Annotated in this window: 53 protein-coding genes and 2 pseudogenes (2 of these 55 only partly in view); 25 read left to right on the top strand and 30 right to left on the bottom strand. The window is 65.7% G+C overall.

Annotation, left to right across the window (positions count from 1 at the left end; genetic code table 11):
* The 3 genes from ada to AAHB16_RS02780 all read right to left on the bottom strand — a co-directional run.
* Positions 1-1,011, bottom strand: partial view of a bifunctional DNA-binding transcriptional regulator/O6-methylguanine-DNA methyltransferase Ada gene (gene ada, locus AAHB16_RS02790; protein ID WP_150372205.1) — the 5' portion only. Its footprint begins 123 nt before the window's first position; the window shows 1,011 of its 1,134 coding nt (coding positions 1-1,011); it begins with the start codon at positions 1,009-1,011; its stop codon lies off the left edge, out of view.
* 13 nt (positions 1,012-1,024) lie between these two features.
* Positions 1,025-1,432, bottom strand: coding sequence for a YybH family protein (locus tag AAHB16_RS02785; protein WP_150372204.1), 408 nt, complete (start codon positions 1,430-1,432; stop codon positions 1,025-1,027).
* 1,277 nt (positions 1,433-2,709) lie between these two features.
* Complete coding sequence (locus tag AAHB16_RS02780) at positions 2,710-3,333, bottom strand: TetR/AcrR family transcriptional regulator (RefSeq protein ID WP_342050004.1); 624 nt, start codon at positions 3,331-3,333, stop codon at positions 2,710-2,712.
* 112 nt (positions 3,334-3,445) lie between these two features.
* Here AAHB16_RS02780 and AAHB16_RS02775 point away from each other — a divergent pair, with 112 nt between their 5' ends.
* From AAHB16_RS02775 to AAHB16_RS02735, 9 genes are read left to right on the top strand one after another with little or no spacing between them, the layout of a single operon-like run.
* Positions 3,446-4,738 carry an NAD(P)/FAD-dependent oxidoreductase gene (locus tag AAHB16_RS02775; protein WP_342050003.1) on the top strand — a complete coding sequence of 431 codons (1,293 nt, stop codon included), beginning with the start codon at positions 3,446-3,448 and terminating at the stop codon, positions 4,736-4,738.
* A complete protein-coding gene (locus AAHB16_RS02770) occupies positions 4,735-5,619 on the top strand; it encodes a DUF1365 domain-containing protein (protein WP_342050002.1) in 885 nt (294 codons plus the stop codon). Before AAHB16_RS02775 ends, AAHB16_RS02770 begins: the two co-directional genes overlap by 4 nt.
* Entirely contained in the window at positions 5,616-6,872 is a 1,257-nt protein-coding gene (locus AAHB16_RS02765; protein WP_411859781.1) for a class I SAM-dependent methyltransferase, read from the top strand. The genes AAHB16_RS02770 and AAHB16_RS02765 overlap by 4 nt, the downstream gene beginning before the upstream one ends.
* A 25-nt stretch (positions 6,873-6,897) precedes the next feature.
* Positions 6,898-7,437 carry a chalcone isomerase family protein gene (locus AAHB16_RS02760; RefSeq protein WP_342050001.1) on the top strand — a complete coding sequence of 180 codons (540 nt, stop codon included), beginning with the start codon at positions 6,898-6,900 and terminating at the stop codon, positions 7,435-7,437.
* A complete protein-coding gene (locus AAHB16_RS02755) occupies positions 7,434-8,705 on the top strand; it encodes an MFS transporter (protein ID WP_342050000.1) in 1,272 nt (423 codons plus the stop codon). Before AAHB16_RS02760 ends, AAHB16_RS02755 begins: the two co-directional genes overlap by 4 nt.
* A complete protein-coding gene (locus AAHB16_RS02750) occupies positions 8,702-9,238 on the top strand; it encodes a DUF3833 domain-containing protein (protein WP_150372196.1) in 537 nt (178 codons plus the stop codon). Before AAHB16_RS02755 ends, AAHB16_RS02750 begins: the two co-directional genes overlap by 4 nt.
* A 17-nt stretch (positions 9,239-9,255) precedes the next feature.
* On the top strand, positions 9,256-10,041 hold the full coding sequence (locus AAHB16_RS02745; RefSeq protein WP_342049999.1) for an SDR family NAD(P)-dependent oxidoreductase: 786 nt from the start codon (positions 9,256-9,258) through the stop codon (positions 10,039-10,041).
* 12 nt (positions 10,042-10,053) lie between these two features.
* Positions 10,054-10,497, top strand: a complete 444-nt coding sequence (locus AAHB16_RS02740) for a nuclear transport factor 2 family protein (RefSeq protein WP_150372195.1) — start codon at positions 10,054-10,056, stop codon at positions 10,495-10,497.
* Positions 10,494-11,378, top strand: a complete 885-nt coding sequence (locus AAHB16_RS02735) for an alpha/beta hydrolase (RefSeq protein WP_342049998.1) — start codon at positions 10,494-10,496, stop codon at positions 11,376-11,378. The genes AAHB16_RS02740 and AAHB16_RS02735 overlap by 4 nt, the downstream gene beginning before the upstream one ends.
* Positions 11,379-11,507: 129 nt before the next feature.
* On the opposite strand, the gene AAHB16_RS02730 is transcribed toward AAHB16_RS02735, so the two are convergent.
* Positions 11,508-12,815 (bottom strand): phage tail protein, encoded by a 1,308-nt coding sequence (locus AAHB16_RS02730; protein ID WP_342049997.1) that lies wholly within the window; start codon positions 12,813-12,815, stop codon positions 11,508-11,510.
* A gap of 225 nt (positions 12,816-13,040) precedes the next feature.
* Between AAHB16_RS02730 and AAHB16_RS02725 the strand changes: the two genes are divergently transcribed.
* On the top strand, positions 13,041-14,123 hold the full coding sequence (locus AAHB16_RS02725; RefSeq protein ID WP_223851280.1) for a tetratricopeptide repeat-containing glycosyltransferase: 1,083 nt from the start codon (positions 13,041-13,043) through the stop codon (positions 14,121-14,123).
* On the opposite strand, the gene AAHB16_RS02720 is transcribed toward AAHB16_RS02725, so the two are convergent.
* Complete coding sequence (locus AAHB16_RS02720) at positions 14,120-14,386, bottom strand: hypothetical protein (protein WP_342049996.1); 267 nt, start codon at positions 14,384-14,386, stop codon at positions 14,120-14,122. The two genes, AAHB16_RS02725 and AAHB16_RS02720, sit on opposite strands and share 4 nt — an antisense overlap.
* A gap of 170 nt (positions 14,387-14,556) precedes the next feature.
* On the opposite strand from AAHB16_RS02720, the gene AAHB16_RS02715 reads away from it, so the two are divergent.
* Complete coding sequence (locus AAHB16_RS02715) at positions 14,557-14,799, top strand: hypothetical protein (RefSeq protein ID WP_150372192.1); 243 nt, start codon at positions 14,557-14,559, stop codon at positions 14,797-14,799.
* An 11-nt stretch (positions 14,800-14,810) separates the two neighbouring features.
* Here the strand turns inward: AAHB16_RS02715 and AAHB16_RS02710 are convergent, their stop codons facing one another.
* The 3 genes from AAHB16_RS02710 to AAHB16_RS02700 form a co-directional block, all read right to left on the bottom strand.
* On the bottom strand, positions 14,811-15,353 hold the full coding sequence (locus AAHB16_RS02710; RefSeq protein WP_342049995.1) for a cytochrome b: 543 nt from the start codon (positions 15,351-15,353) through the stop codon (positions 14,811-14,813).
* Complete coding sequence (locus AAHB16_RS02705) at positions 15,350-16,462, bottom strand: catalase family peroxidase (RefSeq protein WP_342049994.1); 1,113 nt, start codon at positions 16,460-16,462, stop codon at positions 15,350-15,352. Before AAHB16_RS02705 ends, AAHB16_RS02710 begins: the two co-directional genes overlap by 4 nt.
* A 153-nt stretch (positions 16,463-16,615) precedes the next feature.
* Positions 16,616-18,112 carry a M81 family metallopeptidase gene (locus AAHB16_RS02700; protein ID WP_342049993.1) on the bottom strand — a complete coding sequence of 499 codons (1,497 nt, stop codon included), beginning with the start codon at positions 18,110-18,112 and terminating at the stop codon, positions 16,616-16,618.
* A gap of 84 nt (positions 18,113-18,196) precedes the next feature.
* Here AAHB16_RS02700 and AAHB16_RS02695 point away from each other — a divergent pair, with 84 nt between their 5' ends.
* Together AAHB16_RS02695 and AAHB16_RS02690 are read left to right on the top strand one after the other, a co-directional pair.
* Complete coding sequence (locus AAHB16_RS02695; protein WP_191002117.1) at positions 18,197-19,186, top strand: LysR family transcriptional regulator; 990 nt, start codon at positions 18,197-18,199, stop codon at positions 19,184-19,186.
* A 147-nt stretch (positions 19,187-19,333) separates the two neighbouring features.
* Positions 19,334-20,305 (top strand): Bug family tripartite tricarboxylate transporter substrate binding protein, encoded by a 972-nt coding sequence (locus tag AAHB16_RS02690; protein WP_342049992.1) that lies wholly within the window; start codon positions 19,334-19,336, stop codon positions 20,303-20,305.
* A gap of 60 nt (positions 20,306-20,365) precedes the next feature.
* On the opposite strand, the gene AAHB16_RS02685 is transcribed toward AAHB16_RS02690, so the two are convergent.
* A complete protein-coding gene (locus AAHB16_RS02685; protein WP_223851279.1) occupies positions 20,366-21,307 on the bottom strand; it encodes a LysR family transcriptional regulator in 942 nt (313 codons plus the stop codon).
* A gap of 110 nt (positions 21,308-21,417) precedes the next feature.
* Between AAHB16_RS02685 and AAHB16_RS02680 the strand changes: the two genes are divergently transcribed.
* Complete coding sequence (locus AAHB16_RS02680; protein WP_342049991.1) at positions 21,418-22,878, top strand: amidase; 1,461 nt, start codon at positions 21,418-21,420, stop codon at positions 22,876-22,878.
* Here the strand turns inward: AAHB16_RS02680 and AAHB16_RS02675 are convergent.
* Positions 22,861-24,447 carry a methyl-accepting chemotaxis protein gene (locus tag AAHB16_RS02675; RefSeq protein WP_342049990.1) on the bottom strand — a complete coding sequence of 529 codons (1,587 nt, stop codon included), beginning with the start codon at positions 24,445-24,447 and terminating at the stop codon, positions 22,861-22,863. The genes AAHB16_RS02680 and AAHB16_RS02675 overlap by 18 nt on opposite strands.
* A gap of 163 nt (positions 24,448-24,610) precedes the next feature.
* A pseudogene (locus AAHB16_RS02670) lies at positions 24,611-24,895 on the bottom strand (class II aldolase/adducin family protein); the annotation flags it as partial.
* Between AAHB16_RS02670 and AAHB16_RS02665 the strand changes: the two are divergent.
* Positions 24,863-25,114, top strand: coding sequence for a hypothetical protein (locus AAHB16_RS02665; protein ID WP_342050022.1), 252 nt, complete (start codon positions 24,863-24,865; stop codon positions 25,112-25,114). The pseudogene AAHB16_RS02670 and the gene AAHB16_RS02665 sit on opposite strands and share 33 nt — an antisense overlap.
* A gap of 66 nt (positions 25,115-25,180) precedes the next feature.
* Here AAHB16_RS02665 and AAHB16_RS02660 read toward each other — a convergent pair whose 3' ends face one another.
* Positions 25,181-26,641 (bottom strand): benzaldehyde dehydrogenase, encoded by a 1,461-nt coding sequence (locus AAHB16_RS02660; protein WP_342050021.1) that lies wholly within the window; start codon positions 26,639-26,641, stop codon positions 25,181-25,183.
* 498 nt (positions 26,642-27,139) lie between these two features.
* Here AAHB16_RS02660 and AAHB16_RS02655 point away from each other — a divergent pair, with 498 nt between their 5' ends.
* The gene (locus tag AAHB16_RS02655; protein ID WP_342049989.1) at positions 27,140-28,192 is read left to right on the top strand and encodes a pyridoxal-dependent decarboxylase; all 1,053 of its coding nucleotides are present in this window, start codon (positions 27,140-27,142) and stop codon (positions 28,190-28,192) included.
* On the opposite strand, the gene AAHB16_RS02650 is transcribed toward AAHB16_RS02655, so the two are convergent.
* Complete coding sequence (locus AAHB16_RS02650) at positions 28,178-29,659, bottom strand: MFS transporter (RefSeq protein WP_150372183.1); 1,482 nt, start codon at positions 29,657-29,659, stop codon at positions 28,178-28,180. The two genes, AAHB16_RS02655 and AAHB16_RS02650, sit on opposite strands and share 15 nt — an antisense overlap.
* Before the next feature lie 25 nt (positions 29,660-29,684).
* Positions 29,685-30,158, bottom strand: a complete 474-nt coding sequence (locus AAHB16_RS02645; protein ID WP_150372182.1) for a nuclear transport factor 2 family protein — start codon at positions 30,156-30,158, stop codon at positions 29,685-29,687.
* 182 nt (positions 30,159-30,340) lie between these two features.
* On the opposite strand from AAHB16_RS02645, the gene AAHB16_RS02640 reads away from it, so the two are divergent.
* Entirely contained in the window at positions 30,341-30,973 is a 633-nt protein-coding gene (locus tag AAHB16_RS02640) for a TetR/AcrR family transcriptional regulator (protein WP_317889522.1), read from the top strand.
* A gap of 10 nt (positions 30,974-30,983) precedes the next feature.
* Here the strand turns inward: AAHB16_RS02640 and AAHB16_RS02635 are convergent, their stop codons facing one another.
* The 4 genes from AAHB16_RS02635 to AAHB16_RS02620 all read right to left on the bottom strand — a co-directional run bounded on the left by AAHB16_RS02635 (position 30,984) and on the right by AAHB16_RS02620 (position 34,794).
* On the bottom strand, positions 30,984-32,165 hold the full coding sequence (locus AAHB16_RS02635) for a thiolase family protein (protein ID WP_150372181.1): 1,182 nt from the start codon (positions 32,163-32,165) through the stop codon (positions 30,984-30,986).
* 68 nt (positions 32,166-32,233) lie between these two features.
* Positions 32,234-32,971, bottom strand: a complete 738-nt coding sequence (locus tag AAHB16_RS02630; RefSeq protein WP_150372180.1) for a TetR/AcrR family transcriptional regulator — start codon at positions 32,969-32,971, stop codon at positions 32,234-32,236.
* 78 nt (positions 32,972-33,049) lie between these two features.
* Positions 33,050-34,036: a Bug family tripartite tricarboxylate transporter substrate binding protein gene (locus AAHB16_RS02625; RefSeq protein WP_342049988.1), complete on the bottom strand. Its 987-nt coding sequence runs from the start codon at positions 34,034-34,036 to the stop codon at positions 33,050-33,052.
* A complete protein-coding gene (locus AAHB16_RS02620) occupies positions 34,033-34,794 on the bottom strand; it encodes an enoyl-CoA hydratase/isomerase family protein (RefSeq protein WP_150372178.1) in 762 nt (253 codons plus the stop codon). The genes AAHB16_RS02625 and AAHB16_RS02620 overlap by 4 nt, the downstream gene beginning before the upstream one ends.
* Positions 34,795-35,016: 222 nt before the next feature.
* On the opposite strand from AAHB16_RS02620, the gene AAHB16_RS02615 reads away from it, so the two are divergent.
* Genes AAHB16_RS02615 through AAHB16_RS02600 form a run of 4 tightly spaced genes read left to right on the top strand, consistent with a single transcriptional unit; the run spans position 35,017 to position 40,029 of the window.
* Positions 35,017-36,333, top strand: coding sequence for an MFS transporter (locus AAHB16_RS02615; protein ID WP_150372177.1), 1,317 nt, complete (start codon positions 35,017-35,019; stop codon positions 36,331-36,333).
* On the top strand, positions 36,330-38,693 hold the full coding sequence (locus AAHB16_RS02610; protein WP_342049987.1) for a xanthine dehydrogenase family protein molybdopterin-binding subunit: 2,364 nt from the start codon (positions 36,330-36,332) through the stop codon (positions 38,691-38,693). Before AAHB16_RS02615 ends, AAHB16_RS02610 begins: the two co-directional genes overlap by 4 nt.
* Positions 38,690-39,547 (top strand): FAD binding domain-containing protein, encoded by an 858-nt coding sequence (locus tag AAHB16_RS02605; RefSeq protein WP_342049986.1) that lies wholly within the window; start codon positions 38,690-38,692, stop codon positions 39,545-39,547. Before AAHB16_RS02610 ends, AAHB16_RS02605 begins: the two co-directional genes overlap by 4 nt.
* Entirely contained in the window at positions 39,544-40,029 is a 486-nt protein-coding gene (locus AAHB16_RS02600; RefSeq protein ID WP_150372174.1) for a (2Fe-2S)-binding protein, read from the top strand. The genes AAHB16_RS02605 and AAHB16_RS02600 overlap by 4 nt, the downstream gene beginning before the upstream one ends.
* On the opposite strand, the gene AAHB16_RS02595 is transcribed toward AAHB16_RS02600, so the two are convergent.
* From AAHB16_RS02595 to AAHB16_RS02575, 5 genes and pseudogenes are all read right to left on the bottom strand, one after another.
* Positions 40,026-41,084 (bottom strand): amidohydrolase family protein, encoded by a 1,059-nt coding sequence (locus tag AAHB16_RS02595; protein WP_342049985.1) that lies wholly within the window; start codon positions 41,082-41,084, stop codon positions 40,026-40,028. The two genes, AAHB16_RS02600 and AAHB16_RS02595, sit on opposite strands and share 4 nt — an antisense overlap.
* Positions 41,085-41,088: 4 nt before the next feature.
* Positions 41,089-42,399, bottom strand: coding sequence for an MFS transporter (locus tag AAHB16_RS02590; RefSeq protein ID WP_150372172.1), 1,311 nt, complete (start codon positions 42,397-42,399; stop codon positions 41,089-41,091).
* 37 nt (positions 42,400-42,436) lie between these two features.
* Positions 42,437-43,867 carry an NAD-dependent succinate-semialdehyde dehydrogenase gene (locus tag AAHB16_RS02585; protein WP_342049984.1) on the bottom strand — a complete coding sequence of 477 codons (1,431 nt, stop codon included), beginning with the start codon at positions 43,865-43,867 and terminating at the stop codon, positions 42,437-42,439.
* A gap of 44 nt (positions 43,868-43,911) precedes the next feature.
* Positions 43,912-44,832 (bottom strand): annotated as a pseudogene (locus AAHB16_RS02580) (NAD(P)-dependent oxidoreductase); the annotation flags it as partial.
* Entirely contained in the window at positions 44,817-45,797 is a 981-nt protein-coding gene (locus AAHB16_RS02575) for a Bug family tripartite tricarboxylate transporter substrate binding protein (RefSeq protein ID WP_223851277.1), read from the bottom strand. The gene AAHB16_RS02575 and the pseudogene AAHB16_RS02580, both read right to left, overlap by 16 nt.
* Positions 45,798-45,944: 147 nt before the next feature.
* Between AAHB16_RS02575 and AAHB16_RS02570 the strand changes: the two genes are divergently transcribed.
* A complete protein-coding gene (locus AAHB16_RS02570; RefSeq protein WP_150372169.1) occupies positions 45,945-46,859 on the top strand; it encodes a LysR substrate-binding domain-containing protein in 915 nt (304 codons plus the stop codon).
* Between the two features lie 16 nt (positions 46,860-46,875).
* Here the strand turns inward: AAHB16_RS02570 and AAHB16_RS02565 are convergent, their stop codons facing one another.
* Together AAHB16_RS02565 and AAHB16_RS02560 are read right to left on the bottom strand one after the other, a co-directional pair.
* Entirely contained in the window at positions 46,876-47,472 is a 597-nt protein-coding gene (locus AAHB16_RS02565; protein ID WP_150372168.1) for a cupin domain-containing protein, read from the bottom strand.
* Positions 47,473-47,584: 112 nt separating this feature from the next.
* Positions 47,585-48,784 carry an MFS transporter gene (locus tag AAHB16_RS02560; RefSeq protein ID WP_446718053.1) on the bottom strand — a complete coding sequence of 400 codons (1,200 nt, stop codon included), beginning with the start codon at positions 48,782-48,784 and terminating at the stop codon, positions 47,585-47,587.
* 120 nt (positions 48,785-48,904) lie between these two features.
* On the opposite strand from AAHB16_RS02560, the gene AAHB16_RS02555 reads away from it, so the two are divergent.
* Positions 48,905-49,507: a TetR/AcrR family transcriptional regulator gene (locus AAHB16_RS02555; RefSeq protein ID WP_342049983.1), complete on the top strand. Its 603-nt coding sequence runs from the start codon at positions 48,905-48,907 to the stop codon at positions 49,505-49,507.
* 60 nt (positions 49,508-49,567) lie between these two features.
* Positions 49,568-50,497: an aromatic amino acid DMT transporter YddG gene (yddG, locus tag AAHB16_RS02550; RefSeq protein WP_150372166.1), complete on the top strand. Its 930-nt coding sequence runs from the start codon at positions 49,568-49,570 to the stop codon at positions 50,495-50,497.
* Between the two features lie 30 nt (positions 50,498-50,527).
* Here yddG and AAHB16_RS02545 read toward each other — a convergent pair whose 3' ends face one another.
* Positions 50,528-51,289: an SDR family oxidoreductase gene (locus AAHB16_RS02545; protein WP_150372165.1), complete on the bottom strand. Its 762-nt coding sequence runs from the start codon at positions 51,287-51,289 to the stop codon at positions 50,528-50,530.
* A 63-nt stretch (positions 51,290-51,352) separates the two neighbouring features.
* Positions 51,353-52,195, bottom strand: coding sequence for a DMT family transporter (locus tag AAHB16_RS02540; RefSeq protein WP_342049982.1), 843 nt, complete (start codon positions 52,193-52,195; stop codon positions 51,353-51,355).
* A gap of 112 nt (positions 52,196-52,307) precedes the next feature.
* Here AAHB16_RS02540 and gcvA point away from each other — a divergent pair, with 112 nt between their 5' ends.
* Positions 52,308-53,249: a transcriptional regulator GcvA gene (gcvA, locus tag AAHB16_RS02535; protein ID WP_150372163.1), complete on the top strand. Its 942-nt coding sequence runs from the start codon at positions 52,308-52,310 to the stop codon at positions 53,247-53,249.
* Here the strand turns inward: gcvA and AAHB16_RS02530 are convergent.
* The 3 genes in view from AAHB16_RS02530 to AAHB16_RS02520 are tightly spaced (at most 3 nt apart) and all read right to left on the bottom strand, a layout consistent with a single transcriptional unit that may run on beyond the window.
* The gene (locus tag AAHB16_RS02530) at positions 53,190-54,125 is read right to left on the bottom strand and encodes a LysR family transcriptional regulator (protein WP_150372162.1); all 936 of its coding nucleotides are present in this window, start codon (positions 54,123-54,125) and stop codon (positions 53,190-53,192) included. The genes gcvA and AAHB16_RS02530 overlap by 60 nt on opposite strands.
* Complete coding sequence (locus AAHB16_RS02525; protein ID WP_342049981.1) at positions 54,122-54,556, bottom strand: response regulator; 435 nt, start codon at positions 54,554-54,556, stop codon at positions 54,122-54,124. Before AAHB16_RS02525 ends, AAHB16_RS02530 begins: the two co-directional genes overlap by 4 nt.
* 3 nt (positions 54,557-54,559) lie before the next feature.
* A protein-coding gene (locus tag AAHB16_RS02520; protein WP_150372160.1) for an ATPase domain-containing protein crosses the window boundary here: on the bottom strand, positions 54,560-55,468 show its 3' portion. Its footprint extends 558 nt past the window's final position; the window shows 909 of its 1,467 coding nt (coding positions 559-1,467); its start codon lies off the right edge, out of view; the stop codon is at positions 54,560-54,562.

Below are 55,468 nucleotides of genomic sequence, written 5' to 3'. Positions count from 1 at the left end.
TAGCGGGTTGCCAGCGCAAGCGCTGGCAATATCAAGCTCCGACACGTCAGTTCCAACGAGGCGCGCGACCTGCGCATAGCTCAGTGTGCTTCCCACCGGAATTTTGCGAAGCACTTGCCAAACACGCTGTTGGAAAGCGGTGCCTCGAATATCGAGGGGGAGGTTCTTGTCGATAGCGGGCTGCTCGATCATACCGACGACGTTTGCCACCAACGCTTCAAACTCTTGATCGGCACCGATCAGATGGGCTTGAGGAAAGCGATCCTGCAAACCTTGCAAGAGAGCTTCGGCATCATCGCCCAGAAGGATGGATACGATTCCCTTGCGACTGGCAGCCACGAGGATTGCGCCTAGGGAGCACTGTCCCAAGGCGAAATGAATCTCTTCATTCTTGCCTCCCGCGCGATAGCTCGTGGGCGTCATCCCCAGCATGCGAGTCGCGTTCTCGTAGAAGCGACCGCTCGAGTTGAACCCAGCCTCGTAGAGAGACTCGGTCACGCTTTCCGAATGTTCCAGGGAGCCTCGTAACTTCATCGCGCGATGGGCTGCGGCATAGGCCTTGGGCGTCAGTCCCGTGAGTGATTTGAAGAGATGATGCAGGTAACGAGTGCTTCTGTTCACGTTCGCAGCTAGCGTTGCCAACGCTGGTTCGGCATTGTCCCGATCGATACGCTGTTCGATCATGCGACAAACCTCTGCAACCAATCGGGCATTGCGACTGCGCAGGGTTGGACCGTCTGGGTCGCAGCGGCGACAAGGCCGACAGCCCGTCGCTCGAGCCTCTTCAAGTGTGTCGTGTATGCGTACATGCTCCGGGCGCGCATGTCGGCTCGGACAAGACGGACGGCAATACACTCCCGTGGTGCTGACGGAGCACCAAAACCGCCCGTCCACAGACGCGTCTCGCTTCAGCACCAACTGCCAGCGAGGATCGCGCGCGGTGGCTGATAGATCGGAACGACAATCAATGCTAGCAATCGATTCGGTTAGGTCGGGCGGTTTGGACTTCATGAACGGCGGAATCTCAAGCTGCGCCCAGCATGCGCAATTGCGTTCCGAACGGATTGTCGATCAGGTACCGCCAGTAGCCGTCTGCTCCACGGCGTGCAATGTCATTCGCAGTGGCCACCATATGCACGGTTTGGCCGTCGAGCGCCTTTCCAATGAGAGACCAGTCGAGTACAAGTGAAGCAATGTCGCCTGCCACGAACAGATGCCTTTGGACAATTTGCATCTTCAGGCCGAGCTGGAAATACTTCTCCAGTTCCACGGCAATGGCCTCGCGTCCGATCTGCGGTACACCTGCCGCGTCGATTAGCATCCCTTCGGGATCGTAAAACTCGAGCATTACGTCCACATTTAGGGAGTTGATGTGGGCAAGCAGCGAATCAACAATGCCTTCTGGCGTTGTGGACAGGGAATAGGGTGACATGAACGGATCCTCGTTTCCTGGTGGTAGATAGCAAACTACCGCAAGTTTAAGAAGGCAACCCGCTCCGCGCACTCCGTTTTGTGCTTTCAAACTTTGGGGACTAAAGCCGTATCTGCTCCACTCCCGGCGAACCGCCACCTGAGCGCGGCCCTCTAGATCGGTACTTGTCATCGCAATGGCCGTCACGGAATCCCGGCAGCATTCCGAAGCAAAGCGATAACAAGCAAGTAATGGCCATGACCCCGAGCGGAGATGGCCTCCGCCGGCGCGCTGTAACGGCACACACGTCGCAATAGGGGAACGGAAGCACCACCGTAATCTCGGTGCCGGCCAGTCCCATCAAAGGCATGCGGCGCAGGTCCGTAGCCATCGGGCTGATCTTCGATATGGATCCGCAGTTGCAGCACGAATCAGCGGGCGCTACGAGCGGAACCTCGCTCGCGATTGGAAGGTTGATATACATCAGGGGGAGATGAACGAGTTTTTTGTTGCTTGGTCCCGCGGAGGAATGTGTCGCTGGCTCTCGTGGCAGGGAATTTAGCAAAACCGCCACGCCGCTCCCCCTATGCTGACGAGGGGTGTCGCGCAAACAACACACACTTGCCATTTTCATTGGGCGATTGAACGGCCGCTCCTGGCCGTCCTCGGACGACTGCGCCGAGTTGGGTGAAGGACCGCTGGCAGGACTTGGCGTGGCAGCCAGTGCGGCATCCCTATTTTCGATCAGCTCGCGGTCGTGGAAGCTCTTAATGGTGCAAGGGATCTCTAGCGCTTCCCCTGTCCCGGGCTCCAGCATAAGCACCATCGGCTCCCCTCTGTCGAGCCTGCGGCGTCGGCGGCGAAAACGCGGCCGAGCCAGTCAGTAGAAAACGGCAGGATTCGTCTTGCCAAGAACGGGAATCCCGCGTCGACCAGCATCTTCACTTTCGGAACGTCTGTGAGTCGCAGAACCCGATAGAGTCCCCGCTCAAACGTGCATCCACCATCTCGCTGGGAAACTGTCACGCACGGGCCCATCAATGGCTACCGGAATATGCGCATCACCATGGGTGCATTGTCCGGCGAGCCTGTACGAGGGAGTAATGGCGGCGAACCCCGGAAGATCGCGGTCTTCCGGGGTTTTTTTGGGGGGCGGGGGTTTCCGGTACGTACACTTTCGCCGCCGTATCCCCAGGCACCTCACGCGCCGATAAGCGTCCGCACCAAGGGCCGCGTCTGTCTCTACCGAAGAACAGACCACGGAGAACCAGCGCCTGCTGGCCGAGCAGGGCGGTCAGCTATCGAGCGCGCTTTTCGGCGCCGATACCGCCGAAGCACACGTCCAGCATGTGCGAGACGATGGCCTCGTCGTCGAGCTTCGCATAGATCCGGAGGTACTCCACTGCCGGATCGCAGGTCCGTGAGTAATAGCTGAACAGGATCACGTCGTCGGGCAGGCTCGCGTCGAGCGCGCCGGCCGCCTTTGCCTTGGCGACGAGTCCCTTCAACTGGCCGTTCAGTTTCAGCACCCGCGTGACATAGCCCAGGTTGCGCGTGAGCATGTCCCGCACACCGGGACTCGTCGAGGGCAGGAACGGCAGCCCTCCCTGAAGCCGCACGCGCAGCGCCCACTCCAGCAACGCCCGCAGGCGTCCCACCGCATCGAGATCGGCCGGCAGTTCCTCGAGGAACGACAGCGCTCCGTCGATCAGGCGGATCATCGCCGCGCCCACCAGCGCATCTTTCGACTTGAAGTGCTTGTAGAGACTCGGTTTGGAAATGCCGACCTCCGTGGCCACGTCGTCCATGGTCATCAGATCGAACCCCTTGCCAGCCAGGATGCGCGTCGCCGCGTCGAGGATCGCGTCCTCGCGCAATTGAAACGCCTGATCCTTGAAACTGAGCCTGCCGAAAATACTCATTAGTAAATCTCGCTACTATGTAGTAGTCTTCTTTCCGAAGTGGTAGCCTCATCTTAGCACTCGCAGTGCCCAAGGGCGCCAGAAAGAACAAAAGCAGAGAGGATGGTGGGTCGTGAGAGCCTTTAAAAGCACAAAACAGGGACAAAGCGTCGCGGTTGTGGGCGCCGGCATTTCAGGGTTGGCCAGCGCATGGCTGCTGTCGCGTCGCCATCGCGTCACGCTGTTCGAGGCAGGCGACTACCTGGGCGGGCATACGAACACGGTAGACGTCACGCTCGATGGGCACACCGCGCCCGTGGATACGGGCTTCCTCGTGTTCAACGAGCGCACCTACCCCAACCTCATCGCCATGTTCGACGAGCTTGGCATAGCCTCCCATGCGAGCGACATGTCGTTCTCGGTGTCGATGGACCATGGCCGCATGGAATGGGCCGGCACGAACCTCAATACCGTGTTCGCCCAGCGCGGTAACGCGTTCTCTCCGACGTTCCTCGGCATGCTGCGCGACATCGTCCGCTTCAACGGCGCGGCGCGGCGCCACCTTGCGGATGCGGAGACCACGCACTGCTCGCTTGGCGACCTGCTCGTGGCGGGCAATTATGGCCAGCCGTTCCAGCAGCACTACCTGTTGCCGATGGCCGCCGCGATCTGGTCGTGCGCCGCCGCCGACGTGCTGCGCTTTCCCGCGGCCACGTTCCTGCGGTTCTGCCTGAACCACGCGCTGCTGCAGATCGCCAACCGCCCGCAATGGCGCACGGTCGCCGGCGGCGGGCGTGCCTACGTGCGGCGCATCGCGGCCGAGCTCGGCGACATCCGGCTGCGGACGCCCGTGCGCGCGATCCGGCGCGATGAGGAGGGCGTCAGCGTGATGACGGACGAAGGGACGTCCAGGTTCGACGCCATCGTCATGGCCACCCATGCGCCCGACACGCTCCGCATGCTGGCCGACGCGAGCGACGCGGAGCGCGAGGTGCTCGGCGCCGTGCGCTACGCGCCGAACGTCGCCATCCTCCATACCGACCCCACGCTTCTGCCGCGGCGGCAACGCGTGTGGTCCGCCTGGAACTACCTGGGCGGCCAGCGCGACGCGTCCTCGCGCGCGGTCTGCGTCAGTTATCTCGTGAACCAGCTGCAGCCGCTGCCGTTCCGAACGCCGGTGGTCGTCACGCTCAACGCATTCCGCGAGCCCGCGCCGGGCACGGAGCTGCGCCGCTTCCACTATCAGCATCCGCTATTCGACCTGCAGGCGATCGCCGCGCAGCGCGCGTTGCCCGCACTGCAGGGCGAGCGCCGCACGTGGTACGCGGGGGCATGGACCGGTTATGGGTTCCATGAAGACGGCCTGAAATCCGCACTGCGCGTGGTCGATGACTTCGGCCTGCTGCCTGCGTGGGCACGGCTATGACGCCCATCGCATGGCTCCTTGCCTCCCGCGTGATGCACGACCGCCTGCGGCCGGTGCGGAACCGCTTCGTCTATCCGGTGTTCTGCCTGCGCGTGAATCTCGATGCGTTGCCCGGGCTCGAGCGCTGGTGGTTCGGCGTGAACCGCGCGCGCATCGTGAGCCTGCGCACGGCCGACTATGGCCCGCGCGATGGTACCGACCTCGCAACCTGGATGCGCGCGCGCCTGCGTGAGGCGGGGCTGCGTGAGGCGGGGCTGCCGGAGGACGGCGAGATCTGGCTGCAGACGTTTCCGCGCATCTTCGGGTATGCGTTCAATCCGGTCAGCTTCTGGTATTGCCACGATCGCGATGGCGCGTTGCGCGCGCTGGTCGCCGAAGTGACCAACACGTTCGGCGGACGGCACGCTTACCTCATCACGGCGCCGAATCTGGGACCGATCGACGAGTCGACCGTGCTCGCCACGCGCAAGTGCCTGCATGTGTCGCCGTTCAACGACGTGCGCGGACACTACGGGTTTCATCTGCGCGAGACGGCCGATACGTCCTTCGTCGGAATCGATTACTTCGACGATGACGGGCTGCTGCTCCGCACGTCGATTGCCGGATGGAAGCGCCCGCTGACCGGTGGCGCGATGTTTGCCGCGCTGCTGCGGCAGCCCTGGGTGACGCTGTCCGTCACGGCGCGCATCCATTGGCAGGCTTTGCGGCTGTGGGTGCGCGGTGTGCCGTTCCATGGCAGCGAGCCGCCCGCATCGCGCGCCGCGCCGCCCGCGCATCCCGAGGCCGCGATGGCCGCCATGCCCCCGACGGCGCCCCTATCCGCGCCAGCTTCCGCAGCCGAACCCCTGTCCGATCTCCTGCCCAACGATATCCGCCCATGAACCGTTCCTCCTCCGGCCTCCGCGTGCAGTCTCGCCTCGGCGACATGCCGATCGCCGCCGGCGCATTCCTGGCCATGCTCAGTCGCCTGACCATCGGGCACCTCGTGGTCACGCTGCCCGACGGCCGCGAGACGATCTTCGGGGATCCGCATGCCGCGCCCGGGGCGCGGCTCACGCTGCGGGACTGGCGCGCCTGCGGCAAGATCCTGCGTGCCGGGGACATCGGCTTTGCCGAGGCGTGGCGGGACGAGTGGGTCGATAGTCCCGACGTCACGGCGCTGCTGCGCCTGGCCATGCGCAACCAGTCCGTGCTGCCGCGCACGATCGTCGGCACATGGCTGTCCCGCCGCTGGTATCAGCTGCGCCATCTGCTGCGCCGGAATACGCCGCGCGGCAGCCGCCGCAATATCCATGCGCACTACGACCTCGGCAATCCCTTCTACGCGCTGTGGCTGGACGACACGTGGTCCTACTCCGCGGCGCTGTTCGACGGCGATTCCGGCCGGACGCTGCACGACGCGCAGGAGGCCAAGTACGCCCATATCGTCGACACGCTGCAACTGCGGCCCGGCATGCGCGTGCTCGAGATCGGCTGCGGGTGGGGCGGCTTCGCGATGCACGCGGCACGCCGCGGCATTCACGTGCATGGCGTCACGATCTCGAACGCGCAACTGGCGCTGGCGCGCGAGCGTGTCGCGCAGGCGGGCATCGGTGGCGATATTGGCGGCCATATCGGTGGCCATATCGATCTGGCATTGTGCGACTACCGCGACCTCCCCGCGCGCGGCGACCACTATGACGCGGTTGTCTCGATCGAGATGTTCGAAGCCGTCGGCGAGGCCTACTGGCGCAAGTACTTCGACATCGTTCGCGCCTGCCTGCGTCCCGGCGGCCGGGCCGTGATCCAGACCATCACGATCGCCGATGCGCATTTCGACGCGTATCGCGCCAGCAGCGATTTCATTCGCGAATTCATTTTCCCGGGCGGCATGCTGCCGAGCCCCGAGCGGCTATCGCGCGTCGCGGCGCGGGCCGGGCTGACGGCGCGCAGCGTGCTGGCCTTCGGTCCCGACTACGCGGAGACGCTTCGGCGCTGGCGCCACGCGTTCCAGGCGCGGCGCGACGATGTCTCCGCGCAGGGCTTCGACGCGGCTTTCCTGCGGCTCTGGCATCTGTACTTCTGCTACTGCGAAGCGGGCTTCGACGAAGGCCGCACCGACGTCATGCAGTTCCTGCTCACGCGCGAGGCCTGACGTGCGAAATACCCGGCCACAGCGCATGGCGATCGCTCTGCTTGCCACGATGGCGACGATCGCGATGATGGCGACGGTGACCGCCGCGCGAGCGGAGGCGTGGCGGGACGCATGGCCGGGTACCGCCGACGTCCGGATGGTAGGCGAAGGCGACTTCCGCTGGTTCGGCATCCGCATCTACACCGCGCAGCTCTGGGCGGCACAGAGCCCGGTCACGCTCGATACGCCGCTGGCGCTGCGACTGACTTACGCCCGCGGCATCTCGGGCGAACGGCTCACCGATACCAGCATGGACGAGATCAAACGCCTCGCCGCGGTGACGATCCCGGAAGCCACGCTGGACCAGTGGCGCGCCGCGCTGTCGCGCGTGCTGCCCGATGTGCGCGCCGGCGACGTGCTGACCGGCGTCTATCTGCCCGGCCAGGGGGCGCGCTTCTACGCGGGGGATCGCGCCCTTGGCGCACTGGAGGACCCCATGCTCGCGCGCGCATTCTTCTCGATCTGGCTCGATCCGTCCACGCGCGCGCCGGCGCTGCGCAGGCACCTGCTGGGCCTGCCGTCATGACCGCGCCCACCGCCAGCCGACTTGCCGCTTATGGCGCCCTGGGATTGCCCCTCGCCATGGTGGCTCTGCCCGTCTACATTCAGGCGCCGGCGTACTACACCACGCGAATGGGCATGTCGCTGTCGCTGGCGGGTATCGTCCTGTTCGCCGCGCGGCTGATCGATACCGCGCAAGACCCGCTGCTTGGATTGTGGGTGGACAAGCTGGCGCGCCGCCATGCGTTGACTCCGGTCATGGGAGGCGCCGCGCTCTGCCTCGCCGTGGCCTTCGCCGCGTTGTGGCTGCCGCCCGTTTCGGGCGACGCCTGGCTGGCGGCATGGCTGGGCGCGACGCTCGTCGCGGTCTACCTTGCCCATAGCCTGATCAACATCGCCTACCTGGCATGGGCCGCGCGTCTCGGCGATGACGATACGCTCGCTCGCGCCGCCGCATGGCGCGAGGGCGCGGGCCTCGTTGGCGTGCTGCTTGCCACCGCGATTCCGGCCACGCTGATCACGATCGCCGGCACCGACGCGCGCCTGGCGATGACCGCCTTTGCGTCGCTATTCGCCGCGCTGCTCGTCGCCGCGCTGTGGATGCTTTTTCGGCTGGCCCCGCCGTGGAATGCGAAAGCCGCCCTGGCGAGCGCCGCGCCAGGGCCATGGCATGCCGTGCGCCACAACCGCGCCTTTCGCGCGCTGCTGGCCCCTTACTTCCTGAATGGCATCGCCGTCGCCATTCCCGCTACCCTCGCGATCTTCTTCATCGAAGACCGATTGATGGCGCCGCAGTGGGTCGCCCCCTGCCTGACGCTGTATTTCGTGGCGGGCGCGGCCGGCCTGCCGGCGTGGGTGCACATCGCGCACCGCATCGGCGCCATGCATGCGTGGCGGCTGGCCATGGCGCTCGCCATCGTTGCGTTCGTGTGGGCGGCGTTGCTCGAGCCCGGCGGCGTCCTGCCGTTTCTGCTCATCTGCGCCATGTCGGGTCTGGCGGTGGGCGCCGACCTCGCGCTGCCGCCGGTCCTGCTGGCCACGCGCATTCCCGCGGGCGAGGGACCCGCCGTCTATTACGGCGTCTGGACGCTGCTGACCAAGCTATGCCTGGCGATCGCAGGGCTCACGTTGCCCGTCCTCGCATGGCTGGGCTACCAGCCGGGAACGCCGGCCATCGGCGCGACGGGGCACGCGCTGGCGTTCATGTATGCCGGTCTTCCTTGCGTTCTCAAACTTGCCGCGATGGCGCTGCTTCGTTCCGCCCGGTATCCGGCGCAGGAGATGTCCTCATGAAATTCGTTGCCACTCTGGGCGCCATCGCCGTCGCCGCGCTCTGCACGGCATGCTCCGCGCCGGACGTCGCCCACTACGCCGACCAGAAGCCGGCCCTCGACGTTGCCCGCTTCTTCGCGGGACGCACGGAGGCGTGGGGCATGTTCCAGAAGCGGAGCGGCGAGATCGTCAAGCGCTTTTACGTCGACCTGCAGGGGCAGGAGCGCGATGGGCGCTTCGTGCTCGACGAGGATTTCCGCTACAGCGACGGCACGACGCAGCATCGCACATGGACGCTGACGCGGGCCGCCGATGGCAGCTGGCAAGGCACCGCGCCCGATGTCGTGGGCAGCGCGAGCGGCCAGGCCGCTGGCAACGTCCTGCGGTGGCGGTACACGCTGCAATTGCCCGTCGATGACAAGACCTATGACGTGCAGTTCGACGACTGGATGGTGCTCGTGGACGACCGCACGCTGATCAATCGCGCGCGTGTCACCAAGTTCGGTTTCGAAGTCGGCCAGGTGACGGTGTTCTTCCGCCGTCCCGCTCCCTGAATCAGGCGGATGTCGCCATGCATGGCTTTTCCATGAACCCTCGCTGGACGGACTGGGCCGGAAAGCGCGTCTGGATCGTCGGCGCTTCCAGCGGCATCGGCGCGGCGCTGGCGCAGGCGCTGCTGGCGCGGGGCGCGCACGTCGCGGTCTCCGCGCGGCGGGCCGGAGCGCTGGCTGCCGTGATCGACGGTCATCCATGCGGCCTGGTCGCGCCGATGGACGCGCGCGTCCCGTCCGACTGGGTGACCGCGCACGATGCCTTGTGCCAGGCGTGGGGCGCGGTAGACATGATCGTCTTCTGCGCCGCCGACTACCGGCCGCTGCGTCCGTGGGAAATCGACGCGGCCGAGGCGAGCAATACGATCGAGACGAACCTGTCGAGCGTCTACTACGGTCTGGCCGCCGTGCTGCCGGCGATGATGTCGCGCCGGGGCGGCAGCCTGGTGATGCTCGCCAGCGTGGCAGGCTACCTCGGCCTGCCGAACGCCACCATCTACGGACCGACGAAGGCCGCCATGATCAACCTGGCGGAGCTGCTATACGCGGAGCTGCATCCGCACGGCATCGGCGTGTACCTCGTCAACCCCGGGTTCGTGAGCACGCGGCTCACGGCGCGCAACGACTTCACGATGCCGGCCCTGCAGACCACCGAGGAGGCCGCGGCGTCGATCCTGTCCGGCCTCGCGCGCGGCCGGTTCGAGATCGCATTCCCGTCGCGATTCACCTCGGTCATGCGCCTGCTCAGCATGCTGCCGTATCGGTTGCGGCTTTCGCTGCTGCAACGATTGATGAACTCTTCCTGAACATGGCATGACATGACTACCGCCACCCGAGATTCGCAAACGCTTTCGGCGCTGCTCGACTGGTACGCCTCGCTGACGCCCCAGTCGCTGTACGACCTCCCGCGCTACTACGCGGACGATGCGCGCTTTACCGATCCCTTCAACAGCGTGCGGGGCCACGCGGCCATTCAGGCGTTGTTCGCGCATATGTTCGAGACCGTCGACGCTCCCCGCTTCGCGATCGAGCGCCAGGTCATGGGCGACCAGGAAGCCTTCGCCACATGGGTGTTCACGGGCGCGGTGCGTGGCCATGCGTTCGTCGTGCCCGGCAGCACGCATCTGCAATTCGACGACGATGGGCGCGTGTGCATGCATTGCGATTACTGGGACGCCGCCGCGTTGTGGCGGCAGCTCCCGGTGATCGGCGCGCCCGTACGCTGGCTTCAGCGGCACTTTGCCGCGCCCCCGACCCGATGAGCGCGAGAGCGATGTGGCGCGTGGCGGCGACGGCGTTCCTGCTGTCCATCGGTGGATGCTCGACGGTCGATGCGCTGAATGCATTGACGCCGTCGGGCGACTACATCCACCTGAAGGACATCGCCTACGCGGCAGGCGATCGCGGGCAGCTAGACGTCTATGTGCCGCGTGAACCGGCCTGTGGCGACAAGGCGCCCGTCGTCGTGTTCTTCTACGGCGGCACGTGGAATTCCGGGTCGCGCGCGGACTATGCGTTCGTGGGCGCCAATCTCGCGCGCCACGGCATTCTGACGGTCATCGCCGATTACCGGCTCTATCCCGAGGTCACCTATCCGGATTTCCTGACCGACAGCGCGCAGGCCGTGGCATGGACACTGCGCAGCATCGCGGCCTACCGTGGCGATCCCTCGCGGGTCTTCGTCATGGGCCACAGCGCGGGCGCCTACAACGCCGCGATGATCGCGCTCGACAAGCGGTGGCTGACGGCGGCGGGGGCGTCGCCGACGCAGCTGCGCGGGTGGATCGGCCTCGCGGGGCCTTACGACTTCCTGCCGATCGTCAATCCCGATGCGCAACCGGTTTTCCATCATCCGGACTATCCAGCCGACTCGCAGCCGATCGACCTCGTCACCCGGCAATCGCCGCCTTCGTTCATCGGTGTCGACATCGGCGACCGGCTCGTGGATCCCGAGCGCAATTCGCGGCAGATGACGCAAAAGTTGCGCGCGGCCGGCGTGCCGGTGACCCATCGCGAATACGGCCATCTCTCGCACACGCTGCTCATCGGCGTGTTTTCCACGCCATTGCGCTGGCTGTCTCCCGTCAGCGACGACGTGTCGGCGTTCGTGCTGAGCGGCAGCGGATGCGGCGGCAAGGGGTGATGGCGCGCGCTCTGCCTTCCAGGCGGATTGGATGCGCCGGGGCGATGGTCACGACAGCGACAAAAAGGCCGCCCGACAGAGTGGGGCGGCCTTGCCATTTGCGCTGCCAGGAGCCAAAAGGAGGGGACCTTATTGTCGGGTGGGGAAGATACCCTGCGTGCAGATCACGTAGTACAGGCCGGTAGGCTCCAGCGGCCGAAGATCCGGCAGCCGGAAGTTGCTGACGCCGTCGCCGCCGAACTTCGTGCCCAGCAGCGCGAACAGGGCTTGATTGCTCTGAATGCTCAGGATGCGGCCGTCGGCATGCGTCCCGCCAGCCGCGAAGCTGGCGGCGGACAGCCACACGGTCGCCATCGTGCAGTCAGCGCCGGTGCCATCGCTCACGGTGGTGTCGGGATTGCCCAGGCCGGGAACCGTGCCAGCAGGTCCCGTGGCGCCCGTTGCGCCAGTCGAGCCGGTCGCGCCCGTGGCACCGGTGGCACCGGTGGCACCCGTAGCGCCTGTGGGCCCGGTTGCGCCCGTTGCGCCCGTGGCACCCGTTGCCCCTGTCGCGCCGGTCGCGCCGTTTGAACCGGATACGCCGGTGGCACCGGTGGCGCCGGTCGGGCCCGTAGCACCCGTAGCACCTGTGGCCCCCGTGGCGCCGGTAGCGCCGGTGGCACCCGCTGCACCGGTGGCGCCTGTCGGCCCCTGCGGACCCGTCGCGCCGGGCGACCCATCCACGCCGTTCGCGCCCGTCGCACCCGTGGCGCCCGTCGCCCCGGTCGCCCCCGTCGCGCCAGTGGGGCCTACCGGACCTACCTTGCCCTGCGCCACATCGCTCGATAGCGCGGCCAGCGTCGAATTGGCCTGCTTGAGCTTGGCCGCGATTTCCTCAAGGCGATCGTCGTACTTGTCGCCGTTGCGGGGGTTGAACTTCTGATTCAGCAGATTCAGCGAATCGGCGTCGACACCAAGGGACGCCAGGCGTTGCTTGACCTGCGTGATGGCCAGCGCGAGCTTGTCGCTGGCGGCTGCGGCGGAGACCGTGGAAAAACTGGTGAAAAACGCCTCGGTATCGGCACTGCCGGACGCTGCGGCGACGACGAGCTCGGTAATCGGCGTGACGTTGGTCGTGCCGGCACTTTCGATGTACGAATGCAACACTTCACCGGTGGCAGTGGTCACGCGCAATACGCAAGGCAGTGCCAGATTTGCCGTGGTAGCGCTCCAGCTGCCATCCGTGCCGGTGGTGACGGTCGCTTGCCCGCTGACGCATTTGATCGTCAGCGCGGCGTTGGTGATCGGCGCACCTGTGGCCGCCGTACCGGAAATCGTGGCTGCCGGCAGGGCCGTGGGGGTGCTTGCGCTGGTTCCTGTGCTGTCATCGCCGCCGCAGCTTGCAAGAAGTACAGCCGTGGCGATCGAAAGGGCGGCAGCCCATTGTCGTTGTTTCATTTTTCCCATTCCCGTCAAAGATTGATAGATTTCGAAGACCCGGCCTCCGGCGCGGTTATGCGGACCACTGCCCGTGGCGGCCAGCATGTTAGCCATGAACGGTTCAAACGGGTTATTGCATTGTTGCCCCCCCTCGGAGGGGCAGACAGAACGCGCGCGCGATTCGCGCGGGACCGGCAAAGCGGGTATCCTTCGCCCGGATTTTTGCCACTCGGAGAGTCTGACGTGCCCCGCATCTGCCTGAACATGATCGTCAAGGACGAAGCCCCGGTCATCGAACGCTGCCTGGCCAGCGTGAAGCCGTGGATCGACCATTGGGTCATCGTGGACACCGGGTCGAGCGATGGCACGCAGGACGCGATCCGCCGATTCATGGCCGACTTGCCGGGTACTCTGCATGAGCGGCCATGGCGCGATTTCGCGCACAACCGCAACGAGGCCATGGCGCTTGCCCGCACGGCCATGGCAGGCGTGGACGATTACGTGCTGTGTATCGATGCCGACGAAACGCTCCGCATGGAACACGGCTTCGCGTGGCCCGACCTGCAGGCCGACGGCTACCAGTTTCGCTGCGAGCTGGATGGCTGGCACTATTTGCGCAACGCGCTGGTACGCGCGCGTCAGCCATGGCGGTGGGAAGGCGTGCTGCATGAATTTCTGACGCAGGACGGGCCGCACCGCTGGGAGGCGCTCCCGCACGCCACCATCGTCGTGTCACGCGACGGCGCGCGAGCGCGCGATCCGCAGACGTACCTGCGCGACATCGAGGTCCTCGAGAATGCAGTCCGCGAGGTGCCCGACAACACGCGTTATCGCTTCTATCTCGCGCAAAGCTATCGCGATGCGGGCAAGCTGGGCGAGGCCATCCAGCACTACCAGGACCGCGCCGCGATGGGCGGCTGGGAAGAGGAAGTCTGGTACGCGCGCTTTCAAATCGGCGCGCTGCGGGAACGGCGCGGCGACGCGCGGGAGGACGTTCAGGCAGCCTATCTCGATGCCTACCAGTTCCGCCCTGCGCGCGCGGAGCCGCTTTGCGCGCTGGCGCGTTACCACCGGCTGCGAGGCGAATTCGCGCTGGCCCACCTCTATGCGCAGCAGGCCGCCGCCGTGCCGCGTCCGGCCGACTCGCTATTCATTGACGATGGCGTCTATGCATGGCGCGCACTGGATGAGCTCGTCGTCAGCGCATATTACGTCGGCGCCATCGAACAGGGCCGCGACGCGCTTCGGCGGCTGCTTGCGGGTGGGCAATTTCCTCAGCATGAACGCGACCGCATCATGGGCAATTGCCGGTACTACGGTCTCTAAAAGCGCTGGCCGTCCGGCGCCATCGAAGCGATGAGCCACGGGACGACGCGGCGGGCTGCCGCGAGTGCTTCCGCACGCGAAGCGAAGGACTGATTGGCGAAATGCCGAACCGATGTCCAGACGCCGCCGTCCTCGGGGTCCTTTCGGAATTCCTCGAAGCCGAACGTCCGGTCTGGGCGCGTGAAAAGGTCGACGCAGCGATTCCCTTCCGGGTTCTCCAGGCTTTCAAAAACCACCCACGACTTGTCCAGCAGTTTTGGCACCGTATCCTCCGGATCGTTGAGCAAACTTGACGCGCCATTGACGAGGGCGACCCAGTATGGGCTTCCCGCGATAGCAAGACTATCAGCCCGCAGGCCCAATATCGGCGTATGCTCGATAGCGACAGCGGGTCGTCGCAGGTATTGCTTCGCCACAGCGAGAGGGAGACATCATGTCAAGACAGATCAAGAACAAGGCCGAACTGCGCGCCATGCTGCGTGCCGAACAGGCCAGGCATCCGGAATGCGAAGGGTCGTGCTTCGGGGATGTCTGCTGGCACGCGGCCGATGACGAAGGCTGCAACTGGAAGCTGTCGACGATGGAAGGTGGCAACTGCGCCGCCTGCCTGGCGGCGATCCAGCCGTACGTGACGCAGCTGCGCGCGGCTTACAACGTGCCGGAAGAGGGGAAGTAAGCTCCGGGACGCTACCGCGCCTTGCCCGTCGTCATCGACGCCAGCACGCCATCACGGCGAATCAGTCCGTGAAACAGCGCCGCGGCGAAGTGCAACAGCAGGGCGAGGAACAACGCGAACGCGCCTGTCGTGTGCAGTTGCCGCAGGGACGCGTAAAGCTGCGGATCGTGCGGCAGGATCGGCGGCAGTTCGGTCGTGCCCCACAGCACGATCGGGAATGCGCCCGCCGACTGCATGCCCCAGCCCACCAGCGGCATGGCGATCATCAGCGCATACAGCAGCAGATGCGACGCATGCGCGGCGATGCGCTGCGGTGCCGGGAGGGAGGCGGGCAGCGGCGGCGGCCGGTGCGTCAGCCGGTTGATCAGGCGCAGCACGGCAAGCAGCAGGATCGCGATGCCGATGGGGCGGTGCAACGTCAGCAACGTGGTGTAACGGCCGGATACCGTCGAGACCATGCCGATACCGATAAACAGCATGGCCACGATCAGCACCGCCATGACCCAGTGCAGCAGACGCGAGAGGAAGGAAAAGCCCTGGACACGGTCGCTCATGATTTGCCTCCGGCTTTCACGTCGGATTCGGTGATGGCGCTGGGCGGCTTGGCCCCGCGCTCGTGCTCGCGCAACTGGAAGGATCGCGCATAGGCGGCCGAACGCGCGCTCGGGATGCCATCGGCCGATACGCGAATGCCGGCCGGCAGCACGGTGGGGTCGAACGTGATATCGGTGCAGCTCCCGCCGGCACTGTCCTCGCTCGCGAGCGTATCGAGCGTGACGGTGCCGATATCGACCTGCTTGCGACCTTCGGGCCAGGGCAGATCCGGGCGCACCGGATCGTCGGGATTGCCGATCGTCACGATGACCTTCCATTTGAGCGGCCTGGCCGCGTCCGCGATCAGCGCATCGAGCAGATAGTTCTTGTCCGCCTGCTGTGGGCCGACCGGAGCAAACGCCTGCTCGGGGACGAACGACCAGCGCACCGGTGCCGAGGCACCGTCGCGGTTCACGAACAGGAACGTGTTCAGGCCGTTGTAGGTGGTGTTGGCAAAGCCGGACGATTGCCGGCGCTTGCCGACGATGCCCATCGCCGTGAGCACCTCGGGATGGGCGGCCGCGAAGGCCTTCATCTTCTCGGGATCGGGCTTGCCGGTCCTGGGGTCCGGCACGCGCGTCATCATCTGTGCGTAGAACGTGTCGGCATCGGCGACCGGGAAGACCGGAATATCGATCATGGCCACGCGCCATTCCTCGCCACCCGGGGGCTTGATCTGCAGCGCCAGGCTGCGGACCAGCGCCGGGCCATCGGACACGTACGGCATGCCGCCGGCAAAGGCGAAGCGGCCTGTCACGGGGTAATGACCGGGTTTCAGCAGATCGGCCCGGCTGAACGGCGCGCCATCGCCGGAGGCGTCGAACCAGCCCGTGGCACAGACGCCCTTGGCGTGGTTGCGGCGAAAGCCGATATGTCGGCCGCTGGTGGCCTCGAAGCCATCGACCACGCGATGGGGCGAGAGCCGCTCCGGTGTCAGCCATCCGCCCGTGTAGGCAAACGCGCCGGCGAGGCACAACGTTGCAAGTCCGATCGCGCCGAGGCGTATCGCCAGCGCGGCAGGGCCGAGTCTGGGGGGAAGCCCCGGAGGGTTCCGCTTGTCCTGATCCATGGTCACTCAAGCCTGATTCGATCCGGGCAAGCGTACGCGCTTGTGTGTCGCCAAGTCCTCGCCAAGTCCTCCCCAAACCTTAAACTTTCTGTGATAACTGCACCGCACCCAGCGGATCCGCGGCGATGCGCGCCGTGGCAATGCGTGTCTTGTTCAGGGTCGCAGACGCGTTGACGGGGAGATCTTTTTCCACGGGAGTTCGGCAGGGTCGACAAGCAGCTGTCCGCGCGCCAACGCGAACAGGATGTCCCGCTCCGGGTTCTCCACCAGGCGATCGAAATCCGCGCGGAAGTGGTGGGAGCTCTTGACCACGATGATCTTCATCGCTTCCGGTTCGATATCGACCATCCGGAAAAGCTCGCGGTCCTGAGCGCCAATCCTGCCGCTCGCCACCACGATCAGGATGCCCTCCAGTTCAAGGCACGCAGTCTTGCCCAGCTGGGTCTGGAATCCCGTCATCTTCGGACCCTTGAAGGTCGTGATGCCGTCGGACAACGCGCGGACCAGAAAGCGACCCTGCACGGGCGGCTCGCTCGGTCCCGCCGGGGTACACACCGATTCGCCGATTGCCATGTCGAGGTACTCGCCGACACCGGCGCGATGCGCCGCGTCCGCGGCAACCGGGTCGTAGAGCACCCCGAGTGCCACGCGCCGCGGCAACGCGGTCCCCGCGCCTGCCTTGACGAGCGCATGCAATACGCCCGTTGTCGAGCCCGTTCCGCCGATGCCCGGGTTGTCCTGGGTGTCCGCAACCATGACGGTGCCTTTGGTCACGGCGGCGCGTGCCAGCGCGGCCTTCACGGCGTCGTCCGCGGTCTGCGCGGTGAGCTGCCATTGGGTCGGCTCCGAGATATGCGCGAAGAGTCTGGCGGCGGCGGCTTCGGCACGGTCTCCGTGAGACCAAATGACCGGCGCGCACTCGTCGAAGTCGGATGCCGGAAAGCCCATGCAAAAGCTCGATACGGTGCCAAACTCGCGATCCACTTCGGCGACAAGCTCGTAGCAGCCTTTCGCTGGCTGGGAAGATGTGCCCTGCGAATTGATGGAGATGAGATAGGGAAGCCGATGCGAGCTTGTTTTCTCCGCGCCGCCGTTCGCAACCAGTCGCTCGAGCAGCTCCGCTGCGCGCTCTCCGGTTTTGACGTAGTCGATGTGAGGATAAGTGCGGAACGCGACCATGGCGTCCGCCAGCTCGAGCATGGTGCGGGTGACGTTCGCGTGAAGGTCGAGACTGACGACGATGGGCATATCCTTGCCCACGATTGCACGGATGACCGACAACAACTCGCCTTCCGCATCGTCGTGGGATTGCGTCAGCGCCGCGCCATGCAACTCGAGATAGATCGCATCGAAGTCGAGCCGTCGCACATCCGCGGCGATGGTCGTGCAGATGCGCGCGAACGCTTCGTCGGTGACATACGAGGAAGGGACCGCGCCGCACCAGAGACTGGGGACCAGTGTCCAGCCACGTTGCCGCGCTTGCCTCGCAAAGCCCGTGGCGGAGACCTCGACGCTGGCGATCATGTCGAGCGTGGCCTGACCATGGGTCGGTTTCGGAAACGTCTCGCCGCGCTCGAATGCGGCCCAGTCGGCCAGATTCTCGGCGAAGGTATTCGTTTCGTGCTTGAAGCCTGCGACGAGTACGCGCATGTTGAGCTCGATAAGGGTTTCGTTGACAGGATTCTTGTCGTGAATACACTGATGCACAATCGCTTCTTAGTACGGTGGCCCGTAATGAAACTATTGTCCCCCGGTGATCCGCCCGCGTTGTCTGCCTCCGAACTTGCCTGGTTGCGCTGCTTCGACGCCGCGGCCCGGTGCGCGAGTTTCACCAAGGCAGCCAGCGAGCTTCACATCTCGCAAAGTGCCGTAGGCCAGCAAGTGAAGAAGCTCGAAGAGCGGCTGGGGCATCCACTGGTCTTGCGTACGCAGGCAGGTCTCAGGCTGACGCGGGAGGGTGAGCAGCTGTTCGCGGCGACGCGCGAATCGTTCCGGGGGCTGGAGTCGGCAGTCCATCGATTGCATGTTGCCCGCATCGGGGAGCCGGTCAACGTCAGTTGCTCTCCGTCGTTCGCGATGTTCTGGCTGACGCTACGGCTCGACAACTTCTACCGGGCATATCCCCATCTGACGCTTCGGGTCGTGGGAGACTCACAGCACCCGGAAGGCGTGCGAATCTCTCAGGAGAGTCTTGCGGCCGCCATTCGCTTCGAGCTGCCCCGCAACCAGGCAACCGACGACGACGTTCTGTTCGATGAATGGCTCGTGCCCGTGGCCACGCCTGCGTTCATGCAGGCGCATCCGGAGGTGCAATCTGTCGGCGATCTCCGTGGCGAGCATCTGCTGCACGCCGCGGATCCTTCGGAGGGTACCGAGCCCGCACAGGAGTGGGCGACATGGCTATCCGCGATCGGTCACGACATGCCGGCGGCCAACTTGCGCCGCGGCACCCAGTTCAATCATTCGCTGCTCGCGATGCAGGCGGCACTTGGAGGGCAGGGCGTGGCCATGGGGAGGGTCGCGCTGGTCCTCAGATATCTCCTGCAAGGCAGGCTCGTCACGCCGTTCCGGCAACGTGTCCGGCTCGATGCCAGCTATCGGATGATTATCAATGCGCAGCATCCGGAGGCGTCGACGATTCGCAGCTGGCTGCGCGGCGAGGCGGATGTGTTTGTCGCGCAGCGCGACTCGCTCTTCGACAGCGAGCATGTGGAGACGGTCTAGCGGTCGGCTGCGCTGCCGGCCGCAGGGGAGCGAATAAAGTTTTACTTCGGTGCCTGCAACTACAGCGATGTTGTTTCCTGCCCCTGCCGCACTGCAATATGGTGGTGCGCCGGGGAGCGCGCGGCGGGTGACAACACTAGGAGTTGCATGATGATCTTTTCACTTCCATTGCGGGCTTGTCTTGCGGGGCTGGCGCTTGCGTTGACCTGTGCGGGCGCGCACGCGGCCGAGGATGGCCGTCCGATTCGACTGATCGTTCCCACGCCTCCCGGGTCCGCGTCCGACGCGCTCGCGCGTGCGTTGGCGACGCCGTGGGGAAGCGCGAGCGGGCATCCGATCGTGGTGGAGAACTATGCCGGCGCGGGGACCACGATCGGCACGCGCCAGATCGCGCGCGCGGCAAAGGATGGATTGACACTCGGGGTCATGAGCTCCAACCACACGATCAATCCGTGGCTCTACAAGCATTTGCCCTATGACCCGATTGCCGACTTCACGCCGATTGCCATGATCGGCACGGTGCCGTCGATGTTGGTTGCCAACAACCGCGTGACGGCAAACTCGGCAACGGAACTGGTGGCGCTCGCCAGGTCATCGAGGCAATCGCTCGTGGAAGGTGTGGTCGCGGGAACCAGTTATCACCTGGCGAGCGAGGTGTTCAAGGAGCAAGCCGGGATCACGACGAGTCCGATTCCTTACAAGGGCTCGACGCAGATCATCACGGACCTGCTGGGGGGCACGATCGATATTGCCTTTGTGGCGGCGCAGGCCGTGGCGCCATTGGTGGCGACGGGCAAGCTGAAAGCCCTGGCGATGACGGGCGCCGTGCGCAGCGACGTGGCCCCACAGGTCCCCACGCTCAGGGAAAGCGGCTTCCCGCGCTATAACGTGGATGTCTGGCTCGCCATCATGGGGCCTGGCGGGCTGAAGCCTGAAGACGTTGCGGCACGGCGCAAGGAAGTCTTGCAGGCACTGGCTCAGCCGGAAATGATCGCCACGATGCGACGCCAGGGCGTGCAGCCTCTTGCGATGGAGCAGGCCGCGATCATTCCTTTCATCAAGGAGGAATTGAAGCGCAACAAGCCGATCGTGGAAAAGCTTCAGATATCGGTGGACTGAGAGGGGATGCGTGGAGGGCGATCCACGCATCCGTCGGCGCCGATGAACTCGAGCCAGCGCTTACGCCGTACGCGTAAAACGCAGCTGCGTCTTCAGGTAGCTCAGGAACGCGCGAAGCTTTGGCGATGACACGCGCTCGCGTGGATAGAGCGCATTGAGATCTTGCTGGGGGCCGATCCATTCGGGCAGCACTTTGCGCAGGCGCCCGGCTTCGACTTCCTCCGCCATGCTGGCGTCCATCGCGAGCAGCACCCCGTTACCGGCGCGCGCGGCGTCCAGTAGCAGTATCGGGTCGCTTGCGACGATCACGGGATCCACGATGAAGTGTTTTGGCTTGCGCCCCGCCTTGCGCAATGGCCATGCGTAGCCGCTGTCGGTGCGCGCCTGATGCAGCGCGAGCGCGGGAAGCCGATGCAGATCGTCCGGACTCTCGAGCGCGCCATGCGCCTCGATGAATGCGGGGCTCGCGTAAAGGGACGTCGGGAAACTGCCGAGTCGCTGCGCGACCAGGCTCGAATCCGGCAGCGCACCCAGACGCAGCGCGACATCCACGTTCTCGCCGAACAAGTCGAGCGGCACATGCGTCGCGACAATCTCGACGCGTACATCGGGGTATCGCGTGCAGAAGCCGGAGATCAACGGCGCAACCCACGTGGCGCCAAACGAATAGGGAAGGGTCACGCGCAGCCAGCCACCGGGCGCGCCGCGAATGCGTTGGACGGCGTTCTCTGCCTCGGCAAGTTGTTGGGCGATGCCGTTGCATCGCTCGAAATACGCGGCGCCGGCCTCTGTCACGCGCAGCTTGCGCGTCGTCCGATGCAGTAGCGATGCGCCGAGATGCGTCTCGAGTGCCCGCACGCGCCTGCTTACCGTCGCCTTGGGAATCTGCAGTGCGCTCGCGGCAGCGGTGAAGCTACCCGACTGCACGACGCGGACAAAGATGAGGGTGTCGTTCAGATCTCTGATCATCGGACCGTGGTACTCGCTGGGATGATTCGGCATGCAAGGCTTCGCGGCATTGTCTCATTAATGGCGCAATCCTTGCCACGCAGGCCCACTAATCGACGCGAGCGATCTGCCCTATCGTTTCCTTCACATGACACGGAGGAAATATGAAGCTCAGCGAATACACGGCATACGATGCGATGGGGCTGGCTGCGTTGGTCGCAAACGGCGATGTCACGGCCGTCGAACTTGCCGACCTCGCGCGCGAGGCCAACGAGGCCGTCAACCCGGCGCTCAACGCCGTCATCGAATGCTGGCCCGCGGCCGAAAGCGGGAGCGCAAATCCGCGGGGCGGGCCGCTTGCCGGCGTGCCGTTCCTGATCAAGGATCTCGCGGTCAGCATGCAAGGCAAGAAGCTGGAGCTGGGAAGCCGGCTGGCGAGAGGCGTCGTCGCCGCGGAGGATTCGTGGTTGATGTCGCGCTTTCGCGCGGCGGGACTCGTCACCGTCGGACGCACGGCAACGCCCGAGATGGCGTTCAGCACGACTACCGAATCCGTGCTGCAAGGCGCGACCCGTAACCCGTGGCTGCCGGAGCTGAGTGCTGGCGGCTCGAGCGGCGGGGCGGCCGCGGCCGTCGCGGCGGGCGTCGTCCCGCTCGCCCATGCGACGGATGCCGCGGGTTCCATTCGCGTGCCGGCCGCGTCCACCGGCCTGTTCGGGCTCAAGCCGACACGTGGCCGCAGCTCGAATGGACCGTCGCTTGATGAAGTCTTCGCGGGGTTCGGTGTGCAACTGGGCGTGAGCCGCAGCGTGCGGGACAGCGCCGCGCTACTCGATGCCATCCATGGCCACGCGATCGGCGATCCCTATGTCACCGCGGCGCCGGCACGAAGCTTCCTGTCCGAAGTCAGCCGTGAGCCCGGCAAGCTGACCATCGGCCTGATGCTCGACCCGTGGAACGGCGAGCGCACCGATCCCGTGATTTCGGCCGCGACGCTATCGACCGTGCATCTTCTTGAAGACCTTGGCCATACGGTCATCGAGCTCCAGCCGACGCTCGGCCTCTCCTGGGACGCCTTCGTGCGGATGAATGCAACGATATGGACTGCCACGCTCGTCGGCCGGATCGAGGGCCTGGCGTCCGCGACCGGCCGTCCGATCGACGACACCATGCTCGAGCCCGCCACGCTGGCCTGTTTCCGCTATGGCAAGGAGGAGAAGGCGTCGGAGTTTGCCGCGGCGCTGGCGATGCGCAACGTGGTCTCGCGATCGGTCGGTGCGTGGTTTGGGGACGTCGACGTGTTGCTGACCCCCACATTGCCGCAGATGCCACTCGCGATCGGCGCCTATGGAGAGGGGGCCGGATCGATGAGCGGCCTCGACTGGACGCAGCGGGTGTTCCGGCATTCGCCGTTCACGCCACCGTTCAACGTCGCCGGCGTCCCGGCCGCGTCCGTTCCGCTCGAAACGCATCCGGCAACCGGGCTGCCGATCGGCATGCAGTTCGCAGCGGGGTTCGGGCGGGAGGACACGTTGCTCAGCCTTGCCGGGCAACTCGAACGCGCCCGGCCCTGGAAGGATCGCCGGCCACTGGTGTGGGCGGGACGATCAGCCGATGTGCGCTAGCGCGAACTGGCCTGCGGTCTTGAAGTACATGACATCGTCCTTCATGCCGACTGCCTGCTCGCGCAGCGCCTGCGCGGCCGCGGACGATTCCTCGACCAGCGCCGCGTTCTGCTGGGTCACCTGATCGATCTGGGCAATGGCAAGGCTCACCTGCTCGAGATTCTTGCTTTGCTCGTCGGAGGCCGCGGAAATCTCGCGGATGATATCCGAGACGTGCGCAATGGCCGTGCTGATCCGCTCCATCGCGGCGCTGACCCCCTGGGCCTGCTGAGCCCCCACCTGCACCTTGACGGTCGAGGTCTCGATCAGTTCCTTGATTTCCTTGGCCGCGCCCGATGCCCGTTGCGCGAGCGAGCGTACCTCGCCGGCAACGACCGCGAAACCTCGGCCTTGCTCCCCCGCACGTGCCGCTTCGACCGCGGCATTGAGCGCGAGGATATTGGTCTGGAATGCGATGCCTTCGATCATGCCGGTGATCTCGGCAATCTTCGCCGACCCGGCGCTCACCTCGCTGACGGTCTGCACCATCGCGGCCACGTCGGAGCGGCCGGACTCCGTCATCTCTCTGGCATTGCCCGCGAGGGACGTTGCCTGGCGCGCATGGTCGGCATTCTGATTCACCGTTTCCGTGAGCTGGACCATGCTGGCCGCCGTCTGCTCGATCGAGGCAGCCTGCTCCTCGGTGCGGGAAGACAGATCGAGATTGCCGGAGGCGATCTGACCGGCCGCACTGGCGACCGCCACGCTGGCGGCGCGGATATTGCCGACCGTGCCGCCGAGCTTGTCGTTCATGTCCTTCAGCGCCTGCAGCAACTCGCCGGTCTCGTCGCTGGACGTCACGACGATCTCGCTGGACAAGTCTCCGTCGGCCACGCGACGCGAGACGCCGACAGCCAGCGCCAGCGGACCGCTGATGCTGCGCGTCAGGAAGTACGCGCAGAGGATGCCCAGGACCAGCACAAGGGCTTCGAGCACGAGCAGCAGCGTGCGGCTCTGGGCGGAAACGCCATCGATCTTTCGGGCGGTATCGTCGATGGACCGGCGCTGCATCTCGACCAGTTCGCGCATGGCGCCCTGATAGGCGTTTGCCGCCGGCGTGAAGACCTTGTCCAGAAGGCGCATGGCTTCCTCGACATTACCGGCCGCCTTGGCCTTGTTGATGTCGTCGCGAGAGCTCAGGTAAGCCTTCCGCGATTCGCCGAGCTTGCTGAATAGCGCCTTTTCTTCGTCCGTGGAGAGCAGGGCCTCTACACGCTTCTGCAGTTCGCCCGAGCTCTTGGACGAAGCCGCGGCCTCTTCGGCGAAATAGGGCCCCAACGCGGGATCGCTGCTCTTTGCGATGGCGCTCGTGCGCCGGATGCCCGATGCCAGGTTCGCATACCAGTCGCCGATGAGCCTTTCCTTGAGGAGCGGCACCGACATCATCTCGCGCGTCGCGGTGGCAACGTTTTCGAGTCGCCAGATGGCGATCGCGGTAATCGCAATCGAAAATACCAGAATCAATGAAAAGCCAAGCGCGAGTCGCTTGCCAATCTTCATGTTGCCGATGAACCCGATACCTTTCCCCATACCTTCTCCCCCGTTTCCCGTTTGATATTTGTCGGCCCCTGCCGCGTGGTTCACGAGCAAGATGCGCACTGTCGCCACCAGAACGGCAGCGCCGGCGACGTCCTCAACCCGACTTCAGTAGGGCTAAAGTTCGGCCAGAACAGCCGTGGGGCCCGATCGCGACCTACCAGATCGCGCGGAAGGTTGTCCGGAGTGCTTCGAGGCTGGCGTCGTCGAGCGGCGCGGGTCGGGTCATCAGCCAGAGGCGTGCAGTCTCCTCCAGCTCCTCGAGCACGCCGCTGGCCTGCGCCGGCGAGTCATGCCAGACGTTGGGGCCTAGCCGTTCGAGCATGACCGCTCGGATCGGCTTTCCAGCGTTGCGCCGCGCGACGATGCACCGGGCGACCCATTCGCCCACGGCCGGATCCCCCGGCCGGTGGTAGGGGACGAGCGGCACCTGACCGACCTTGCCGGCACGGATCTGATTGCCACATTGGCAGGGCGCGCCGCGGTTCGGCTGGCCGTCACCGAAGGCCTGACCGTGCACCCTTTGCCCGCCGAGCTCGGGCCGGACCGGTTCAGTATCGATATGGTGTGGAGTAAACGGGCCGCGGGCGATGCGGCCATCACGTGGCTTCGCGCTCAGGTGATGGCCGTTGCGGCGGAGATGGCGGGCACCGAATGCTGACAGACGGGCGCACTGCCGGGTCCCCGCCGCGCGGGTTCGGCACGATCGCTCGCCTGTGTCGCGCCGTCAGAACGGATAGAGGATCGGCTCGTCGCGGGCGCTGACCCACTGCGTCTGCGTGAATGCGTCGAAGTTGGCCGGTCCGCCAAACCTGCTGCTGTTGCCCGATGCCCCCATGCCGCCGAATGGCACATGGAATTCGTTGTTGACGGTCTGATCGTTGATGTGGACCATCCCCGCCCGGATGCGCGAAGCGAGCGCAAGGCCCCGGCCCAGCGACCCGGTGTGAATGGCGGCAGCCAGCCCGTAGTCGGAAGCGTTCGCCAGCGCGACGGCTTCATCTTCGTCGTCGAACACGGTGATGGGGGCGACGGGTCCGAAGACTTCTTGCGTGAACGCCGGCATATGCGATGTCACGCCGGTCAGTACGGTCGGTTCGTAGAACAGGCGGTCATAGCGGCCGCCGGTCAGCAGCGTGGCACCGGACGCGAGGCTTTGTCTGACGATGTCATCGACGCGGTCGCGCTGCCGTTCGCTGATCAGCGGCCCGAGATGTACCGCTTGCCGATGCGGATCGCCCACCTTCAGGTTGCGCGCGCGCTCGGCCAGTTTGGCGGCATATGCGCTGGCGATCGAGCGATGCACGAGATGACGCCCGGTCTGCATGCAGATCTGCCCCTGATGCAGGAACGATCCCCATGCGCCACTGGACGCCGCGGCATCGAGGTCGGCATCGTCGAGTACGATCATCGCGTTGTTGCCGCCGAGTTCCAGCGCGACTTTCTTGAGCGTTCGTCCGCACGCTTCGCCGATGGCGCGCCCCACGGCCGTCGATCCGGTAAAGGAGATCATGTCGATCCCAGGATGACGAACCATGGCCTCGCCCGCGGCTGGGCCACCGGGAATCACATGGAACACGCCTGCCGGGAGACCGGCCTCCTCGAAAATCTCAGGCAGAAGCAGGCCGCCCGTGACGGCGCTCATCGGATCGGGCTTCAGGATGACCGTGTTGCCCATCGCCAACGCCGGCGCGACCGAGCGAATGGCGAGGAGGAGCGGAAAATTCCACGGCGCGATCACGCCGACGACACCGATCGGCACGCGTCGGCTCAGATTGAGGCGGCCAGGTATCGACGACGCATACAGTGCGCCTTCCGGCTGCATCGGCATGGCCGCCGCCATCTGCAACTGCTCATACGCGGCGTGAAGCTCCCACTCCGCCTTTGCTGGCGTCGAGCCACACTCCCGGATGTTCCATGCATGGATGTCGGCGGCCCGCGATTTCAACAGCCGCGCCGCCTCGCGGATGATCTCGGCACGGCGGTCGAAGCTCGTCGCGCCCCATGCCGGCTGCGCGGCGCCGGCCGATGCCGCCGCGTGGTCGATGTCCTCGATGAAACCCGTCCCGAGCGTGGCGAGCGTCTCGCCTGTCGCGGGTTCGACGACATCGGTGACATATCCCGTCCCGGCTCGCCAGCCATTCGAATAAATTCGACCTTCCCATATCGCTTTAACACTATTTTCCATGGCTTGCGCTCCGCAGGCATTGCTGAATAAAGACTTGCTGGACTGAATCGGAAATATCGTTGCGAAAACATCGGTGAAATCCGGTAGCGCGGAGACTATGCCCGCCGCCTCGGGGCCGTCAAGGCAAGGGACGCGGCATCGCGGGGCCGGAAAAAACAGGCATGACAGGGCATGCGAGGGCGGCGGGAAGACATGCGAAAACCGCGCGCTGGCGCGCCATTGCGGGCGATTCATGGCGCCGGGCAGAAGGCACAGAAGGCGCGCCGGCGATGCCTCGATCGGTATCGATTCGCGAAGCGCCATCGGTTGATTGACCGATAAGTTCGGCGGGGTCGATGCTTATGCCGTCGTTCTTTTATGAAACATGCTTTGCCCAGCTGACGAGAAGATAGTCGTCATCGATGGATCGATGGTATCTGAATAATCGTATTGGCCGTTATGAACGATTTTATTGTTTTCGAGTTGGTAATATAGAGGCACGTCGCCAGGGAATCAGAAATGGCATTGGAAAATTTCCGCGCGGACCTCCCATTGCAAGACACCGTCGCGTTGCGATGGCTATGTAACCTGCTGCGGCTGCCATCGGACGTCGTTGGCGTTTCGGCAGGCAGCGTGTCGGCGGCCGACGTCATCGCGCTGGCCTCGGCGAGGCACGCCCTGCTTGGCCGGGCCGGGTGGGACGTCAATGCCAGTGGGCTGTATGGCGCGCCCGAACTGACGGTGGTCGTCAGCGAAGACGTCCGCGCCAGCATCGTTGACGCGCTGTTACTTCTGGGCCTGGGGCGTCATCGCATCGTCTTTGTACCAACCGATCATCGCGGGCGGATGAAGACGGAATGTCTTCCCCAGCTCGATCATCTGACGATCGTTTGTATGCATGCGGGCACCCCGAAAACCGGGGACTTCGATTTCGCCGCCGAAATCTGCCGTCTGGCAAGAATGGCAGGCGCATGGGTGCACGTGGATGGAACGCTCGGTCTGTTGGCGCTATCGCATCGCGGTTTCGATACGCTGACCCACGGCTTTGCCGAAGCAGACTCCTGGACCACGGACGCCAACCGGTGGCTCGGCGTTCCTCACGACAGCGCAATCGTTCTGACCCGAAGCGCATCGGATCTCGAAGCCGCCAGCCCGGCGAGTCATGCGCTGCGAGCGAGCGGTGTCGAGGTCTCGGCTGCACTGCTCAATGCGGGGCGTGACGGCATTGTGAAGCGCATTGAACGATCGAGGCGCTTTGCTCGCATGCTTGCGGAGCGTCTCTCGCGCGTCGGATACACGATACAGAGCGACGTGCTGCTCGAGTATGTCCTCGTCTCCTTCGGATCTGACGACACCTCGCGCGCTGTGATCGACGCGCTTCAGACCGAGTTCGCCAGCTGGTGCGATGGCATCGTGTGGAAAGGGCAGTTGACGATGCGCGTGGGCGTTCCTGCCTGGGTATCTACCGATGCGGACATGGAACTCGCCCTGCAGGCCATCATGCAGGCAGCGGAGATGGCCCGATGGGAATCGAGCCCTTCCGTCTTGTTTCACACGCTAGTCGGACCCTGAACGGACCTCGAGCGGACCTTGCGCCACCGAGGCCGGTCTCGAGGCCGCATGGATGCTCGATCTCGAAGCGACCATGGACAGGACGGCGGCAACGATCAGACTGCCGCCCACGCACGACATGGCGACGACCAGCGCCCTGGCCAGGGTCGCCGGACTCGGTGTAGTGCCCGCGACACTGAAGAAGATGCCGCCGATGACCGCGACACCGAGTGCCGCGCTGATCTGCAACGCCGAGTTCGTAATGCCCGCGATCATCCCGGAGCCGCTCGCCGGTGCGCGATTGATGATCGCGCGCACCAGCGTGGGCAACGCCCAGCCCTGACCGAACCCCAGAAGTCCCACCGCCGCGATCAACGGAAGATGAGCCGGCATCTGCCCGGGCGCGCCGGCCACGAGGGCGGCGAGCAGTGCGCAGCCGGCGACCTCGAGCATCATGCCGATGGCGGGGACGCGGTCGCCGAAGAGGCGAATGGCCAGTGGGGTCGTCAGCGGCCCGATAAAGGCGCCGACCCCGAACGGCAGGAACACCAGCCCGGTCTCCAATGGGCTCATCCCAAGCGCCCCCTGAAGGTAGACGGAGAACGTGAGGAAGAATGCAGAGACGACGTAGAAGAAGAGGACGCCCGTCAGCCCGCTCATCAGGCCCGGCCTGCGGATCAGGTCCATGCTGATCAGGGGCACGCCGCCTCGGCGGGCGTAGGCTACCTCGTATCGGCAGAAGGCCACCGCGGCGACGGGGCACGCGACCAACATTGCGCAGGCCCACCACGGCCAGCCCAGCTCCCGCCCTTCGATCAGGGGCACGATGAGCAAGCCCAGCGCGAGCGCGCAGAGCAGCACGCCGATGCGGTCTACCGGTGCGGGGCTGTCACCGCGAACGTCGGGCAGCAACGGCAGCCCGAAGATCAGGACGCCGACGACCACGGGCAAGTTGATGAGAAAGATGATGCGCCACTCCAGATGGAAGATATCCGCGGAGATCAACGCGCCGCCGAGCGCCTGCGCGGCGACGGCGGCCAATCCCACGGCGGCGCCGTAGAGGCCCAGCGCGCGTGCGCGCTCTTTCTCGGGGAACAGGGCGTGGATGGAGGCCAGTCCTTGCGGCGCCATGGCGGCGGCGCTCAAGCCCTGGACCACACGCCCGAGGATCAGCAGGAGGGGTGACGTTGCCAGGCCGCAGATCACCGATGTCAGTCCGAAGCCCGCGACGCCGAGCAGGAAGATCTTCCGACGTCCGAAGAGATCGCCCAGCCGTCCTCCTGTGATCAGGAAAACCGCGTAGGCCGCAGCGTATCCGGAAATGACGAGTTGCAGTTCTGCGGCGCTCGTGTGGAGGTCGCTTTGGATGGAGGGCAGGGCAACGTTCACGATGAAGAAGTCCAGCGGAGGCAGAAATGCGCCCACCAGCAATACCGCGAACGCCGACCATCGACGCGTGGAAGAGGTTGTCAGGGCTGTCGTAGACATAAGTTTCGGCGGCTAGGGGGCAGTGTCAGGCCGGACGGCCGAAGCGTTCCGTTCCCATGATGGGATGCCAGTTCTGGAGCGGCGTGGCGTAGTGCATTGTGAAGACGCGCTCCACGAATGCCCAGCGGCCTTCACGTCGCTGATAGACGTCGCGGTACTGGCCGCTCACCTGTAGCGGACCCTGCTCGACGTCGTAGAAAAGACAGTCGGCCGCCACGAGGCCGTGGCCGTTGTCCCCGTCCACCGTGATCAGCGCATTCGCCATCCAATGATGCATGTGGGGCATGCGCTTCATGTTCACGCGTGCTTGCGCGAGGATGGCTTCCAGGCCCTCGGAATTGCCGTTCGCGCCCAGCAGCAGGCGCGAGTCGGGATGCCAGAGCGTCGCCAGCAGCTCCATGTTCATGGTGTCGAACGCCTCGGCGTAGTTGGCGATCAGCGCATCGATGGCGAAGCGGCTTTCGATGGCGTCAAGACGTGCTTCGAGTTCTTTGGACATTGGCTGTTTTCCGTACCAAGTAGTACACAAATAGTGAAAAAAATTGCGAGGGATTGTGTGGTGCCCCCGCGCTTCTCCGTAATTCCGTACCGAGTAGTACAAATATAAGGGGGCGAAGCGAGCCTTGTCAACTTGCTCTAAGATTGTGTATCGATTAGTCTGTATTTCTTTTACTGACGGAGATGTTCATGGTTCAGCGGGGTCGGCCGCGCGAATTCGACCGCGATGCGGCGATCGTTTCGGCGATGCATCTGTTCTGGGAGCATGGGTATGAGTCGACGTCCTTGTCGCAACTGAAGGCGGCGATCGGCGGAGGCATTTCCGCGACCAGCTTCTATGCGGCCTTCGAGTCCAAGGAGGCGCTGTACAAGGAGGCGCTGGAGCGATACATGGAGATTCATGGCAAGCTGACCCGCAGCCTCCATGACACGTCGCTTGCGCCGCGGGAGGGCGTGTACCTGGCCCTGCTCCGGTCGGCGAAGATGCAGACCGAGAGTGGCCATCCGAAAGGCTGTATGGTCGCGCTGGGCGTTGTCGGGGCCAGTTCCACCGGCAGCGAAAGTGTCACCCAGTTGCTTCGCGAGGTGCGTAGCCGCACGCGCGCCGGCTTTCGTGCCTGCGTGGAGCGCGGCATCAAGAGCGGGGAGTTGCGCAAGAGCACGGATCCGGTTTCGCTGTCGATGGCGTTCGACTGCTTTTTCCAGGGGCTCTCCGTGCTCGCCCGCGATCGCGTTCGTTATGCCGTCATCGAGAAGGCCGTGAACGACGCGATGGGAATGTGGGACGCCGCGCTGGACCAGCCGGCGCCCCGGTAGCGCAGAGACCTCAGAGCATCTCCAGTGCCAGCGCAATGCCTTGTCCACCGCCGATGCAGAGCGTGACGATGCCGCGGCGGATGCCGTCATCGGCCATCGAATGGAGAAGGCGAGTGGTCAGGACCGCGCCCGTCGCGCCAATCGGGTGCCCATGCGCAATGGCGCCGCCGTCGACATTGACGATGTCGTGCGGAATGCCGAGCTCCGCGGCCACCGCCAGCGGCACCGCGGCGAAGGCTTCGTTGATCTCGAAACGTTCCACGTCGGACAGCGACCAGTTTGCGCGTGCAAGCGCTTGCCGGACCGCGGGAACAGGCCCCAGTCCAAACAGCCCGGGCTCCACCGCGCCCACGCCATAGGCCACCAGCCTTGCCATCGGGGCCAGTCCATGCGTCTCGGCATACTGCCTGTCGGACACGATCAACGCGGCCGCGCCGCTGTTCAGGCCCGGCGCATTGCCGGCCGTGATCGTGCCTTCGGGGCGGAACGCCGGCCGCAGTTTCGCGAGGATGTCCAGCGTGGTGTCCGGGCGGTTCGCTTCGTCTTCCTGGAACGACACGGGCTTCTTGTCGCGCGTCTGGACGGCGACGATCTGGCGTGCGAACCGTCCCGCGGCCTTGGCCGAAGCAAAGCGCTGCTGGGAGCGAAGCGCCCATGCGTCCTGGCTCTCGCGCGTCAGTTCGTAGCGGGATGCCAGGTCTTCGGTGTGCCACCCGGAAGCCTGCCCGGAGAAGGCATCGTTCAAGCCGTCATGGAGCATGCTGTCATGCATGACGGCGTCTCCCATGCGGCTACCCCAGCGTCCGGAGGGCAGGAGGTAGGGGGCGCGGTCCATGTTCTCCATGCCGCCGGCGATCGCCACGGGCAGATAGCCGAGACGAATTTCGTCGGCAGCCGTCGCAATCGCCTGGGCGCCCGACCCGCAGACCCGATTGACCGTCAGCGCCGGAACCTGGACGGGTATGCCGCCGTGGATGGCGGCCTGTCGCGCGGGATTCATTCGATTGCCCGCCTGCACCACGTTGCCCATGGTGACGCTTCCGAACGCCGCGGGGTCCAGGCCCGACCGACGGACGGCCTCGGCGATCACGGCGGCGCCGAGGTCGGTCGCGGGGACGGTCGCCAGTGCGCCGTGGAAAGCACCAATGGCCGTTCGGACCGGATGGCAGAGCACTACTTCAGGTATCGACATGTCGGGTTTCCTCCTGATCAACATCGGAAAAGGATAACTTTACATGACGATACTAATCTATTTTGACGTCAGGCGCGGCGCTTGCGGGGCCGCTGCGAACGACTCTCGTGGTCGTCCGCGATCATCTCGCGGATACCGGCGGCTGCAAACCGCACGAGTGCCGAGTAGTGGGACGTCGATTTCGGCGTGCGCACGGAAGCGCCCAGGCGCTCCGCGCGGCCATTCAGTGCATGCGCCTGCTGTCTTGCGCCCACCGAGAACAGGTAGGCCCAGACGGCATCCTCGCGCGAGATGGCGGGCAATACGGTCTGAATCGCGTCGATAAAGCGCTCGGCAATGGGATCGTAGTATTGCTCGCGCAATCGGCGCGAGCGCTCGTCGCTGCCGAGGCTGATGGCGGCGACCATCTGCACATACAGCGCAAGGTTCTCGGCATCCTCCCCCCGGAACATCTCCGACAGCGGCGTGAACGCGATCGTGAGTACATCCTCGACGGTTGCCGGCTCCGTGCCCGCGAACAGCGCATCGAGCAACTGCCCGCGATGCTGGTTGATTGCCGCCGAGCGGCGCTCGAAGACGGCTTCGTACAGCCTGTCCTTCGATGCGTAGTGATAGTGGAGCAGCGCCTGCGCGACGCCCGCGTCTTCCGCGATCTGACGCATGCTGGCGCCCGCATACCCATGCGTGCCGAAGACCCGCTCCGCGGCGTTGAGAATGGCCGCGATGCGCGACCCGGGCTGAGGCCGGCTGTCTTCCTGACGCGCTTCGTCGGCGGCGGAGGGCTTGCGTGCTCGGGTGGTTTTCATGGTCGTTCCGATGGTGCTAGTCGGTTGATCAGTCAGTTCTGGGGTGGAAGGATAGCGCACGTCGCCGTTTCGTCAACGTCAGAGTTTGATGCCGGCGCGTTTGACGGCATCGGCCCAGCGCGCCGTGTCGGTCTTGACGAGCTCTCCGAAGTCACGGCGCGAGTCCCCGCCGGGCAGCAAGGCTTGCGGTGTCAGGGCCTGGTCGACGAAGGTCTTGTCCGCCAGCAGCGCGCCGACGTCCCGCTGGATCTTGTCCAGCACGGGCTGCGGCGTGCCTTTCGGCGCGGCCAGTCCGAACCAGGTGTTGACCGCGAAGCCCGGCACGCCGGACTCGGCCACGGTCGGCAGGTCAGGCCGGAAGGCCACGCGCCTTTCCGTCGCGACGGCCAGAATGCGCACCTTTCCCGCTTTCTCGTACGTCTCGAAGGCGCCGAGCGTGCCGATGTACGCACTGACCTGACCGCCGATGATATCGGTGACCACCTGCGACGTACCCTTGTACGGGACGTGCAGCATCCGCGCGCCGCTGCGCTGCAGGAACTGCTCCATCGCGACGTGCGGATAGGAACCCGCCCCCAGCGAAGCGTAGGCCGTGTCCGGATGCGTCTTCAGATAGGCCAGGAACTCGCCGACGGTCTTCGCGGGGACCGCCGAGGAGACGGCCAGTATCGGGATCTGGCGCGCCACGACGGTGATCGGCGCGAAGTCGCGCTGGGGGGCATACGACATCTTCGGATACAGCGCCGGCAGGATGACGAAGGGCGCGCTATCGCTCAGCACGAGCGTGTAGCCGTCCGGAGCGGCCTTCGCCACGTAATCCAGACCGATCATGCCGGACGCGCCGCCGCGGTTCTCCACGACGACGGGCTGCTTCCATACCGCGCCCAGTCGATTGGCGAGGCTCCGCGCGACGGCATCCGTCGCGCCGCCCGCCGTGTAAGGCACGACGATCTTGACCACGCGTGCGGGGAAGGCGGCGTCATTGTCGGCGGCCGCCGCCCCGGTGCCCGCGATGACGAGACACGCGACCGGGGCCAGCACGCATAGCCGGGCCAGCGGCTTCAAGCTGGCTCCTTCATGCGCGCGACGCCTTCGAGGGCGAGTCCGTATCCAAGGACGTCGTGCAGGCGGCCTTTGAGCTCCTGATTCAGGCAGGTACGCGTGTAGCGCCGCACCAGACGCGGCTGGCGCAGCATCTGCTCGGCAAGTTCGCGGGCACGCGGCAGCAGGTCGGCGGCCGGCATGACTTCATTGACGAGCCCCATCTCCTTCGCCTCGCCGGCGGAGATCGACTGGCCCGTGTACAGGAAGTAGTGGCCACGCGCACGGCCCATCAGGAGGGGCATGATCAGGTGCATGCCGTCGCCGGGCACCATGCCACCCTGGAAGTGCGCCGTGTCCTGCAGCAGCGCCGTGTCCGACGCCAGCACGATATCGCCGAGCAGTGGAATCTCGCAATGGCGCACGGCCGGCCCGTTGATGATGCTGATGACGGGCGCCTCGATGTTCAGCAGGTTGATCAGCAGATGCTTCGCTTCCCAGTAGATCGGGTCGTAGATCGACGGCGTCATCGAGTTACGGTTCTGGTGCATGCCAGGCGCGATGGCGGGGCCGCTGAACGCATCGCCGGTGCCGGTCATGATGACCACGTCGTTCTCGCGGTCGCGCCCCACGTCGAGGAATGCCTGTTCGAACTCGCGGTGCGCGGTCAGGTTCCATACCAGCGGCTCGCCGTTGGTATGAAAGTGCATCTCGAGGATGCCGTTGTGACGCGTCATGCGGATCGTCTCGAACTTGTTTGCGTATTCGTCGAAAGTACTCACGAGAAATTCCCTAATCGATGGATGGAAGAGCGCGAGACCCGCTGGAAGCACATGCCAGCAAGGTCGTCCCGGTTCGGATATAGTAGGAGCTGACTGATTGATCAGTCAACCTCAAAAAACTCAGGGTAATCCCCTGCGCCGAGCGAGCTTGACCATGGCGGATGGCCTTGCCTATGCTACTGACTGTTCGATCAGTCAACTAACTATATCCGGAGACAGGACATGATGAAACTGAGCGTTGACGCCGCGCACGCGGGGGAGTCCCCGCGTGCGCTGTACACCAGGGTGGCGCTACGCCTCATACCGCTTCTGATCGTCTGCTACGTGATCGCCTACCTCGACCGCATCAATGTCGGGTTCGCGAAGCTGCAGATGCAGGAGGAACTGGGCTTCAGCGACGCCGTCTATGGGCTCGGCGCCGGCATCTTCTTCATCGGCTACTTTCTCTTCGAAGTGCCGAGCAATCTGCTGCTGCAGCGCATCGGCGCGCGACGGACGATTGCGCGCATCATGATTTGCTGGGGGATCATCGGTTGCTGCATGGCCACCGTCGCCACGCCCACGCAGTTCTACGTGCTGCGATTCCTGCTTGGCGTATTCGAGGCGGGATTCTTTCCCGGCGTGGTCTATTACCTCAGCAACTGGTTTCCGCGTAGCCGCCGCGGGCAGATCCTCGCGCTGTTCATGACCGGGTTTCCGATCGCCGGCCTGATCGGCGGTCCCGTATCGGGGTGGGCCATGTCGCGCCTCGCGGATGTCGCGGGCCTTGCGGGATGGCAATGGCTGTATATCGTCGAAGCGGCGCCGGCGGTCCTGCTCGGGCTCGTCGTCTGGTTCACGCTCGATGACAGTTTCGAGGGCGCGCGATGGCTCGGCGCGGCCGAAAAGGACAAACTGCGCGCGGCGCTGAAGGCCGATGGCGAGCCCGCTCACTCCGGCGCGCACGGGCTCTGGCGCGAGGTGCTGACCGATGCGAAGGTGTACCGGATCTGCTTTGCCTACTTCACGTTCATCTGCGGGACGTATGCGTTGAGCTTCTGGGGTCCGACCGTCCTGAAAACCGCCGGCGCGACGGATGTCGTGCATATCGGCTGGCTGTCCGCGATTCCCTATGGGATCGCCGCGGTGGGCATGGTCCTGATTTGCCGCAGCTCAGACCGGCTGCTGGAGCGACGCATCCACGGCGCGCTGTGCGCGATCGTCGGTGCCGCGGCACTGGCGCTGTTGCCCGCTTTCGCCCACGACCTGACGGTCACGCTGGTGCTTCTTGCCGTGGCATCGACCACCGTCTTCGTGACGCTGCCGCTGCTGTGGTCGATGGCGTCGGATTACCTTGCCGGGTCTCCGGCCGCGGCCGGCGCCATTGCCTTCATCAACAGTATCGGTTTGCTGGGCGGGTTCGTGAGCCCGTTCGCGATGGGTTGGCTCAAGACGTGGACCGGTACGCTCAACAGTGGCCTTTATCTGATGACGGGGCTGCTCGTATGCGGCGCCGTCCTGATGCTGTGCGTGAACGTGAAACGGGTGAGGGCCGAATGAGTGAAACCTTACCGGGCGCCAGCGTCACGCGCCTCGATGGCGATCGTTTCGTATCCGGGAGCATCGCCTACAGCGCCGACCTGATTCCGGTTGGCGCGCTTCACCTCGGTATCGTGCGAAGCGCGCACGCCAGCGCGGCGATCGTCTCGATCGATATGGCGGCGGCGCTGGCGATGCCTGGCGTCGTGGCCGGCATGACCGGCGCTCAGGCCGCGGCATTGTGCGATGCCATGCCGGCGGCGATGGCGCTGCCCGCGGCGTGCGCCCGCGGGCCACTGCAAAGCCGATGCCTGGCCGTGGATCAGGCCGTGTATTTTGGCCAGCCCGTCGCCGCGATCGTCGCCGACTCGGTGCAGGCCGCGCAGGCGGCCGTCGCGAAGGTGGCGGTCGAGTACGCGGTGCATACCCCGACAGTCAATGCCCGCGACGCGTTGCGCGAGGGCGCGCCGATCGTCCAGCCGGGCTGGGAAACCAATCTGCTCATGCGCGACCGCATCCGAGCGGGCAATGCGGACGACGCGTTTGCCCGGGCCGCGCATGTCGTGAAGGGCACGATGACCATCGCGCCTTCCACCAGTGCGCCCATGGAACCGCTCTGCTACGTGGGCGAGTGGGACCGTCGGGCGCAGCGCTATGTGCTGACCGGCACCTTCCAGAATCCCCATACGAGCCGGTGGCTCGTTGCGGCCGCCCTGCGCGTGAAAGAGACGCAGGTACGCATCGTGGCCCCGGCCATCGGCGGGACCTTCGGGCTGAAGATGGCGGGGCATCCGGAGGAAGTCCTGGTCGCGCTGTTCGCCAGGCTCACCGGGCGTCCGGTGGCGTGGGTCGAAGAGCGGAGAGAAACGCTGCTCGCGGGCGCGCGGTCGCAGCACCACACCTTCGCGCTCGCGGCGGACGAGAACGGGCGGCTGATCGGATGGCGCGACAGCATCCTGGCCGACGTGGGCATCATGGCCGCGGGCCACAGCTGGGCCATGGCACTGGTCACGCCTGCCGTCTTCCCGACCGTCTACACGATCGACAACTGCGACGTGGAATGCGCGCTTGCGATCACGAATCATGCGCCATGGCAGGCGATTCGCGGGTACGGCAAGGAGATCGGCAACCTCGTCATCGAGCGCGCCATCGACCTGATGGCGCGGCGCACGGGCATCGATCCGGTCGAGCTTCGCCGGCGCAACCTCGTGCCCAGGGACGCGCTCCCGCGACTGCTGCCCTCAGGGCTCAACGTCGATAGCGGCGACTATCCCGCCGCGCTGGAACAGCTGCTGCCGATGTTCGGCTACGACGCATGGCGAGCCCGCGCGCGCGAGACCCGTGCCGATGCGATCCGCATCGGGGTCGGCATTGCGTTCGAGCTGACGCCGGAGGGCGGGGCGCGACCCGGCAATTTCCCGAACGGTTACGAAACCTCGACGGTCCGGCTGACGCCATCGGGCGATATCCAGGTGCTGCCCGGCGTGACCTCGCCGGGCAGCGGCAGCGACACCGGCATCGCGCAGATGGTGGCGGGCGAACTGGGCCTGCGCGTCGACCAGGTCATGGTCACGCAGGGCGACACCGATGTCACGCCGGTAGGCACCGGCAATGCGAGCAGCCGGGCACTGATGTATGGCGGGACGGCCGCGCTGCTTGCCGCGCGCGAGCTGCGCGACAAGCTGGCGCAGTGTGCCGCCAACATGCTCGGCGGCGGCAAGGCGGACATCGCGCTGCGGGACGGCTTTGCATGGCTTGGCAATACGGACCGGAAGGTGTCGATCGCGGACATTGCGCTCGGTGTGCACGTCCGGCCGTTCACCGTGGCCGCGAATGTCGCGCTGCCGCTGGAGGTCACGCGCAGCTTCGCGCCCGCCAATGTCCGGGTGGAACCCGACGCGCAGGGAAGGATCGCGACATATCCGACGTTCTCCTATTCCGTGCATGCGGTGGCGATCGAGGTCGATACGGAGCTGGGAAATTCCCGCTTGCTCGACTACGCCGTGGTCCACGACTGTGGCGTGATGATCAATCCCCAGCTGGTGGAGGGGCAATTGCGGGGCGCGGTGGCCATGGGGATCGGCACGGCGCTCTACGAGGAACTGAAGTACGACACCGGGCACCGGATGATCACCGACCGATTCAAGAGCTATCTGTTGCCGCGCGCGACGGACCTTCCCCCCATACGTGTGGGCCACCTTACGACGCCGAATCCGTTTCATCCGCTCGGCATGAAAGGGGCGGGCGAATCGGGCGTGGGCGGCGCGCTCGCGGCCGTCTCCAACGCGGTGGCGGATGCACTGGGCGGCGAGACGCAGCTCGAGCATGTGCCGGCTACCCCCGCGCGAGTGATCGCGGCGTTGAGCGGGAGGCATGCATGATCGGCGAGGTTTTCGAGTTTCATCGGCCGGCCTCCCTGACGGAGGCCGCCGGGCTGCTGCGGCAATTCGCGGGAGAGGCGACGGTCATCGGCGGCGGCACCATGCTGGTTCCGGCAATGTCGGCCAATCAGGTCCGCTGGAAGCACGTCGTCGGCCTGTCGCGCCTGCATCTGGACACGGTCGTGCTGACGGACACGCATGTGCGCATTGGCGCGATGACGAGCTATGCGCAATTGCTGGCCTCGCCCGTCGTGGCCGAACATCTGCCGCTGCTCCGCATGATGGCGGAACAGGTCACCGGCGGCCCGTCGATCTGGAACCAGGGCACGCTGGGCGGTTCCGCTGCGTTCGCCAACCCGGCGTCCGATGCGCCGGCATGCCTCTGCGCACTGGAGGCCGCCTTCCTGCTGCATTCCGCGGATGGCACGCGCAGTGTCGCGGCCGGTGATTACTTCCTTGGCGCGTTCCACACCGCGCGCCGGCCCGACGAGTTGCTGACGCATATCGAGATTCCGCTTGCGCGGGCCCCGGAGGTCTGGCGATACCAGAAGTACAAGGCGTGTGCGAGCTCGTGGCCCATCGTGACCGTGGCCTGCGCGGTGCGACTGGGCGAGCCCGCGCGCGTTCGCCTCGCCGTGGGGGCGGCCACGCCGCGCCCGGTCGTCGTGTCACGTGCCTTCCCGGGCGCGGGCCTCCACGGCGATGCATGGCTCGACGCCATCGTCGCGGAGACCATGGCTGGCGCGGGCGAGGGCTGGAGCGACGAACTCGCGGACGCTTCCTATCGCCGCGCGGTATTGCCAGCGGCAATCAGGCGCAACCTCCGCGCCGTGATCGAAGAGGTAGACGCATGACAACGACGAAGACGATCAACCTCGTGCTGAATGGCACGCCGCGCGCGGCAAAAGCGGATAGCCGGCTGCTGCTCGTCGAACTGATTCGTGACGGGCTCGATGCAAAGGGCACCCGGGTCGGATGCCTGACCGGGGACTGCGGGGCCTGCAGTGTGCTGCTGGATGGCGAGGTCAGGAAAGCATGCCTGGTGCTCGCGGCGTCGATCGACGGTAACGACGTGCGAACCATCGAGGGCCTCGATGCCATCGAAGCGCTGCAGCGGGCGTTCATTTCCCACAATGCGTTCCAGTGCGGGTTCTGCACGAGCGGCATGCTTGTCGTGGCCGCGGACCTGTTGAGAAGGAATCCGTCTCCCACGCGAGACGAGATACGCCATGCCATCAGCGGCAATCTCTGCCGATGCACGGCGTACGAGCCAATCGTCGAAGCCATCCATCATGCCGCGCACGATGGCGATGACGGGACCGTCTCGGTCAGTTAGGCGGCAGCCCCGATCCGGTACACGCGCGCGGCCGTGCCATGAAAGAGGTCGTTCTTCTCGTCCTCCGTGGCAAGCTGCGCGATTCTCTTGAACGCGTTCCACACCGTCGCGTAATGGCCCGATGATCGATCGACGGGGAAATTGCTTTCGAACATGCACCGGGCGGCGCCGAATGCTTCGATCACGACCTCCGCCGACGGGCGCCACAGCTCGGCGAGCGTGGCCGAAGACGGCGGCGCGGGCATCGATTCGGTCTGGAACCCGAACGTGGCAATGCCGTAGCCACCGATCTTGACGAACACGTTCGGGCATGCGGCCAGCGTCTGGATCGGCGTGATCCACTCGCGAAAGGCCTCGTCACGCCGCCCCGCGTAATCGCCGACGCCGAGGATGCCGCCGACGTGATTCAGCACGATGGTGGCGTCCGGTACCGCGCGCGCCAGGTCGATGACTTCCTGCAGCTGGGTGTGGTAGATCCAGGCATCGAAAACTAGGTTTCGCGCGGACAGCCGGCGCAATCCTGCCCGGAAGCCGGGCAGGGCGTACAGTCCGGCCGGAGGCCGCGGCAACACGCCGAACCGGAACGACGGATGCCGTGCCGCGGCGCACCGGATGCCCCGGAATCGGCCTCGGGCGGCCGCTTCGTGCGCGTCCAGCACTTCGGTCACGGCATCGCCGAGGCACAGGTCCGCATAGCCGACGATGCCCGCGGCAATCCGCGTCGGCGTGCGCCGCGATGCGGCCTGTTCCGCCAGCGCCACGACGGCTTCCGTTTCGCCTACGGGCCGAAGATGCTCGGGGCCACGGGTCCGGTATTTCCAGCCGACCTGCATGAAAATCGTCGCGTCGATGCGATGGCCGGCCGCCGCGTCGCGCAACTGGTCCTCCAGCCGATAGCCGGCCCAGTGATCGGAAAAATGAAAGTGCGCGTCGATGATGGGGCGCTCCGGGTCGATCGGCGCTTCAGGCGCCGTCGTGTACCAGGCGTGGGGCAGCCGGGGAGGGTGCAGGACGGGCGGATCCTCCGCGGCAGGGGTTTGCGATCGCAGCGTCATGGTCTTACTCCGTCCGCAAGGCCTTTCCGGCCGTTTCCCCGATGCCGAGGACGACGGCGCAGGAGATGAGCGCCGCACCGATCAGTATCCACGCGGGTGACGTGGTCGAGCCCGTCGTCGCGATCAGCCATGTGGCCAGGTACGGCGCGGAACCGCCCGCGACGATGGCGGCAACGCTGATGCCGAGGTTGATGCCGCTCGTACGGACCTTGGTCGGAAGCAGCTCGCAGTACAGCGTGTAGTTCGTGGACAGATAGGCGGCTTCGAACAGTCCGAGCGCGATCTGCGCGAAGATCGCCCAGGACAGCGATGTCTGCATCGCCATGAACAGCGGATAGCTGAACGCGATGAAGCAGAGGTTCGCGCCGATCAGCATCGGCCTGCGCCCGATGCGGTCGGAGAGCACGCCGAACGGATAGATCGCGATTGCCGCGACGATCATCGACAGGGTCGCGGACCAGCCCGCCATCTGGGCCGACATGATCTGCTGCTTCTGGAAATACGTGACGAAGTAGGTAAAGGGGATGTAGTAGCCCGCCATCGCGCAGCATCCGATACAGGCGATGGCCAGCACGCCTTTCGGATAGTCGCGCAGCAGCGCGAGCGTCGGCACCTTCTCGAGCTTGCTCTGGTTCTCCATGCGCATGAAGTCGGGCGTCTCTTCCATCCGGTGGCGGATGAACAGCGCAATCACGCCCATGGGCGCGGAGACGAGGAACGGGATGCGCCATCCCCAGGCATGCAGGTCTTCGGGGGTCAGGGCGGCGTTGAGCAGCGCCACGGCGATCGCGCCGCCCATGGTGCCGGCCAGGCAACCGATCTGCGTCGCGCTCGTGAGGGCCGCGCGCCGCGGGGCCGGCGCGACTTCGGCCACGTATGCCACCGCGCCGCCCATCTCGCCGCCCGCGGCAAAGCCCTGCACGCATCGCAGAAGGCAAAGCAGCACCGGCGCGACGAGCCCCGCGCTGGCATAGCCGGGAAGCAAACCGATCAGGGCGGTCGCGGCGACCATCATCACGACCGACACGAGCAGCGCCGGTTTGCGGCCATAGCGGTCGGCCAGCGCGCCCAGCACGATGCCGCCCAGGGGGCGAACGACGAATGCGACGCCGAACACGGCGAACGTGTAGAGCAGCGCCAGTTCCCCCATGTCCGGAAAGAACAGGGTGGCGAGGGTCGTGGCAAGAAACGCGTAGACGGTGTAGTCGTAGTACTCGATCAACGTGCCGATGGCACCCGCCCAGACGACCTTGCGGATGGACGCCGGCGTCCGGACGGTCTCCGGGACCGTCGCGACATTGCTTAGGGTATTCATGTTGTTTGTCTCCATGCCTGCTCGGATGCCCGACGTGTCAGGTGCCTGCGCTCTGGCGAACGCACTTGACGCGCAGGAACTCGCGAAGTCCCTCGATGCCGCCCTCGGATCCCAGTCCGCTGTCCTTGTAGCCGCCGAAAGGCGTCTCTGGCAGCGAAGCCTGCCACTCGTTGATGCACACCGCGCCGGCTTCGATCTCGTGCGCGAGGCGGTCCGCGGTACCCAGATGGTTCGTGAAGCCGTAGGCAGCGAGGCCGAAAGGCAGCCGGTTGGCTTCGGCGATCGCCGCGTCCAGGTCCGTGAAGGCGCTCAGCAGCGCAATCGGGCCGAACGGCTCGATATTGGAAACGTCGCTGTCCGCGCCAGGCTGGAGGATCACGGTCGGGCGATAGTAGAAGCCCGGTGCGTCGATGCGTTGCCCGCCTGCCGCGATCTCGAGCCCGCGGCCGCGCGCATCGTCGACGAGCCGTTCGACGGCGTCGAGACGGCGCTGGTTTTTCAACGGGCCCATCTGCGTGGCCGGATCGAACGGGTCGCCGACGCGCCACGCCTGGGCAGCGCTGGCGAACTGCGCCGAGAACCGCGCGAAGATCCGTTCGTCGATCAGGAACCGCGTCGGGCATACGCAGAACTGGCCCGAGTTCCTGAACTTCGTGGCCACCGCGGCCTTGACGACGCGATCGACATCGACGTCGGCCGTGACGATGACGGGCGCATGGCCGCCCAGTTCCAGCGTTGCCCGTTTCAGCGTGCTGGCCGCCTGGGCGCCCAGCGTCTTGCCGACCGCGGTCGCCCCGGTGAAGGTGAGCATGGCGATCTTCGGCGAGCCGCACAGTTGCCCGGCAATCTCCGCGGCGTCGCCAAACACCATGTTCACGACGCCGTCGGGAATGCCGGCGTCCTGGATCGCCTGCGCCAGGAGCAGCGCTACGCCGGCCGTCTCCTCCGATGGCTTCAGCACGACGGTGCAGCCGGCGGCGAGCGCGCCGCTGATCTTGCGCGCGGGGGTGATGGCCGGCGCGTTCCACCCCGCGAACGCCGCGACGGGACCCATGGGTTCCAGCAGCATGGTCTGCGTGGTGCCACGGGTGCGCGCGGGAATGACGCGCCCGTAGAGCCGGCGGGCTTCCTCCGCCGACCATTCGAACATCTCCCATGCCGTGGCGACTTCCTTGCGGGACTCCGCGATGGGCTTGCCGAGTTCCAGCGAGATCTGCCGCGCGAATGCTTCCTCGCGTTCTTTCATCAGCTCGGCAACGCGGCGCAAGAGGGAAGAGCGCTCCAGCGGCGACCTGACCCGCCAGCTGCGGAAGGCATCCGCAGCCGCGGAGATGGCCTGCTCGACGTCCGCTTCGGACGCGCAGGCGTATTCGCCCAGCGGCTGGCCATTGGCCGGGTTGAAGATGTGGATGTACTTGCCGGAGGCGCCTTGCCGGAACTGGCCGGCGATGAATTGTGCGTAGTTCAATTGTCAGGCCTTTACAAAGTGGGACACCAGAGTCGCGGTGCCGACTAGCAGCGGGGGGCGGCGATGCCGTTGGCATTCGCCCAGAACTCCGTCATCGACGATGTGTCGTTGCCGTCGTAGCCGGCGTTGCGTGCCAGCTGGAACATGCTCCGCACGAGGTTGCCGACGGGCAGCGAGACGCCGCTGGATTGCGCGGCCTGGCAGGCGAGCGTCAGGTCCTTGAATCCGAGGGCAATGTCGAAGCCGGGCGTGAGGTCGCCCTTGAGTACCTTGATGGGCCACTTCTCCTTGAGCTGGCCATTCGAGGCCGTGGTGCCCGTCAGCACATCGAAGGTCTTCTTCACGTCCATGCCCAGCGAACTGGCGAGGACCAGCGCCTCGGAATTGAGCTGGCAGTAGCACAGCACCATGAGGTTGTTGATGAGCTTCATCCGCGTGCCGGCGCCCGGATTGCCGCAGTGCTGGACCGTGGTGCCCATCCTGAGCAGAATGGACCGCACGGCTTCGAAGTCGGCATCGCTGGCGCCGACCATGAACAGCGACTCTCCGCGATCGGCGTTCGTCGCGAGCCGGCCGACCGGGGCGTCGGCAAACCGGATGCCCTTTTCGTTGGCGGCGCGGGCGATGTCGTCAACGGTATCGATATCGATCGTGCTGAGCTCGACGAACAGCGCACCGGGGCGCATATGGGCCAGCACGCCATCGGCGCCGAGCACGACGTCGCGCGATTGCCGCGGTCCGGGCAGCATCGTGAAGACGACATCCGCCTGTTCGGCCACGTCCCGGACACTGGTGCCGGCGCGCGCGCCCAGCGCGGCAAGTTTTTCCACGGGGTCCGGATGGAGATCGAACACGGCGACGTTCACGTCGTTGCGTCGCAGATGCGTTGCCAATGCGAATCCCATTCGGCCAAGGCCGATGAATCCTGCTTTCATGTGAATGCTCCTGATTACTCGAACGTGAGGCCCGACGTTCGGACGATGTCCGCGGTGCGTTGCGTCTGCACGCGGATGTGATCGGCAAAACTGCCGGGGGAACCGGGGAACGGGTACTGATCCATTTCCCTGAGGCGGGTGGCCACGCGCTCGCTCCCCATGATGTCGTTGACCGCGGCATTGAGCTTGCCGACGATGTCGCGCGGCAGGCCGGCGGGGCCGAGCAACCCATTCCAGGGTTCGGCCGAGAATCCGGGCAGGGACGCGCTGCCCAGCACGGGGATGCCTGGCCGGCCCACATCGGCCGACGATGCGGACGACCCCAGGATCCTGAGGTTCTTCGACTGGGCCTGCGCGAGGACCAGCGAGCCGGCGAGAAACGCGAAGTCGATGCGGTTGGCGATCAGGTCGCTCAGCGCCGCGGCGTCGCCCTTGTACGCAACATGCGTGGCGTGGATGCCGGCCTTTTTCGAGAACCATTCGCCCGCCAGATGGTTGGCCGATCCGGGTCCCGCGGAGCCGAAGGTCAGGCCCTTGCCCGGCGTGCGTCCCGCCTGGACCAGATCCTGATACGAGGTCAGCGTGGAGTCGCGGGAGACGACGAGGTAATACGGAAACCGGGCAACCGGCGCGATGGAAGTGAAATCGACAAGGGGGTTGTAACCGAGTCCCTTCTTCACCGCGGGGAGGATGGCGAGCGTGCCGTTGGCACCCACCATCAGCGTGTAGCCGTCGGGGGCGGCTTTCTTCAGCAGGTTGGCGGCGAGCTCGCCGCTGGCACCGGGGCGGTTGTCGATCACGAACGGCTGGCCGAACTTTCTGGTCAACCCTTCCGCAAGCAGCCTCGCGACGGCGTCGGTCGGGCCGCCCGCCGCGAATCCGACGTAGACGGTGACCGCCCTGGCCGGGTACTCCGCGGCCGGTGCGGACGTGGCGGCGAGCATCGACGCCATAGCGAATATCGCGGCCGCGAGGGCCTTCCTGATGCGTTCCATGTCTGTCTCCTCGTCTCAGCCTGAAGGGCTGTTTCTTTTTTGTGGCAACGGGGCCATGACTGGAAATTTACCAACGGCAAGAAAGCCGTTGGTGTACTCTGAGCACACTTCGTATACCCAGGGTAATCAGTCTTCCGGCTCGATGCGATGACACTGCAGCAACTACGCGACTTTATTTCCGTGGCGGATATGGGAAGCCTCAGAGGCGCGGCCCGGAGCCGCGGCGTGACGGCGCCAGCGCTGGCGAAGAACATTCGCTCGCTGGAGGAGGGGCTGCATGTGGTGCTGATCGAGCGCCGGTCGCGCGGCGTCGTGCTCACCGAGGCCGGCGAGGCATTGCTCGCGCACGCCCGGCTGATTGACTCGCAGGCCAACAAGGCTGCCGAGGACATCGCGCAGCGGCACGGCAAGCTGGAGGGGGCGCTCTCGATGGGTGTCGGCCCGTCGGCCGGCGTCGCGCTGATGCCCGGTGTGCTGAAGGACTTCCAGCGGCGGTATCCGGCCGTGAACGTCAACATGTTCGGGGGGTCCTACTTCGACCATATCGGCCCGCTGCATCAGGGCAGTCTCGACATGGCCATCGTGGCCGTCCCGGAGGAACGGGAATCCACGCTGGACGTCGAGCACCTTTTCTATAACGACCTGGTCGTCGTATGCCGTCGCGGCCATCCGCTCGGTCAGGCGCGATCGCTGGCCGAGCTCGCCGGCGCCGTATGGGTGCTGACGGGACCCGTGGGCAAGGGTCCCGGGTCGGCGATTCTTGAAGCGTTCCGGCAGCGCGGATTACCGCGGCCGACGCGCCTGCTCCAGTGCGACATGACGTGGACGCTCAACACGCTGCTCGTGCAGAGCGATATGCTCTGCGCGCTGCCGCGCATCATGATCGAGCAGCCGGGGTCGTCCGACTCCCTGCAGGCCCTGAGGCTCGTCGAGCCGCTGCCGAGCTACAGCATCAGCCTGGTCAGGCGCAGCAGCACGCCACTGCTGCCGATCGCCGACCATATGGCCAACCTGATCAGGCGGCACGCGCATTATTTCGCGACATCGACGCAGGGAAGCTAGGCGCGTCGCGCGCGGCTCAGAACTTCGTCCTGAGCGCGTCGTCGAACTTGCCGTCGATCAGGACGTAGAGCATGCGCACGGGCTTGCCCGAGCGATTGCTCCATGCATGGTTCGTCCCGCGCTGGATGACCACGTCGCCAGCGGAAACCAGCACTTCGCTATCGTCGAGAACCAGATAGACCTCGCCCTCCAGGACCACCGCATAGTCCACGGACTCGGTGCGGTGCATGAACGGATGCCGCTGCGCTTTTCCGAACGTGGAAATGGTGTCGTTGCCGAAGGCCTTGAAGACTTCCGCGACCTGTTCTGGACCCATGTTTCGCATTTCCTCGGTTTCGGGAGGAATCTCCGAAATCCGAAACACCGTGCCGCGTTCCGGCGGGTGGATCTGCTTGGGGCCCGTCGTCGGATCGGCTTCCTCGGCCGTTACCGCGACCGGTGCGCCTTCCGTCTTCCACATTTCCACCGAGACATGCCCATGATGGGCGGGGTTGTGCCGGATGGAAGGCGCGGCGCGATCTTCGAGAACGATCGCGCGGCCGTTGGCGTCATGGCCGGTAACGATGCGGCGAATGACCGGATCCTGCGCGCGCCTCGGTGTTTGATTTTCCATTTCTCGTCCTTTGCGTTGAAGGTCTGATCAGTCTAAATGCTGACTGTTCGATCAGTCAAACACTTTCCATGAAGGTGCCTGATGCGATATATGCGCGTGGAAACCGGCGTCGTCATCCATGGCGCGCCCCCGGTCTGAAGCCATGCGCGCGCGCCGACCATGCAATGGCAAATCCGATGGCCAGCAATAGCACGAGCACGGGCGGAAACGACGACACCCCCCACATATTCAGCAGCACGCCTCCGAGAAGGCCACCGCCCGCGATGGCGCCGTTCCAGGCCACGACATTCATCGACAGGGCGCCGTCGGCGCCGTCGCCGGCCGTGTCCGCCAGCGCGGTCTGCAACAGCGTCGCCGCGCCGCCGAAGGTCAGCCCCCATACCGCGGTGCCCGCATACACGGCCGCCGGTGCGCGCGCGAACCAGATAAACAGCAGCGATACCACGGCGAAGGTCAGCAGGCTGACCAGCACCGCCGCGCGCAAGTGGCGATCGACGAGGCGGCCCGCGAAGCCGATGGCGACGAGCGCGGCCGCGCCGAGGATCAGCAGTACCGCGTCGACGCGCCCGGCCAGACCCGCCTGCGCAACGAATGGGGCCACATAGGTGTAGAGGAGGTTATGGGCCAGCATCCACGCGATGACCACCGCCAGCACGGGGCGAACGCCGGGCGTGGTGAACACCCGGAGCAGGGGCAGGCGCTCGTGGCCGGCTTGTCCGGGGTAGTTCGGCACCTTGGCGAGGATCCAGACCATCAGCACCAGTGTCAGGCCCGACATCATCGCGAATGCAATGCGCCAGTTGAGCACGGTACCGAGCCATGTCCCGACCGGAACACCCAGAGACAGCGCGACTGGCGTGCCGACCATGGCTACGGCGAGTGCCTTGCCCTGCTGATGCGGCGGCACCATCCGGCGTGCATAGCCGGCAAGAAGGCTCCACGCGAGCCCCGCCGCCACACCGGCAAGGAAGCGTGCCGCGAGGGTCAGCCAGTAGTTCGATGACACGGCGGTAACCGAATTGAAGACGAGAAAACCGGCGACGGTCAGCAACAGCACGTGCCGCCGGGGCCAGCCACGCGTGGCGATGGTCAGCGGAATGGCCGCGAGCAGCGAGCCCAGCGCATAGGCCGTGACCGTCTGGCCGGCCAGCGACGTCGAGATACCGAGCCCCGCCGCGATCTGGGGCAGGAGCCCGGCCGGCAGGGTCTCGGTGATGATGCAGAGGAAACCGGTCATTGCGAGTGCGAGAAGCGCGCCCAGCGGCAGGCGCTCGCCGCCGGTGTTGATGTCTGTCGAGGTAAGCGTGGTCACGGAGGTCGTCCAACATATGTAATGATCGGTACATTACTAGCGCGGACAGGGATGGTCAACAACTTCTGTATCGTTTAGTATGTTAGTCAGGACAGTCTTCTGGAGTTCGTCATGGCCGTCATGGGACGCCCTCGAACGTTCGACCGCGACAAGGCGGTGGAACAAGCGCTGCATATCTTCTGGAAACATGGCTATGAATCGACCTCGCTGAGCCAGTTGAAGGCCGGTATAGGCGATGGCATCTCGGCGCCAAGCTTCTATGCCGCGTTCGGCTCCAAGGAGTCGTTGTTCCAGGAATGCATGGAGCGATACCTCTCTACCTATGCGCAGGTGACGGAATGCCTGTGGGACACGGAACTCGCGCCGCGCGATGCCATCGAGACCGCGCTGCGCCAGTCCGTACGGATGCAGTGCGAGCGTGGACATCCCAAGGGGTGCATGGTCGCCCTGGGCACCATGAGCGCGCCGTCCGAAGAACACGCGGCGCTGGTCGAGCCGCTGACGCGCTCACGGGCGCGGACCAGGGCGGGCTTCGTGGCGTGCGTGCAGCGCGGGATCGACGACGGTGAACTGCATCCGGAGACCGACCCCAGGGCGTTGGCGGCCGTGTTCGACGGATTCCTGCTCGGCGTTTCCACGCTGGCGCGCGATGGCGCCCGGCACGCGACGCTCGATGCCGCGATCACGCGGATCCTGTCGGCCTGGGACGCATCGAAGGTGTGACACGAGGCCGCCGGCGGCGTCCAGTAGAATGTTCGCCCTTCCGTTCAAGCCGGTGACGTCATGGCAGTCCCACCCACCCCGAAACAGGCCACCCTCGTCGGCCTCCTCGCCGTCGTTCTCTGGAGTTCGATCGTCGGTCTGATCCGTGGCGTCAGCGATCATTTCGGCGCGACGGGTGGGGCGGCGCTGATCTATACGGTCGCATCCGTGTTGTTGTGGTTCTCGGTCGGCCCCGTGAGGCTGAACGCATTGCCGCGCGCGTATCGCGTCTGGGGCAGTCTTCTTTTCGTCTCGTACGAGGTCTGCCTGTCGCTGTCGATTGGCTATGCCAATACCGGCCGGCAGGCCATCGAGGTGGGGATGGTCAATTACCTCTGGCCGACGTTCACCATGCTGGCGGCGATTGTGTTCAATGGACAGCGGGCCAACTGGCTGATCGTGCCCGGCGTTCTCGTCGCGATACTGGGTGTCTGTTCCGTGCTCGGCGGGGATGTCGGGCTCGATGTCGCGAGCATGACGGCCAATGTTCGAGACAACCCGCTGAGTTATGGGCTGGCGTTTGCCGGGGCGATGATCTGGGCCGGGTATTGCGCCGTGACCGCGCGGATGGCGGAGGGGAAGAACGGTGTCACGCTGTTTTTTATCCTGACCGCGCTCGTGCTGTGGGGCAAGTATCTGTTCACGGGCGGGGAGACCATGGCGTTCGATGTCGCGGGTGTCGTCTACCTTGCGCTCGCGGCCTGCGCCATGGGGTTTGGCTATGCCGCGTGGAACGTTGGCATCCTGCATGGCAACGTGACCGTGCTGGCGGGTGCATCGTATTTCATCCCGGTGCTGTCTGCCGCGCTCGCGGCCATGTTGCTGCGCGCACCCTTGTCGCTGGCATTCTGGAAGGGCGCGGCAATGGTCGTGGCGGGGTCGATTCTTTGCTGGCTGGCCACGCGGGGGAAGGGCAATCGTCTCGCGTCGGCGAAAAAGCCGGCGGCCTGACCGGCCGCGCGCGCGGCTCGTTTCCCCCGATCATTTCCCCCCTGTCGCATCGAGGAACGTCCCCGTCACGAACGAAGCCTCATCGCTCGCCAGCCACAGGATCGCGCGTGCGACTTCTTCGGGCTGGCCGCCGCGGCCCATCGGGATCGAGTCCTTGACGCGGTCCACGCGGCCCGGTTCGCCGCCGCTGGCGTGCATCTCGGTATAGATATGCCCGGGACGGACGCAGTTCACGCGGATGCCTTCGCGGGCGAGTTCCTTGGCCAGTCCCGTGGTGAACGTTTCCAGCGCACCTTTCGACGCCGCGTAGTCGATGTATTCGTTGGGGCTGCCGAGCCTCGCCGCCGCCGACGACACGTTGACGATGGAGCCGCCCTTGCCGTTGTGGCGGTGGGACATGCGCCGGATGGCCTGCTGGGCGCAGAGGATCGGGCCGATCGTGTTGACCGCGAAGATCCGTTGCATGCGTTCGTAGCTCAGGTCTTCGAGCCGCGACTGCAGCGACAGCATGGCCGCGTTGTTCACGAGCACATCGATGCGTCCGAATTTCTGGTCGATGGCGTCGAACATGCCTTCCACCTGTTTCGGGTCGGCGCTGTCGGCGCGGATGGCCAGCGCGCGGCGGCCGATCGCCTTGATATCGGCGACGACCGCATCCGCGGCCGATGCGTTCGAGACGTAGCTGATGGCGACGTCGTAGCCCTTTGCGGCCGCCAGTCTGGCCGTGGCCGCGCCGACGCCCCGGCTGCCGCCGGTGACCAGGATCAGGGGGGATTCGGATGGGGTGGTCATGCGTTTGTTCTCCACGTGATAAAGGGATATTGCGGGATGGCGGCGCGCGGTGCAACGGTGGGTTCAGACCCCCAGGCATATGGCGCCCACGGTCACCACGCTGCACGCCACCCACCGCATGGCGCTCACGGTTTCCTTGAGGGCCACGCGTCCGATCAGCACGGCGAAGACGACGCTCGTCTCGCGCAGCGCGGACACGCCGCTCATCGCGTCCGACTGCAGTGCCCAGATCACGATGCCGTACGCGGCGATGGACAGCAGGCCGCCGCCGATCGAGGCGCCGACCGATGCGGGGTTGGCGCGGACGGGCGCCCACAGCGCGCGGAAGCCGCGTGTGGCGATGAACCAGGCCGGCATTGCCCAGTAGAACACGAACATCCACGCGGTATAGGCGATGGGCTGTCCGTCGGTATGCCGCACGCCGATGCCGTCGATCACCGTATAGAGCGCGATGGTCGCACCCGTGACCAGTGCGATGGCGATGCCGGCGCGCGTGGTATGGCTGCGTTGCAGCGCCAGGGCGACGATGCCGGCCGAGACCAGCAACACCCCGAATGCATGCAGCGGGTCGAGGCGCTCGCCCGCGAATAGCGCGGCGCCCAGCGCCACGAGCAACGGCGATGTGCCACGGGCGATCGGATAGGCCTGCCCGAGATCGCCGCGCTTGTATGACTGGATCAGCGCGAGGTTGTACGCGTTATGCACGAGCCCCGACGCGACGATATACGGCCATGCCGCGGCGGAAGGGAGCGGAACCTGCGGAATGACGGCCGTGGCGACGGCCGCGATCGCGATGCTCATCCACGTCATGGATAACGCGCGGTCCCGATTGCCGTGGAGGAGGGCGTTCCAGCTTGCGTGGAGCACTGCGGCCAGCAGGACCAGGCCTCCGGTGATGCCGAACATGCGGGGTTCCTTCGAGCGGGATGGGTTGGAAATCGATCGGTGCAGAATATCTATCTTGTGATGGGCGCGCAAACCAGATAAATTGGGCTTTTGCAATAGAAAAGCTAAACCGATGAAGCCATTGCTGCCGCCGCTCAATGCCCTGCGCGCTTTCGAGGCCGCGGGCCGTCTCGGCAGTTTCAAGGAGGCGGCGGCCGAACTGCATGTGACGCAGGGCGCCGTGAGCCAGCAGGTGCGTACCCTCGAGGAATGGCTCGGCGCGCCATTGTTCGAGCGGCAGCATCGCGGCGTCGCCCTCACCGCGGCCGCGCGCGCGTATCTCGACGATATCGGGCCGCTGTTCGCGCACCTTGCGCAATCGACGTCGCGGTATGGGTTGCCGCGCGCCGCGCCGCGCGGGTTGACGATCAACGCGTCGGCCACGTTCGCGCTGCGCTGGCTGGTGCCGCGGCTCGCGGCGTTTCGGGCCGCGCATGCCGATGTCGAGATCACGATGGATACGTCGAACGAACCCGTCGAGAGCCTGACGGGCGAGTACGATCTGATCGTGCGGGGTGGGCCCGACACGTTCTACGGGTATGTCATGCGGCCGTTCCTGACCGAGGAACGGGTTCCCGTTTGCAGCCCCGCGCTGAAGCAGCGTGGACGTCTGCGCGCGCCCGCGGATCTCGAGCGGCATACGCTGCTGCATACGACGAGCCTGCCGCGGTTGTGGCCCGATTGGCTGGCCAAGGCCGGATTGCCCGCGCTGCGGCCCGCCTCGTCGATGACGCTGGACCATTTCTATCTGACGATCCAGGCGGCAATCGACGGTGTGGGCGTGGCGGTGGCGCCTTCCGCGCTGGTGGCCAGCGATCTGGAGGCGGGGCGGCTGGTGATGCCGTTCGCGGGGCCGCGGCTGCCGTCGCGCAGCTATTGCACTTACGTGCCGGAGGCGCGCGAGGGCGATCCGCTGATCTCGACGTTCCGTAGCTGGCTGGAAGCGGAGGGCGCGCTAGTGGCCCAGCTTCGCAAACCGCGTCGCAAGAAAATCCACGAACAGCCGGATGCGTGACGACAGCCGGTGCCGGTGCGGATACACGGCGTAGATATCGGCTTCCGGCGTCGCGTACTGCGGCAATACCTGCACGAGGCGGCCGCTGCGCAGATAGCGTTCGATATCCCATTCCGCGCGCATGACGATGCCGAGCCCGCCGAGCGCCCACGTCACGGCAATCTCGCCATCGTTGGTGGTCAGGTTGCCCCGCACGTGGATGGTTTCCGTGCGCGACTTGGCCCCCTTGAGCGGCGTCAGTCGCCACACGCCATACGCATCGCTGCCCTGGCGGATGCCGATGCAGTTGTGACGCAGCAGATCGGTGGGCGTCAGCGGTTCGCCATGCTCGCGCAGGTACTTCGGGGCGGCGCACAGCAGGCGGCGGTTCGGGGCAAGCTTGCGCGCGATGATGCGCGCATCGGGCGGTTCGCCGAAACGCACGCAGACATCGAATGCGTCTTCCGACAAGGGCGGCGGGTCGGCCGACAGCTGCAGCTGTACATCGACGTCGGGGTACATGCGGCTGTACTCGGCGATGACGGGCGCCAGATGCATGCGGCCGAAACCGAGCGTCGCGTTCACGCGCAGCAGGCCGCTGGGCCGTCCCGCGGCGTTCGACAGCAGTTGCTGGAGGTCGTCGATATCGGCAAGGATGCGCCGCGCATGTTCGAGGAGGACTTCGCCCTCGGGCGTCAGGCTCATGCGCCGCGTGGTGCGGACGACCAGCGGCATGCCGAGCCGCGCTTCCATTTGCGAGAGCCGCTTGCTGACGGCCGCGGTGGACACGCCGAGGTCACGCGCCGCGGCGCTCAGGCTGCCCGCCGCGACCAGCGACGAGAAGAACCCGAGTTCCATCGGCTGGATCGCATTGGCGCCGCCGGCGGGGACGATCATGGTGCGTCGCTATTGCCGCCGTTGTTGCCGCCGGTATTGCCACCGTCCCCGCTGGGGCCGCCACGCTTGCAGATCCATTCGAGCACGGTGGCAATGACGTCGGTGGGCGGGCAAGGCTTCTCGAGCACCGCATCGAACAGTTCGGGATGGCTGCGGCCGATATCGGCCTGCGCGGCGGTCAGCAGAATCAGCGGCAGATGGGCATAGGCCGCGTACTGCGGCTCCGTGCGTAACGCGCGGGCGAGCTCGAGCCCCGTCATGACCGGCATCATGAAATCGGTCACGACGACGTCGGGGGACTCCGCGGCAATCACGCGCAGCCCCTCCGCACCGTCGGCGGCCGTCACCACGCGCACGCCCTCGGTGGAGAGCATGAACGCCAGCGCATCGGCATTCATCGTTTCGTCGTCGATGACGACTACGGTTGCCATGGATCAGATCCGCGCGGAAAGTTGCTGGCCGGATTCAAAGGTTGCCTGCTGTCCGCCGAACGCGTCGGACGTGATCGTCATGCGACTGCGTACCTGCAGGCCACCCTGGCCGATCTGCACTTCGTGCAGTCCATTGTCGAACGCGCTGTCGCGCATCTTGACGATGCTGATGAACCGTCGCAGTTCGCCGTTGATCACGGCGTGCCGCAGCGACACGAGGTTGTCCATCAGGCTCGAATACTCGGGCAGCGTGTGGAATCCGGTCACGCCCGGGATGTCGCGCGTCTCCAGCGTGCCGATGGCCGTCACGCCGAGGGTGCGCAGCTCGTTGGAGAGCGCGGTGTAGAACTCGACGAGCCGGGCAGGGTGCACCGCCGCGCGCTCGAAGCCGGTAATGCCATCGACGAACAGCCTGCGGATACCCTTCGCGCGCACGGTATTGAGCAATTGATGGCCGAGCGAGTCCAGCAGGTTCTCCGTGAGCGGATGCCAGTCGATATGCAGCGCGCCCGACCGTTCCAGCGGCTCCAGCGGGATGCCCAGGGCCTGCGCCTTCGCGCGCAGCCGCTTCGGCGATTCGTAGAAGCCGAAATACAGCGCGGGCGCCTCCGGCGTGGCCTGGTGCAGGAAGTTGAGGCCGAACGTGGTCTTGCCGCTGCCGGCGGGCCCCAGCAGCAGGGAGACCGATGCAGCGGTAATGCCGCCGCCGGTAATGGCCTCGAAGCCATCGACGCCGCTCGCGGCGCGCGCGTGCACGACCACCTCGTCCTCGGACGGCCTGCCGTGCTGTGCCTCCAGGCGCGGATAGACGTCGATGCCCTGATTGGAGATGCGGTACTGGTGATAGCCGCCCAGCGCCGCGCTGCCGCGCGACTTGGACACGCGAATGAGCCGCACGGTGCGGATGCCGAC

This window comes from Cupriavidus sp. OTU4054 (assembly GCF_038440175.1).
Taxonomy (GTDB): Bacteria; Pseudomonadota; Gammaproteobacteria; order Burkholderiales; family Burkholderiaceae; genus Cupriavidus; species Cupriavidus pauculus_D.
Note: the sequence above shows the minus strand (reverse complement) of the source record. Positions and strands in the feature narration are given on the sequence as shown.

Excerpts from the sequence above, each read along its gene's own strand:
- AAHB16_RS02785 (WP_150372204.1), bottom strand. The coding sequence starts at position 1,432 with ATGTCACCCTATTCCCTGTCCACAACGCCAGAAGGCATTGTTGATTCG.
- AAHB16_RS02780 (WP_342050004.1), bottom strand. The coding sequence starts at position 3,333 with ATGAGTATTTTCGGCAGGCTCAGTTTCAAGGATCAGGCGTTTCAATTG.
- AAHB16_RS02770 (WP_342050002.1), top strand. The coding sequence starts at position 4,735 with ATGACGCCCATCGCATGGCTCCTTGCCTCCCGCGTGATGCACGACCGC.
- AAHB16_RS02765 (WP_411859781.1), top strand. The coding sequence starts at position 5,616 with ATGAACCGTTCCTCCTCCGGCCTCCGCGTGCAGTCTCGCCTCGGCGAC.
- AAHB16_RS02760 (WP_342050001.1), top strand. The coding sequence starts at position 6,898 with ATGGCGATCGCTCTGCTTGCCACGATGGCGACGATCGCGATGATGGCG.
- AAHB16_RS02755 (WP_342050000.1), top strand. The coding sequence starts at position 7,434 with ATGACCGCGCCCACCGCCAGCCGACTTGCCGCTTATGGCGCCCTGGGA.
- AAHB16_RS02750 (WP_150372196.1), top strand. The coding sequence starts at position 8,702 with ATGAAATTCGTTGCCACTCTGGGCGCCATCGCCGTCGCCGCGCTCTGC.
- AAHB16_RS02745 (WP_342049999.1), top strand. The coding sequence starts at position 9,256 with ATGCATGGCTTTTCCATGAACCCTCGCTGGACGGACTGGGCCGGAAAG.
- AAHB16_RS02740 (WP_150372195.1), top strand. The coding sequence starts at position 10,054 with ATGACTACCGCCACCCGAGATTCGCAAACGCTTTCGGCGCTGCTCGAC.
- AAHB16_RS02735 (WP_342049998.1), top strand. The coding sequence starts at position 10,494 with ATGAGCGCGAGAGCGATGTGGCGCGTGGCGGCGACGGCGTTCCTGCTG.
- AAHB16_RS02730 (WP_342049997.1), bottom strand. The coding sequence starts at position 12,815 with ATGAAACAACGACAATGGGCTGCCGCCCTTTCGATCGCCACGGCTGTA.
- AAHB16_RS02715 (WP_150372192.1), top strand. The coding sequence starts at position 14,557 with ATGTCAAGACAGATCAAGAACAAGGCCGAACTGCGCGCCATGCTGCGT.
- AAHB16_RS02710 (WP_342049995.1), bottom strand. The coding sequence starts at position 15,353 with ATGAGCGACCGTGTCCAGGGCTTTTCCTTCCTCTCGCGTCTGCTGCAC.
- AAHB16_RS02705 (WP_342049994.1), bottom strand. The coding sequence starts at position 16,462 with ATGGATCAGGACAAGCGGAACCCTCCGGGGCTTCCCCCCAGACTCGGC.
- AAHB16_RS02700 (WP_342049993.1), bottom strand. The coding sequence starts at position 18,112 with ATGCGCGTACTCGTCGCAGGCTTCAAGCACGAAACGAATACCTTCGCC.
- AAHB16_RS02695 (WP_191002117.1), top strand. The coding sequence starts at position 18,197 with ATGAAACTATTGTCCCCCGGTGATCCGCCCGCGTTGTCTGCCTCCGAA.
- AAHB16_RS02690 (WP_342049992.1), top strand. The coding sequence starts at position 19,334 with ATGATGATCTTTTCACTTCCATTGCGGGCTTGTCTTGCGGGGCTGGCG.
- AAHB16_RS02685 (WP_223851279.1), bottom strand. The coding sequence starts at position 21,307 with ATGCCGAATCATCCCAGCGAGTACCACGGTCCGATGATCAGAGATCTG.
- AAHB16_RS02680 (WP_342049991.1), top strand. The coding sequence starts at position 21,418 with ATGAAGCTCAGCGAATACACGGCATACGATGCGATGGGGCTGGCTGCG.
- AAHB16_RS02675 (WP_342049990.1), bottom strand. The coding sequence starts at position 24,447 with ATGGGGAAAGGTATCGGGTTCATCGGCAACATGAAGATTGGCAAGCGA.
- AAHB16_RS02660 (WP_342050021.1), bottom strand. The coding sequence starts at position 26,641 with ATGGAAAATAGTGTTAAAGCGATATGGGAAGGTCGAATTTATTCGAAT.
- AAHB16_RS02655 (WP_342049989.1), top strand. The coding sequence starts at position 27,140 with ATGGCATTGGAAAATTTCCGCGCGGACCTCCCATTGCAAGACACCGTC.
- AAHB16_RS02650 (WP_150372183.1), bottom strand. The coding sequence starts at position 29,659 with ATGTCTACGACAGCCCTGACAACCTCTTCCACGCGTCGATGGTCGGCG.
- AAHB16_RS02645 (WP_150372182.1), bottom strand. The coding sequence starts at position 30,158 with ATGTCCAAAGAACTCGAAGCACGTCTTGACGCCATCGAAAGCCGCTTC.
- AAHB16_RS02640 (WP_317889522.1), top strand. The coding sequence starts at position 30,341 with ATGTTCATGGTTCAGCGGGGTCGGCCGCGCGAATTCGACCGCGATGCG.
- AAHB16_RS02635 (WP_150372181.1), bottom strand. The coding sequence starts at position 32,165 with ATGTCGATACCTGAAGTAGTGCTCTGCCATCCGGTCCGAACGGCCATT.
- AAHB16_RS02630 (WP_150372180.1), bottom strand. The coding sequence starts at position 32,971 with ATGAAAACCACCCGAGCACGCAAGCCCTCCGCCGCCGACGAAGCGCGT.
- AAHB16_RS02615 (WP_150372177.1), top strand. The coding sequence starts at position 35,017 with ATGATGAAACTGAGCGTTGACGCCGCGCACGCGGGGGAGTCCCCGCGT.
- AAHB16_RS02610 (WP_342049987.1), top strand. The coding sequence starts at position 36,330 with ATGAGTGAAACCTTACCGGGCGCCAGCGTCACGCGCCTCGATGGCGAT.
- AAHB16_RS02605 (WP_342049986.1), top strand. The coding sequence starts at position 38,690 with ATGATCGGCGAGGTTTTCGAGTTTCATCGGCCGGCCTCCCTGACGGAG.
- AAHB16_RS02600 (WP_150372174.1), top strand. The coding sequence starts at position 39,544 with ATGACAACGACGAAGACGATCAACCTCGTGCTGAATGGCACGCCGCGC.
- AAHB16_RS02595 (WP_342049985.1), bottom strand. The coding sequence starts at position 41,084 with ATGACGCTGCGATCGCAAACCCCTGCCGCGGAGGATCCGCCCGTCCTG.
- AAHB16_RS02590 (WP_150372172.1), bottom strand. The coding sequence starts at position 42,399 with ATGAATACCCTAAGCAATGTCGCGACGGTCCCGGAGACCGTCCGGACG.
- AAHB16_RS02575 (WP_223851277.1), bottom strand. The coding sequence starts at position 45,797 with ATGGAACGCATCAGGAAGGCCCTCGCGGCCGCGATATTCGCTATGGCG.
- AAHB16_RS02570 (WP_150372169.1), top strand. The coding sequence starts at position 45,945 with ATGACACTGCAGCAACTACGCGACTTTATTTCCGTGGCGGATATGGGA.
- AAHB16_RS02565 (WP_150372168.1), bottom strand. The coding sequence starts at position 47,472 with ATGGAAAATCAAACACCGAGGCGCGCGCAGGATCCGGTCATTCGCCGC.
- AAHB16_RS02555 (WP_342049983.1), top strand. The coding sequence starts at position 48,905 with ATGGGACGCCCTCGAACGTTCGACCGCGACAAGGCGGTGGAACAAGCG.
- yddG (WP_150372166.1), top strand. The coding sequence starts at position 49,568 with ATGGCAGTCCCACCCACCCCGAAACAGGCCACCCTCGTCGGCCTCCTC.
- AAHB16_RS02545 (WP_150372165.1), bottom strand. The coding sequence starts at position 51,289 with ATGACCACCCCATCCGAATCCCCCCTGATCCTGGTCACCGGCGGCAGC.
- AAHB16_RS02540 (WP_342049982.1), bottom strand. The coding sequence starts at position 52,195 with ATGTTCGGCATCACCGGAGGCCTGGTCCTGCTGGCCGCAGTGCTCCAC.
- gcvA (WP_150372163.1), top strand. The coding sequence starts at position 52,308 with ATGAAGCCATTGCTGCCGCCGCTCAATGCCCTGCGCGCTTTCGAGGCC.
- AAHB16_RS02530 (WP_150372162.1), bottom strand. The coding sequence starts at position 54,125 with ATGATCGTCCCCGCCGGCGGCGCCAATGCGATCCAGCCGATGGAACTC.
- AAHB16_RS02525 (WP_342049981.1), bottom strand. The coding sequence starts at position 54,556 with ATGGCAACCGTAGTCGTCATCGACGACGAAACGATGAATGCCGATGCG.